The organism is Bacillus cereus group sp. Bce041, assembly GCF_052646455.1.
Genome location: NZ_JBQXON010000008.1, coordinates 57672 through 115342, shown reverse-complemented (window position 1 = coordinate 115342; position 57671 = coordinate 57672). Strand labels below are relative to the sequence as shown.

Here is a 57671-nt window from a genome sequence, read left to right as displayed (position 1 = left end):
GCTGAACAAAACCTAAGTGAGAAATCATATGGTAATGGATAGGTCGGGATGCTACAAAATATCTATGGTGAGAATGTACGGCTCTAAAGGATTAATACATTAGAAATGTGTATGTCGTTAATGACGATGTTATCTACCGAAAAGTAAGAGTAAATGATATGAAATTCGGAACATCTAACGATGAGGATGTAAAGATAACAGGCTTACAGCAAGCACCTAAGGATATATGTATAGCTAAGTCAATCGGAACGTGGTAAGCAAGAAAATGCCACCAAAGCCTACTAGCAGACAGGTGCATATACGGTTCTAACGAACCGAAATTGATTTGTTCTTGTGAAGGTGGGGACACAGTATCAACGAAGCATGTAACAAATGTGGAGGGATAGTCCCTAGTCTTATTCGTTGAAAACTAAATCAACTATATGTAACTCACAGGATCGAGTAAGATGATGGGACCTTTCGTAAGAAAAGGGAATGAATATATCGGTGAGTGCAACATTGTTCGTAATCTAGTTGCTTTAGTATAAAAGGATAAGATGTGGGACGCTGTATGCAATGAAAGTCGCACGTACAGTGTTAAGCCGGGGAAAAGATGGAGATAACTTCAAAGTTATATATCGCAACGATATCTAAATTGTATATGTAGAAAGGAGCACCTAATTAAAGTGCTCCTTAGGAGATTGATTATAAATGTCTGTTCATTAACTATTATTATGTTTATTTTATCGAATGGTGAAAAACTTGGACAAAAACTTCATTTTGCACAACAAAGCAGCTAGTTAATAAAACTAACTGCTCGTTGTACAAAAGAAACGCTACGCTTACAGAAATAATTTGTAACTTTAAGTTACAGAAATAGTATCAACAGGGTTAAAAATATTATTCAGAAATGAAAGATAGCTAAACAAAAACTTTATTTTAAAGCTGCACTTCGGTGATGGCTTTTGTGTTATTTATATAAGAGGATAATTATGGTTTTTGTAGAATAAATAAGTCTGGAGAGACGGGTGGATAGTACTATATATAGAAATAGAAATATATGAAAAGTGTGAAAAACGATTAGCAGAACTACTAGGTGCAAAGGTACTATGGGAATGTATAAGTACTGTCACAGAGGAAATTGAAAAACAAGAATTAGAGTCTACACCAGGTTTATTAGAAGATCTATTCGTACATGTGAAAGAAACTATTCAAATTAAAATCATGAATCAACGCATAACAAAAGCCTCTGTAAAAACAGAGGCTAATGGTATAGATAAAGATACATTATTTATGGAAGCTTATGTAGAATTAATTAATCTTAAGTTTCTTATTTTTTAATTAGCTGTAGAGCTTTCATTTGTTCTAAAAGAATTAAATTGTTTTGTTCAATCATCTTTGCCACAGCTTCAAAGTGAGCTTGATTCTCAAGAACCTCAATCTGCTTCTCTTTAAGAAGTGATTGAAGTATTTCTTTTATTTCTTTACACTCGTATATGTTATTCTCCGAGTCTTCAATTAATTTATTGCGACGATTGGTGTATTCAAGTGCACCTAAAGTCGCTAATGCGCGAGGATATAATCCTAGAATTTCAATGTATTCCTCTCCTTTCCTCTACAATAATTCGATAGGGGAAAGGAGATTCCTTTAATGATTTGGTAAAATTGTGAAAGGTGACACTTATGTTAACTTGAATATCTATTGCTAACTTATTCTGTATAAAAAATAGCTGCACAAAAGTACAGCTAGTCTTCGTCACAAATTTATATGGCCTTGATGACGAATTGGGATTGAGGTATATATAGTAATTGAGCTGTTAAGGAAGTTGTTGTGTTAGCAAATGGGTATGCTTCTTTTTAAAGAAAATTACTATACACTATTTCATTCATTTCATAGGTCGTACACAGTTTTTTTAGGATTTTTTGAGAAATTTTATTTGTACAAGCAGCATTGAACTACCCCCATTTTCACTTCGTTTAGAAGTGAGGGATTCCTAAGTAAAGAGTTCTATCGAACTCTAATTGATTAGGCTAACCCCGCAGTCCTTGCGGTTAGAAGCCTTATCGCTTCATTCTTTAGATTGATACTTGCGTTAATATCTCTATCATGATGTGTTTGACATGAAGGGCAAAACCATTTACGTAGGTTTAGATTTTTAACGTCTTTATTTTGATACCCACAACAAGAACATAATTGGCTGGAAGCAAATGTTTTCGATACGACAATGACTTGTTTGCCATACCATTTTGCTTTGTATTCTAACATTGATCGAAATTGTAACCAAGATACCTCACTAATTGCTTTTGCTAACTTATGATTCTTTAACATATTCGATACTTGCAAATCCTCTATACCGATAACATCGTGGTTTTTGATGATTTCAGTTGAAATTTTGTCCAAGTAATCTTTTCTAGCATTTGATATGTATTCATGAATTCTAGCTACCTTTACTCGCTGTTTATTCCAGCGAGAAGATTTTTTCATTCTTCTAGAAAGAACACGCTGTGCTTTCGCCAACTTATCTTCTAATGATCGGAAAAACTTCGGATTTTCATAATGTGTTCCATCTGACAAAATAGCGAAATTTTTTAGTCCTACATCTATTCCAATGTAAGAATGTGTTTTCGAAAGTTCTTGTACTTCTGTTTCAACTAATAGTGACACAAAATATCTACCAGAAGGGTTTCGTCTAACTGTAGCATTTACAATACGCCCCTTTACTTCGCGACTTTTGGCAAATCGAACGAGGCCTAGTTTCGGCAACTTTATTTTGTTCCCTACAACGGCAATGTTTTCATTTGTTTGTTTTGTGGTATAAGATTGTACGTTGTTCTTCTTAGATTTAAAGCGCGGTGCGCTGTTTTGTTTTTTGAAAAAGCGTGTATAAGCATCCGCAAGGTTGCGAACAGACGACTGAATCGCAATACTATCCACTTCTTTTAGCCAAATAAGCTCTTTCTTCATGGCAGGTAGTTTGGCAGAGCATGTACCATAGGTCAAGCCTTTTCCTGTCTCTTTGTATGCTTGATCCCATAAAGATAGGAAATGATTGAATACAAAGCGAGAACACCCAATCGTTTTGTTGATTAGAATTGCTTGTACCTGATTTGGATAGATACGAAACTTATAGGCTTTATTCATCATTATTTGATTCACCTCCATTTCGGTATATGACTATTATACACCAAACGTACATTCGATAGGTAGTGGAGTAACACTTTCTGTATGTCGAACAATTAAGATGCCTTCCTGCCATCCCTTGTTCGAAGCCAATTCATCTCCCACCTACTCACTGGGCTGTGACCCTTCAAGCTCCTTGAGGAAGGAGTCTTCTTGGCTAAAATGATAAATTGGTTTAGCTCTTCTATAACCTCAGACATAGTGATTCCAGCTAGTGGAATATGACTTTGGTGAATTAAGCCATTGTAGTATCCTTCTGATTTTTCCTCACATTTACCTAAAGTAGCTCGCTCATCATTTTTTAATTGGTCAAGATTTTTAATTATTTTCTGCATAGATTCTAGTAAAGAAAAATTTTTTGATTTATTTTAAAAAAAGTAATTGTGAGATAATGAAGTTTCTAAAAATATTTCTGAATTAATTGTTTATTTGGTTTGCATGTTGCCCTAGCATGTATTTAACTAATGTAGTAGATATTTTAATATAATGTAAAACGTATTATAAGGTAGTTGAATAAAAGGGTTCAACTACCTTATAAACTGTAGAAATTGTTGGGGAAAGATAAAAAATAGGGTGGAAGTGCTAAAGATATGTTCTAGTTGGGAAGAAGTAGTAGTATGGATTTGGTAGAAAAATCAGCATAATTTTTTATGGAATAATAATTATTCGATCAAAGTTTTTTAATGAATTCAATTTCATTGTCTAATAATAATGGACGAGTTAAGTGTGAAGAGTTTTCTTCAACCTGAGTAGAATTTTTTGCGCCAGGAATAGCAACTGAAACTGCTGGGTGACTTAAAACATAACGTAAAGCAACTTGCGCTAAACTTCGATTTGAGCGTACAAGTGAACGTAATTTCTCTACTGTGTGTAAGCTATCTTTAAACCATTTTTCTTTTGGCCAATCTTTTCTTAAATCATCGTCTGGAAATTGAGTTTCATGATTAAATTTCCCAGTTAAAATTCCCATCTTAAGTGGACCTCTTATCACAGCACCTAAATTATGTTTTTCAATATAAGGAAGGATGTCTTTTTCAGGTTCTTTATTCAAAATACTATAATCGAATTGTACGACATCTAAATCATTATTCTGATTAAAATGTTTTAGATAATCTAAATCATTAGTAGAAACGCCAACAGCTCTCACTTTGCCAGATTTTTTTAAGGTTTGGAAAGCTTGTAGAAAGGCTTCTGTTTCTTCCGGTTTATCCCACCAAATATGACAAAAGTACACATCTATATAATCCGTTTTAAGCCGCAGTAAACTAGCCTCAAATGCATCAATGATCTTTTGAGGCTCTCCATAAACGGCTGGTTGATTTGGGTCATAATGATGACCAATTAATCCACCTTTTGTAGAAAGAATGATATCCTGCCTGCGATTATTTATGGCTTTTGCAACTAGCGTTTCACTATGACCTAATCCATAAACATCAGCAGTGTCAATAAAATTGACCCCTAGGTCAATTGCTTTTTCAATTGCATCAAGTGATTCATTATCTTTTACCGCTCCCCATTCATCTCCACCAATTGCCCAAGAACCGAATCCTATCTCTGAAACTATTAATCCTGTGTTACCTAATAATCTATATTCCATTATGTACGGACTCCTCCTTTACAGTTTATGTTATAAGAAGTATATATAGTGACCAGTTGGAATATTCTTGAATTTATTTTCGGAGTATAAATTAGGCTATTTCCTTAAATAAAATATGTAAGATTACTGTATAAAAAGAAATTAGAATTATTAGTGAAATGGTTTTTTATGCTTAAATTGAATAAAAGTATGAACGGTTACAGTATAAATATGAGTTTTATTCATTATTTTAATAACTATGCAATAAGCGAAATAAATGTTGAATTTAGTCGGAAAATATAGATTTACAAATTGCAGAATATGTACATATAGTTGTAACTGTAAATATTATCCGTTTTTAAATATTTATAAAAGGAGAAATTCATATGAAAGAAATACAAAATAAATATGAAATTGTAGAAGAATTAGATGTAACAGTTGGCCAAGAAGCATTATGGATAGCTCATCAAATGGAAATAGAAAAAGGAATGAACAATGAACCGATTATAATAAAGTTAAAAGGAAATCTTCAAATAGAGGTTTTAAAGAAAACGCTTACTACAATAGTGCAATCACATCCGTCGCTACGTACAATATTTAAGAAGAGGGATGAAAAAATAAAGCAATTAATTCAAAAGAATGTAGAATTTGATATACCAATTAAGGATTTAACTGCTTTTAAAAACACAAAACAAAAATCTATTTTTAAAAATTTCTTAGAATCTATAGTGAATGAGAAATTTAGTTTAGAAGAGGGGCCTTTGTTTAAATTTCACATCATTAAATTCAGTGAAGATACATTTATTTTACATTTAATGTTTCATCACATTATTTACGATGGATGGAGTTTAGGAGTTTTCATCCGACAATTATCCAATACGTATGGTGAATTACTTCAAGGGAAGACGAATGTAGAATTTGAATCTCCTTATCAGAACCTCGTAGAGTATGAGGAGGGTTTTATTGATAGTGCAATATATAAAGAAGGATCATCGTATTGGAAAGATTATTTACAAGGTGAATTAACTCCTACAGAGTTTCCTATTGATTTTAATAAAATAAATGAAAAGAGATATACAGATAAAAATATAAGCAAGAATATTAATTCGGATCTGTTTTATCAAATACAATGTTTTGCTAAAAAAAATAATATAAGTATTTATCGAGTAATGTTAAGTACTTATTGTACCTTGCTTCATCAAATGACAAATGCTGAAGAGATAATTGTTGGTATTCCAATTAATACTAGACCGCATACAGAAGAACGAAATACTTTTGGCTATTTTGTTAATACAGTACCTATACGTATAACAATAGAAAAGGGAGAAACATTTAAGGGAATACTTAATAAAGTGAATAAATCTATTCATCTAGCTATTACGTATAAACATAATCCATACTCACATATAGTAAAAGATTTAAATCTAAATACAAATACAAATCATAATATGGTATATTCCACAGCATTTAATACGATGAAGATACCGGAATTAAAAATTCCTGATATTGAGTCAACAGTTTTAACAGATTGTAAAAGAGTAAATCCTTTTAATATGACTTGGAGAATAATGCGATATGAAGGGGAAACAGAGAATAAAATTGAGGTTGACTTTAACTCAGCATTATATAAACCAGAGAGTATTAGTGATTTAGTCGAAAGATATATATATTTGTTACAAAAACTAATGAAGAATGTGAACGAACCTATCCATTCATTGGATTTACTTGTAGAGAAAGATCATCGTCTATACAAAGAAATGAACTCAAATGCTCTTACATATCCTCATTCAAAAACACTAGATCAATTAATCGATCTACAATCATTAAAATCACCAAATCAAATAGCGATTTCAATGGGGGATAAATCCATTACCTATTATGAATTACAGCAAAGGTCAAATCAAATAGCGAATTATTTATGTGAAAATGATATAAAAAAGGGACAGCGTGTAAGTATTACTATGGAAAGAGAGATTGATACCATTGTATGGATTCTAGGTATCCTAAAATCAGGTGGAGTTTATGTACCAATTGATCCAAAGTTTCCTGAAAAAAGAATAGAATACATCTTAAAAGATAGCGAAAGTCAAATGATTATTACGAAGAAAGAATACAGGGGATTGGTTGAAAGGTTTGCGATTCATACAATTTATCTAGAAGATTTTCATTACGCTAATTCTATAGAAAATATTGCGTCTACACATACCATAGAAGATGCAGCTTATATTATCTACACGTCAGGTTCAACAGGTTTGCCAAAAGGAGTCGTTGTACCACATAAAGGCGTAGTTAATTTATCATATTCAGTAATCAATACATTTCATTTAGACAAAGAAGATGTGTTTTTACAATTTGCAACGATCATTTTTGACGCCTCCATTATGGAAATATTTCCGATTTTGCTATGTGGAGGAAGAATGCATTTAATTTCTGAAATCGAAAAACGTTCAGCAGAGGAATTTATAAATGTAATTCAAAAGAATGGTATTACAAATGTGGTTTTACCAACTGCGTTTTTTAAATTAATAGCTGATATGCCAAAAGAAATGTTACTTAAATTAAATTCTGTAAAACGTGTATTTGTAGGAGGGGAAACTTTACCTGCTGAATCAGTTCGTAAATGGCAAAGTAAATTAGGGTTAAAGATTCCAGTTCTTAATGCATATGGTCCTACTGAAACTACTGTATGTGCAACCATGTATGAAGTAAATGGTGAGATACAAAAAGAAATCTCTAATATCCCAATAGGTAAACCAATTGCTAATAGTGAAGTTTTCGTAGTTAGTCCGTTTAATACGTTATGTCCGTCAGGTGTAGTAGGTGAGTTATTTATTAGCGGTGATGGAGTTGCCAACGGATATTTAAATCAAAAGGAAAAAACAAATGAGGCGTTTATTTCTTTCGGTAAATCTTATAATCAAGATAAAAAGATGTATCGTACTGGAGATTTAGTACGTCTTTTACCGAATGGAAATTTAGAATTTATCGGAAGGAAAGATAATCAAGTAAAAATACGTGGGTATCGAATTGAGCTGGATGAAATTGAAGGAACATTATTTAAACATCCAGAAGTGAGAGATTCTGTAGTATTCACTTATCAAAACGACAAAATCGTTAGTTTTTATTTATCAAAAGACAATACAGAACTACAACAAGAGGCATTAAAAACATTCTTAAGTGAAAGTTTACCAGATTTTATGATGCCAAATTATGTATTTCACCTTGAAAGTTTTCCTGTATCACCAAGCGGGAAACTAGATAGAAAAAAATTAGAATTACAAATCCCATCTTTACTTGAAAACATGCAGAAGCAATATGTTCCACCGATAAGTGAAACAGAAAAAAGATTGGCAAAAACATGGGCAGAGATTTTAAATTTAGGGAAATATAGAATCGGCAGAGATAATGACTTTTTTAAACTTGGGGGACATTCATTAATTGCTGTGCAAGTGTTAAATCAAATTCAAAAAGAGTTTCATCTAAAAATTGAAATTAGAGATATTTTTGAGCATACAACGATTGCTAGTCTGTCTGCTTACATCGATAAATTAATGGCAGTAAATCATGATAGGGAAGAACAGGGAATTAAAGTATTAAAAGTTGTAGATAAGGAAAGTTATCAGTTATCAAGTGCTCAAAAAAGAATCTGGTTTTTAAATAAGTATAACGCCATTAATAGAGTATATGATACACCACTACACATATATATTGAACCGAGTTTAAATAAGGATATTTTACAAGACACCATAAGATTTTTAGTTGAACGACACGAGATGCTACGAACAGTGTTTATTGAAAGAAATGGGGAGCCTAGACAAGTCATCTTAAACTCAATAGCGATTGACTTGATTCATGATGAGATTGAACACATGTCTAAAAAAGAACAACAAGAATATATACGTACAACAATAAATCAAACGGATCATACACCATTTGATTTAGAAAATGGCCCTCTTTTTAGGATTAGAATTTTTAATCTGAATAAGAAAAATTCTTATTTATATATCAATTTACATCACATTATTACAGATGAGTGGAGTGTAAGGAATTTATTAGATGAATTAATGAAGGTATATAGTGCCTTTGCAAAACGTAGAAATCCTGAGTTGCCAATTATCTCTAATCGATATGTAGATTATGCTGAATGGGAACAGGAGCAGTTAAATTTAGGTCGGTGGGATACGGAAAAATCTTATTGGATGGCCGAACTTGCAGCACCTCTTCCTATACTAAACCTTCCTTTAGATTTTAGTAGGAATCGTCAAAGTACAAATAAAGGTACAGTATTTGAAATGAAGTTAGAAAATGAGATGAAAGAGTCTTTGAAACAAGTATGTGAACAAGAGAATGTTTCTATGTATATGCTATTTTTGGCAGCATATATTCAATTGTTACATTATCTAACGGATCAAAAGGATATTATTGTAGGTACACCGGTTGTTGGAAGGAACCATCAAGAATTTGAACAAATACAAGGATTTTTTGTAAATACCTTAGCGATCAGAACACAATTGAATGATGTGAAAAATTTAACACAGCTATTACAAGTAGTGAGAGAGAAATGTTTGAATTCATTCCAAAACCAATCGTACCCATTTGATAAAGTAATTGAGCAAATAAATCCTGATAGAAGCTTTGGGAATAACCCGATCTTTTCTACTATGTTTAGTTATCAGAAAGATATTCTGCAGCAACATGATGCGTATAAGCTTCAGTTGTTACCTAATAAACAAGATATTAGTAAATTTGACATTTCTTTAGCTGTTGAAGAAGGATTGGATTATGTAGGGATTTCATTTGAGTATGATATTAATCTTTTCAAGGAAGAGTCAATTAATAGGTTTACTCAAAATTTACTTACTATACTGGACGCCTTTATTCATCAACGAACAGTAGCATATGAAAATCTTTCATTCCTATCACAGGAAGAAGAATCTTTATATAAAAAGGTAAATCATACAGAAAGACCCTATCCTTATTTTCAAAATATACAGGAGCAATTCCATATGCAAGTAGAGAGATATTCCAATCGGATTGCTGTAGCGACTGCAACGGAATCTTTAACATATAGACAATTAAATATGAGCTCTAATCAAGTAGCTCAACATTTACTCGGAAAAGGTATAAAAAGAGGTGATAAGGTAGCCATATTTTTAGATAGAAGTATGAATAGTATCGTTTCTATGCTTGGAATATTAAAAGCCGGTGCTGCCTATATACCAATCGATGTAAAATACCCTGAGGATAGAATAAATTATATAGTTCGTGACAGTGAGGCATGTAGAATTATAACGAGTAACAAATTCAAAAGTCATTTGAATGTAAGTGATTATAAGGTTTCAATAATAGAGGATATATATCGTACGACTATAAATGATGATGTGAAAATTTTAAATAAACCAGATGACTTGGCATATGTAATTTATACTTCAGGCTCAACAGGAAAACCAAAAGGTACATTATTAACGCATAAAGGAGTATTAAATTTAGTTGAATGGAGAAATGAAGTATTTCAGATCTCTCCAAATGATAAAGTAACACAGTTTTATTCCCATAGTTTTGATTCTTCAGTATCAGAAATTTTTTCTACCTTGTTAAATGGGGCAGAACTATATGTATTAAGTGATGAACAGCGCTATTCAACTGTCGCATATGCTCAGGCCATTCAAGAAACTCAAGCAACTATATCTGACTTACCAACAGTATTTTTCAATGAATTATCAACTTCATTAACGAAACTGGATAGCGAAAAGATACGTTCTTTAAGATTTATAATAATGGGAGGGGAAGCTGCATCAACAAATGCCATTAGAAGTTGGCAAAATACTTTTAAAAACCAAGTAAAGCTGGTAAATGAGTATGGCCCTACTGAAGCAACCGTTTCAGCAATGTATTATTTCATACCAGTTTTAGAAGGCAACAATAATCTTTTAGGAAGCATACCAATTGGTATTCCTATTTCTAATACAAAGATTCATATATTGAATTCATATATGCAACATTGTCCGGTAGGGGCTATGGGTGAATTATATATTGAAAGTTTAGGATTGGCTCAAGGATATTGGAAGCAGGAAGAGAAAACAAAACAGGCATTTATTTCAAACCCATTTTCAGAAGATAATAGTAAAAGATTATATCGAACAGGTGATTTAGCAAGATGGTTACCAAATGGAAACATAGAATTTATGGGAAGAAAAGATAAGCAGGTTAAAATTAGAGGGCACAGAATTGAATTAGGAGAAATAGAAGATGCAATGTTACAACTTGAGGGGATAAGTCAGGCTGTGGTAACACAAACGAAAGATGGAATGTTACTGCAAGCTTATTATAAAACAGTGGACGGTATAGGGATAGAGAAAAATAAGTTAGCTTTACATTTATCAAATATATTGCCAGAATATATGGTCCCTAAATATTACTCTCATGTGTTAGAAATACCAATAACGGCGAACGGGAAAATTGATTTTGAAAAACTGCCAAAAATAGAGTTTGATCATGAGAAAAACGATGAGTGTAAACTTAAACCTCAAACTAAAGTGCAAAAAAACATTGCAAAGGTATGGTCTGAAGTTCTAAACGTAAAATCTATAGGGTTAAAAGATGATTTCTTTAATTTGGGTGGACATTCTTTAAAAGTTATGCCGGCATTAGTCAAATTAAAACCGTTATACCCTAACTTGAAAATTCAAGATTTCTTTAAGTATAGAACAATAGAAAAATTAGCCTCTCATATTGAAGAGATGGAAGATATGTCGTTCAAGAAAGAGAAAAATATGAATGTAGCATGTATGGAAAATGAAACGAAAACGACTCCTGTTTATGAAACAACTAAATTAGAAGAATGTGAGTTAGATATGGTGAATTATCCAAAAGTAGTTTTCCTTACAGGGGCAACGGGATATTTAGGAGCACATATTTTAGAACGATTATTACAGTTACCATCTACGACTATTTACTGTTTAGTAAGAAAAAATGAGGATCAAGTAATTGGTGCAAAGTTAAAAGAAAGAATGGAGTTTTATTTCGGTAAAGAAATTCTCCAAAAGTTGAAGGTGAGAGTAGAGTTAATTGAAGGAGATTTATCTCAGATGAATCTAGGTCTAGATTCAAAGCAATTGGACCATTTAAAGAATAAGGTAGAGTCAATCATACATTGTGGTGGAGAAGTTAGACACTATGGAGAACGTGAGCATTTTCAAAAGGTAAATGTTCAGTCTACAAAATACTTATTGGAATTAGCTAAGAACACAAATGCACGTTTTCATTATATATCGACTTTAAGTGTAGTAGGTCAGGCTGAAAGCGATCCAAAAGAATTTGAATTCTTTGAGTCTAATTTTGATAGAGGGCAAAATTTAGATAATCTGTACCTAGAAAGTAAGTTTCAAGGCGAGAAAATGGTCAGAGAAGCAATGGAAAAAGGAGTTCGTGCCACAATATACCGTGTGGGGAATTTAGTGGGTAACTCTAAAACAGGTAAATTTCAATACAATATTAATGAAAACGCATTTTATAGATTATTAAAAGGGATATGCCTATCTAGCATAGCTCCTGACGTCAATACGTATGTAGATTTAACGCCTGTAGACTATGGAAGTTTAGCTATTACTGAATTATCTTATAAGGCCAATACAGTAAATAAAACCATGCATATCTGTAATCCAAATCAGCTTAAATGGGATCAATTTATTAATAGTTTACAAGCTTTTGGATACGATATCCTGTTAATGAAACAAGAGAAGTATATAGAGAAGTTTTTTAATACGAATCTAACTACTGATGAACAGAAAGCTTTAGAGCTCATAATGCCTTTATTAGAATCTGTAGAAGAGCTATCAGTAGCTATACCATCTTGTTTATACACGCAAGGATATTTGAAGAACATACATTGTTTAGAGCCAAATCAAGAGTATATCAATTTGTTATTAAATTATGCTATGAGTATAGAGTATTTACCATTAATTAAAGAACCAATACTGTTGTAGTATACTCTATCGATTTTGAACAAAAAAAGAACCTGTTTTCCATTGAGAACAGGTTCTTTTTCTGGAAAGATAACTACTTAGTGGTATGGAACAGATTCCTTCTCGATAGGTTTGGGAACGCACTATTGAAAATATAAATATACAATCAAGTGTTTTTATAGTAATAAAATCTGATATATAGTTGAAAAGTTTTTGATAGATAGTTTTAAATTATCTTTAAAAATTGAAGGTGATACCTTGGAGTTAAACGACATTTAAAACATTGTTTAATTTATGAAGTCTAGAGGGGGGGAGATAAGTTGAGGGAAAATGAAAACATATCAACGAAAGAAAAGATTTTGAATACAACATTGGAGTTAATTAAAGACGAAGGTTTGTAAAGGTATTCAATGAAAAAAACGTTTATAAAATAAACTTAATCATCTTTATAAACTTGATATTCCAATGTTTCGTACATAATCCCTTTCTGTTTATAAAGATATACCTTTGTAAACAGGTAAATCTCAAGAAATATTTCTTTATTAAAAAATATAATAAAACACTATTTGTTATAATTAGAATAATTGGATAGGAATTTTGGGAGGAATAGCTGTGGGATTAAATATACGTCAATTAAATAAGAGTTTAGAAATAAAAATTAAAAAATGTATTGCGCTATTAGGTGAAGAATATATGTCTTTAAATTTCACTATATACTTTTATGAGACCCGAGAAAAGCTTCAAAAAGAGCGTGATAATAAGCCAGATTTAAAGAGCGAACATTATGAACAAATATTAAATGGTGAAATAGAAACGGCGGGCTTAACCATTTGGGAAGAGGGGAAAATTAAAATTTTTCTATTCCTTTTTCAAGATTTAAAAGGAAATCCTACAGAAGTCATTAATTTAATTGGTAATCTGTATCATGAGATTCGTCATGCATGGCAATTTGAAAATAATCTATTCCAAGATGAGAAAGAGATTGATACGATTGATGGGGATCTTGAATCATATCTAAGTTTACCCTATGAGAAGGATGCATATAGATTTCAAGATGAAAACATGAAAAAACATGGCGAAGAAATTTTAAGGATTTTTGGTTTTCAGTTGAAAATTAATTATCGTTTATCCGATGAAATAAAGAATATTATATATTCATAATGAAGGAATCGTTGCCGTACCACTATCTTGTATAGATATATATATCTAACATCTATTTGATATATTTTGTCTTATTCCCCTTTTTTCGGGGGATGGGCAAAAACACCCATCTTGCAAAAGGTGTTTAGCAGCCATGCATAGAATCACTTCTTTGAGGTGATGATTATGACAGTGGAAACATCAATAAGGCATAGAGAAATTACAGGAACTATATTTAGAAATGGACGGTTTCAATATGAAGCTAGCCATGTTGTATCATTTGATGATAACTATGAAGCTATCTTTATTCTAGGTGGGAAAATTAACGAGTTATTTACGATTCTTTGCCGATGTAATACGCTTTATCTTGAACCTAAGTACAAGAATGCACCTAGAATTATAATTGAACTCACTAGCTGTTATGATGAGTTTAATGAGTATTATTTTATGGATTCCTTTAGAGATGTAAATGCTTTTTTAAAGGAGATGCAACCCTTAATTAACGTTGCAAAACATATGGAACAACAAACTAAATATCCTGAGTAATAATTTAAACACATGTGAGGGTGAATATACTCTCACATTTTTTGTGTTCATTATTTAGAGGTTCTACCAACAAAACGCGAATTTCGTACGCTAAGGAATTATTAGGTGTCTTTTTTGAAATGGGCCATCCTTTAGTAATGCAATATCGATTAATAAAATAAGTTATACAAATAATTTGTTATATTTCAATATACCCTAGTTGGGGTACGGAAACGATTCTCGGTATGAGATGTCGCTCGAGGATTAAGTGTGATTTTTGGATGTAATTTCCTTTGAAGAAAGTTTGAAGAATTTCTTGTTATAATCGTTATTTTTTGGATATTCATGTTTCTCATGCATGACGAAAGCCTGTTACAATAGAATGAAGTCGAACACTTTAGGGAGTGCAGTTGATTTTGCTCCTTTCTAAGAAACAAGGAGAGTAAAAATGCATAGTATTTGGAATAAATTACGTCGTCAGAAGAATGAAAAAGATTGGCAAGATGAAAAGAGTTTTGAACGATGGCTAATGAGAGCAAAAGAAAGTGGAGTACCTGTTCCAAGGGAAGTTGCTGAGCAGTGGTTGTTCGCCTTTATTGATGAACATGATGTTTTAGAAGAATATTTAGATATTGATCTTACTACTGTTATTTTCAAACAAGAAACGTGGGATATTGAGACTATTTTGCAAATAAAACCTGGGGATTATGGTGAAGAAGGACGTTATCTTCCAGTTATCAGAGAATTAAAAAACATTAATGGGAAAATTGAAAAAAGTCCTTATGGTCACATTAATTCCGTAGTAAAAAGTTGGCTTAACGAAGGTACATGGAGTGTCCCTCCTATTGTATTAGATAGCAGACAATTTTCAGGATACAAAACACCTTATCATTTAGTAGAAGGTTATACAAGATTAGCTTGGATCCATTATTATGCTAACCATCCAGATAATTCATCAGGGGTAAAGCTCAGTAATAAACACTCTGTTTGGTTGATTACAATGAAAAATTAATTAATTTAAACATTGAATTTGCACAGTTACAGGAGAAGAATCTGAAGTGACATTATCATATAGCAAATAGAAAGTTTGCTGTCAGTTTAGAATCGATAGATTCCGTGGCAAAGGATTATTGACCATTTATAAAGCAGAAGATTAAATTTCTTGTTGCAGAATCCTTATAATAAGGATTCTTTATTTATGAAAAATCATAAATAAAAAAGGATAAGATCGGCGAACACGATCTTATCTTTAGCACAAGGAGTAAACAAAAGGATAACCATCATAATTTTATTATAATTTATTTTTTGTTAATTATGAATATAATAACCATAATTAACAAGTATATCTATATTGAGAAATTTATTACAAAATTAGTTATAAATGATTCAACACTCCAAAGTAAACTTTTACCCAAAATTTTACTTTCATTTCCCCTTATACGTTGACTTCCATTTGATTTCATTGAAATTATAAAAATAGACAAAAAAGTATACATTCAAATCATTGAAAATAAAGGGATTAAAAAAACAGATGAATAAAAAGCAATATTTAATTGATGTGCAACCAATTCGGAGCAAAGAACAGCTCAAAGACATGAAATGGTATCTTGAATATCCAGAAATAGAGTCCTGTTAACAGTTACAGGATTCTTATAAAGATTATGTAAATGTATACATGTAACAGAAATAATAATAAAACATATATAAGGCACCGATAAATTACTATAAAACTAAGGTTTTGCACTATCCATATAGTTAAAAAGACAGTATCTTTTCTGTATATTTTTACAAAAAGAATAATGTTCTTTTCATTTTAAGAGTATTTTGTTTTCGTATCTTGATAACAATTTTGTGTGAATTCTAACGTTTAATATTCTGAATTTTTTTGATAAATACACCTATTATCTTTTTATTTTTTTTTTATAATGTCATAATTTACTTGTGGGGGATTTATCCCAAAATGCGTATATACCTAAACTTAAATTAAACTCTTCAAAAAGGAAATTTAGATTTCGGTATATACATAAATTAAAAAAGGGGGATTGTGATGAAAAAGAAATATTTAGCGTTTATAACTTTCTTTATTTTTACATTTGTAATTGTATTACCTCAAACTAGTTTTGCGGCAGCAAGTGATAACTTTAAATTTTCTGTAAGGGATACAAATTATGCAAAGGGATCAGATGGATGGTCTTTCAAAGTTAAGTTTGATAAACCAGCAAAAGATGTTCATTTTGGAGCTGTTTTAGATACTGCTAATAGAGTCGATTTCCCATTAACAGTAGAATTCCGTCTCGAACATGAAACTAACGGACAGACCTTTAATTATAAAAGTCTACAATTTAACAAAGTAGGAGATAGGGCACTCACAAGTAAATATACTATAGATGTTGATCCTGGTGAATATAACGTTTATATAAAAGTAAATGGGAAATCATCTTCCTTTATTACAGGTAATGGATTTGTTTATTATAAGTACTAAAAATAGAAGATAATGAGTCTCCCTTTGTCGATTATTATCCGATGAGGGGAGCTTTTATTATAAGGGGTAGCACGCTATTACCAGCATGCTAAGAAAAACAAATACCCTAAAAGGAGAGCATTGGAATATTCAAGTGAAAATGTACTATTTTTTTCGTTTTGGGGAAAACCTGTTCTTTTAGGTTGTCGGCATGTGCTACTATTCTAAATTGAAGTTAAAAAGTATCCATTAATTAGTATCTATAAAATTAGGTACTTTTTCTTTGTTATATAAAAATTACACATTAATTCATATTTGAGTCATTTTAAAAAGAAAAAGTGATGACGGATGATGCGGGTGGATATCATTATGATTAATAGTTACTTATAACTATATATACAGTCTAAACATATATATTATTTATAAATAATATATATTATTCTATAAGAATGCACCATTCTTCTCCATTAACTTATACTATTATTTTTACTAATTTATTATGATATCAACATTTGTTTAAAGTGTTTTATCCGAAATGTATAAATGGATTTTTTCGGGAATGAAAACTCAATAAACCGTTCCGTTTTTTAAAATTGATAAAATATTCGAAATATTAATCTTTATTTGGAACAATCTTTATGATTAACCAAGGGGGTAACAGCCTTCTTTCAAGTAAAAAAGCTATCTTTTGTCAGACAGCTTTTTTACTTGAAAGAAGGATTTTGTAAAAAGTTAACATTTATCAGGAGTTGGCCACCAAACTGCAACATAATTACCGCAAGTAACATCACAATGTTCATTTGCTCGATTAAAATATGCATTCATATCAACACAGTCTTGATCATATCTTGTATTATTGCAGCTCCAATGCCCCCATTTTCGACATTCACATCTACCACTGCCAAGCCCTCTCAATGGATTAGTTTTAAAATATTTAGACATATCAAAGTTTTGTTTTAATTGATAAAAATCCATAATAAATTTTCTATTATTACGTACTTGAATTAGAACATCGGCAGGTAATGAATTTAAGTCAACATCATACTTACTATCAAGTGAATATGATATTATTCTTAATATTTCAGTATCTGAAACTCGACTAGTAATAACTTTCATGAGGTCAGGTATATATTCCATATCCCACTCTACATTGACATTCTCAATATCATTACACCCACATCCACAATCATGACTAAATTCCTGTTTAGATTCATTGTGATCCATGCTTCCTACACTCCTTTATTTTTTCTTTTATTATTACCATATTAAGTAGAATCCATTCTAAAAAATATATTTGTAATTATTAATAATTAATTTTACAAAACATACAAAATGTTAAACTCATAGAACATAGTAATGTTAAGCAAAGAGACCAATATCACTGGATTTTTATTTGGTTATTTAATGACGGGTTTTACAAATTATAAAAATGTAAAATTAGTTTTAATGTTATAGTTTAATATTACAAAAAAGTGATATTTTAAATTGGATACTTATTTCATAGTAAATCAAAAAGCACCCACCAAGGGTGCTTTTTGATTTATATATGTTTGTACTTGAACCGTTTTTTAATTCTTAACAATAAAATAGAATTTAAAAAACGAAAATTATGAAATAAATCCACTCATTATACTAATGAATTGGCCAATCTTAGCTGCAACTTGGGAGCCATGAGCAACCATTGAGTTAATATCAGTTAAAGCCGCTTTTGCTCGTCTAAGAAGAGAGGATTATACAGCTGCACCTTGATCTACAGTTTGGGCTATTTCTTCAACAAAATCCAAAGCATTCTCTTTAACATCTGAGTTCTCTATAGATATCTCTTTTAGTAATTCTATTTAGTAGAATATTCCCCTGTATAACATCATTATTGGATTTCCATACGTTTGAAGTTAAGATATATTGAAAAGATCTTATTGAGATTTATTGTCAATTTCTCATGAGTTTTCAGTTTATTCGGAAATTTAGTGGTTTTAATTTTACAGCTTAGTGAAATAGTGGGTTTGAAGATAATAAAAAGCGTCTGCAGGACAATAGTTATGGGTATAAGGTGAAAATATCGTATGTGTATAGCAAAAAATAACGGAAAATCAACAACATGAACGGAAGGATAAACAGTACTGTAGCATATGAACTTATTTGGTCTGTCCTAGGAGTCGTACAATGCAAAATTGTAAGTCAGCAATCCTAGAAATAGGTTTGCCTTCAGTAGTAATCGCTCTACAAATGGTGTTCATCTTCAATATTTTCTTAAAACGTTTGAAGGAATTTAGTTTATGTATATAACTTTATGAAGAATATTAAATCTGTAGCATATGTAATTCCTCTTGAATGAATTCACGTATAGATCCTCATCTAAACTAAAAAATTTCACATATAACTTCATTTATGTTTAAAGTTTAAAAGCTCACCATAGATGATTTATAGAGAATACAATTATAAATGCATGAAAATCTAATTTAAAATTGAAAATTCGTTCTATTTTGGTTAGATATGGAATAAATGAATTTTATTTCTCAATATTCACTGTATGTCACTTTTTTGTTTTTTTCTATATGATATTGGAAAAAGTATGCTTAATTTTATAACATAAATCCCCTACAAAATTATTACTCTACAAATTAATTTCTTAAAGAAAACTTCTTATGAATATGTTACTAACTACATAACGTGTAATATTAACAGAATTATTACCAAAGTATTAGGTTTTTAGAATAAAAATGAGTGCTCAAAATATCATTGAAATCCAGGAATAGAAATCGTAATTAAAATTTTTTGTTTTCTGTCAGGTATGTAAATCACTTTAGCTACTTTATGGGTAATTTCATGTGTTTTTTCTTTTGCTTAAGTTTATGAAATAGCAGTATTAGCTCTAAGTATTGTAGCTAAGAGTATGTAAAGCATAGAAAATAAAATACGAATTAAACAAAATAGGAGGAAAGTGAAAATGAAGCATCAAGATGATAGTAAAACTGGTTTGGAAATAGCGATTATTGGAATGGCAGGTAAATTTCCAGGTGCAAATGAAATAAACCAATTCTGGGATAACCTAAAAAATGGTGTTGATTCAATTTCTACATTTACTGAAGATGAGTTAATTAAAGAAGGTGTTAATTTAGATGTTTTACAACATCCTAATTTTGTGAAAGCAAAAGGATATTTGGAGGAAGTAGAATATTTTGATGAATCCTTTTTTGCTTATACACCTAGAGAAGCGAAAATAATGGATCCTCAAATCCGTATGTTACAGGAAACAACATGGGAAGCATTAGAGATGGCAGGTTATAATCCATTTGATTATGAAGGATTAATAGGGTTATACGTAGGGGCATCTACTAATTTTAATTGGATGAAGCACACGCCATTATTAAACAGTGATAGTGTGGTTGAGTTTTCAGAGGCGGGTACTCTTTCCTATAAAGATGCAATTTCAACGCTTACATCCTATAAGCTGGGACTTAAGGGACCGAGTTTTACATTATATACAGCTTGCTCTACATCTCTTTTGAGCATTCATCTTGCATGTAGATCATTGTTAACTGGAGAATGCTCTATTGCAGCTGCAGGTGGAGTATCTATAACGTATCCTAAAAAAAATGGTTATAAATACCATGAAGGAATGACAAGTTCACCTGATGGCAAAGTGCGTACTTTTGATGCAGAAGCCCAGGGTGCAGTTTTTAGTGATGGTGTAGGTATGGTCATTCTAAAGAGATTAGAAGATGCGATTGCTGATGGGGATACAATCTATGGTGTAATTAAGGGATCAGCAGCAAATAATGATGGAGGTCGAAAAGTAGGCTATACTGCTCCGAGTGTTGAGGGACAGGCTGAAGTAATTCAAGCAGCACATAGTTTTGCTGAAGTTGATCCTTCTACAATTAGTTATATAGAAACGCATGGGACGGCAACGCCATTAGGGGATTCTATCGAAGTAGAGGCTCTAAAGAGAGCGTTTCAAGATGTGGACAAGAAATCTTTTTGTGCAATTGGTTCTGTTAAGAGTAATGTAGGTCATTTAGATACAGCTGCAGGGGTGACGGGACTTATAAAGACAGTTTTATCGATGAGACATAAACAACTCCCGCCAACTTTAAATGTGAAGCGCCCTAACTCGAAAATTGATTTTATAGATAGCCCATTTTATATCAATACTGATTTGGTGAATTGGCAAAGTGAAGATAATGATCTTCTTCGAGCAGGTGTGAGTGCTTTCGGATATGGTGGAACTAACGTTCATATTGTATTAGAAGAAGCCCCTAAAGTTAAAAGTTCTGCTTCTACTAGGGAGAAAAAACTAATGGTTCTTTCTGCTAGATCAAAAGAAGCTTTAAATAATGCTACAGTAAATATGGTTGAATATCTGGAATCTAATAAAGATGTTGAATTAGCAGATGTAGCATACACATTGCAAACTGGCCGTCGATCATTTCCGTATAGAAGAGCGGTCTTATGTAAGGATATAGATAGCGCCATAGACAATTTAAAAACAGTTAAAGATTTTCACGTAAAAACGCAAGAAAATCCAGATTTGGTATTTGTGTTACCTAGCGAATACTCATCAATTATTGAGAATGTAAAAGAACTATACCAAAAGGAACCATTATTCTTACAAGTATTTGAGCGTAATATGACTGATGCCCAAATGTATACTGGAAAAGCATTGAAAGAAGCATTCTTTAAAGGAACAGATGATAGCTTGGTTGAAGATTTAACCTTCTTCGTCTGCTTGCAATCGATTATTGATGTATTAATTGAATGTGATGTACGTCCTTCTAACATTATTGGTACAGGCTTAGCTGGAATGGTTTCAGATATTTATAATAAATCTCTTAAGCCAGAAGATGTCCTGAATCCATTAGTTGAGAACTATATAGAGTTACAGACAGAATGGACGCATGGAGAAAAAGTAGAACTTCTAACACAAGTTAAGGATGTAGATCCTAATTTTGTGATTGTACATATTGGAGAGTCATTAAATTCTGAAATTAATAATAATCAGATTATTTTACAGAACGACTTGTTAGAGGTATTGGGACAAGCGTGGGAGTTAGGGGTAGAAATTAATTGGAGTAAACTGTATGAAGAGGAATATAGATTACGTATTGCCTTACCAACTTATCCTTTTGAGAAAAAACGATATTGGATAGATCCAGCTGAACAGCAAAATATAACTAATAGTGAAGAAACATCGATAAAGAAACGTTCTAATATAGCTGAGTGGTTCTATACTCCAGGTTGGATGGAAAAAGAAATTGTAGATGTAACTAAAGAATCTACTAAAAGTTGGTTGTTATTTTTAGACAATGAGCATATAGGCTTAGCTCTTAAAGAAAAGCTTGAAAGAGATGGACATCGTGTTATAACAGTCGGTGTGGGTCCTTCATATAAAAAGATTAGTTTAAATGAATTTACAATATGCCCTACTAAACAAGAAGATTATTATCAGTTATTTAATGAGCTACAAAAACAAGAGTGTTTACCAGAGGAGATTGTTCACCTATGGAATGTGGATAATAAGGATTTAGGTATCGGGACCTTAGATACTGGATTCTATTCATTAATATCACTTGCAAAGACAATTAGTAAATTTAATTTACTTTATCCTATCAATATAAATGTTATGACGAATAATATGCAAAAGGTAGTAGGAGACGAGTCTATTATTGCAGAAAAATCTACTCTTTTGGCTCCTATAAAAGTATTTCCGCAAGAGTATCCAAATATTAGATGCCGTAGTGTAGATTTTATGTTGTCTGATAATGAAGAAGTATTAATATCAAACTTATATTCTGAGATTCAAACGGACATTATTGACACTGTAATAGCAATTCGAAATAACACTCGTTACATTCGAATCTATGAGCCTATACCTGATGAAAAAGTAAGTGAAATGCTAGTAATAAATGAAAATGAATTAGCTTCAAAAATTCCGAATATTCGATCGGAAGGGGTTTATTTAATTACTGGTGGAATGGGAGGAGTAGGCCTTAAATTAGCAGAATATTTGGCGCGTACAGTAAAGGCTAAACTAATATTAGTTAGTAGAACAGCTCTTCCTGATCGTAAAGAATGGGATCAAATTCTTCAATCACAGATTGAAAATGAACAATTATGTCAACGTATTAACCATATTCAGAAGTTGGAGTCATTGGGAGCAAAAGTAATGACAGCTGTTGCAGATGTAGCTGATGAAGAGCAGATGAGAAACGTGATTCATCAGGCTGAGGCTAATTTTGGTCACATAAATGGTGTAATTCATGCAGCAGGTATCTTACGTGTTAAATCAGCTCAGTGTCCAATGGAAAAGATAAGTAGGATTGAATGTGAAGAGCAATTTCTTCCTAAAGTACATGGTGTGCTAGTTCTTGATAAGTTGTTTGGTAATTATGATCTTGATTTTTGTTATCTTGTTTCATCACTTTCACCTATTTTGGGTGGATTAGGATTTGTAGCCTATTCAGCAGCAAACCTTTACTTAGATAGTTTTTCAGACAAAGTGAGTAATACATCTAATAATCGATGGACCAGTATTAACTGGGGAGATTGGCAGTATACGGGAACTGAACAGGTTAATAAAATATTCAATGCTCAAAGTATAGAAGCACTTGAAATGACATCTGAGGAAGGACAAAAAACATTCCAATGTGTGCTTGGTTTAAGTGGTTTAAATCAGGTAATTATTTCTTCAGGAGATTTAAATAAACGTTTTGATCAATGGATCAATCTGAATTCTCGCAAACGAATTTCTGAATTGGAAACTCAAACGAAAACGGGAGATAAGTTCAGAAATCAAGATGAAGTAGAAGAAATAATTATAGGAATTTGGAAAGAGTTTTACAGTGTTGATACTGTAAATGTAAATGAAAATTTCTTTGATCTAGGTGCAACTTCACTTCATATAATTCAAATTCATGAGAGATTAATTAATAGATTAGAAAAACATATTTCAATTGGAGTTATGTTTGAGTATCCAAGTATTCGTTCTTTAGCGAAATACTTAAGTGGAGATAAACAAAAAAATCAAGTTAAACATACAAAACGATTTAATCGAAAAACGAAAGAAGATAACGATATTGCAATTATAGGAATAGATGGACGTTTTCCTGGAGCGCAGAATGTGAATGAATTCTGGAATAATATAAAGTCTGGAACAGAGTCTATTCAATTTTTTACAGATGAAGAGTTAATTGAATCTGGTGTGAATCCTATGGAAGTAAAAAGCCCAAATTATGTTAAAGCGAAAGGGTATTTAGAGGGAACTGATAATTTTGATGCTCCATTCTTTGATTATACACCTCAAGATGCATCGTTAATGGATCCGCAACTACGAGTATTTCATGAATGTGCGTGGTCTGCCCTTGAACATGCTGGATATAATATCGAGACATACCCGGGCCTAATTGGTGTATATAGTGGGGCATCTCCTAACTTATATTGGCAAGTGTTATCTACTCTTTCAGAGGCAAATGAACCAGCTGGGCAATTTTTAATTTCATTACTTAACGACAAAGACTCGCTTAGTACTCAAATTTCTTACAAATTTAACCTTAAAGGACCAAGTATGAATATCTTTACGGGATGTTCAACATCATTGGTGGCTATTCATAATGCATGCCAAGCATTATTACAGGGGCATTGTGATATTGCTATAGCCGGGGGAATTACATTAACTCAACCTGAAAAAGCAGGTTATACCTACCAAGAAGGAATGCTGTTTTCTTCAGATGGTCATTGTCGTCCTTTTGATGAAAATGCAAATGGAATGCTTTTTGGAGACGGAGTTGGGATTGTTGTCCTGAAGCCTTTACAGGAAGCTATAAATGATGGAGATACTATACATGCAGTAATAAAAGGAACGGCGATCAATAATGATGGGAATCGGAAAATTGGTTACACTGCACCTAGTGTAGAGGGCCAAGTAGAAGTTATTAAAATGGCGCAACATGAAGCAAATGTAGAACCTGAGTCCATTTCCTATATTGAAACACACGGAACTGCTACTAAACTAGGAGATACCATTGAGATCAAGGCGCTTAGTGAAGTGTTTAACTCTAATGAAAAACAATCTGTACCAATTGGATCTGTTAAAGCAAATGTAGGCCATCTAAATGCAGCATCCGGTGTTGCCGGTCTAATAAAAACGGTCTTTGCTATGAAAGATCAGGTTCTTCCGCCAAGTGTGAATTTTACAAAACCAAACACGCAAATTGGATTTGAAAAGACACCTTTTTATGTAAATCAAAAATTAAATGAGTGGAAAAAGGATAATAAACCATTACGTGCAGGTGTTAGTTCATTTGGTATTGGTGGTACAAATGCACATATTATTTTGGAGGAGGCACCAAAGCTTGAAGCAACATCAAATAGTAGACCATACCAGATGTTAATGATTTCGGCAAAATCGAAAGATGCTTTGGATCGTATGACTTTGAATTTAGGGAATCACCTTGAACAGAATCCTCATGTGAATTTGGCAGACGCTAGTTATACATTGCAAATTGGACGTAAGGAATTCAAGCATAGGAGAGCTTTAGTTTGTTCCAGTACTCAAGAAGGAATTGAACTGTTAAACCAGCCAGAAGGAAGAAGAGTACAATATGTAAATGTAAAAGAGGAACATCCTAAAGTTAACTTCCTGTTTTCTGGGAATGGGTCGCAATATGTAAACATGGGGTTAGAATTATACGAACAAGAGGCAATTTTCCGTGAATCTATGGATGAATGCTTTGCAATCCTTCAATCTGTTACGAATGTAAACATGAAAGAAGTGTTATACCCAACTACTTTGAGTATTGATGAGGCGACGGAAAAATTAAAAAGAATGGAATTTAGTCAACCAATTCTTTTCGCGTTTGAATACTCAGTTGCGAAACTATTAATGGGTTGGGGAATTAAACCTGAAGCAATGATTGGATATTCATTTGGTGAATATGTGGCTGCTTGTTTAGCAGAAGTATTTACTTTGGAAGATGCACTTAAATTGGTTGTAAAAAGAGGTCAGCTAATGAGTAGTCTTCCTGCAGGAGTAATGCTTAGCGTTCCACTTCCAGAAGAGGAATTAATTCATTTGATTAATTCTTTTGAAAAAGAATATCAACATACCATTTCTTTAGCAGTAGTTAATGGTCCAGCTTGTATAGTTTCTGGGACAGAAGAAGCAATTGTAGATTTTGAAAATGAATTAAAGAAAAAGCGTTTAATGTGTATGCGAGTAACAATAGAAGGAGCAGCACATTCACACGAACTGGATTCAATTCTGGACGAGTATGCTTCCTATGTTAGTACATTAACACTCAGAGAACCTAAAATACCTTATTTGTCAAACTTGACTGGTACTTGGATACGACCTGAAGAAGCAACAAACCCAGTTTATTGGGTAAAACACATGCGTGGAACTGTTCGATTCTCTGATGGAATTCAAGAGTTGAATAGGGACAATACAAGTCTATTCATCGAGATTGGTCCTGGAAATGATCTTAGTAGGCTTACTAGTCGCCTTTTAGATTATGAAAATGGTAATGAAAGAATATTTAATACGGTTCGATCCGTTCAACAAGATGTATCAGATATGTATTTCTTATTTAGTCACATCACTCGAATGTGGGTAACAGGTATTTCTATAGATTGGGAACAATTTTATAAAGATGAGAAGAGAAGACGTATCCCATTACCAATGTATTCTTTCAATAAAATATCTTATAAATTACAAGGTAATCCGTATGATTTAGGTCAAAAGCTTAATAGTAAGCAATCTAAAATTAGTAAGAATAACAACATTTCTGAATGGTTCTATACGCCACAATGGAAAAGTTCTACATTGTTTGAACCAAATCATGATGTGAATGAGACATGGATTGTTTTTGTAGATCAAGAAGGATTAGGTAATGAACTAGTTAAGGACTTATTAAATAAAGGGCAGAGAGTAGTTACAGTAGAACCTGGCTTTGATTTTAATAAGGAGAATAACGATCGCTTCATTATAAATCCTGAAGAACGTACAGATTACGTTAAGTTATTGGATGAAGTACAAGAAATATGTGGTTTACCTACAAGAATAGTTCATATGTGGGGAATTACGGATGAGGAAAGACAAGCCTCAATTGAATATGTAAATTGTAAACAAAACTTAGGATTCTATTCAATTTTTTACTTAACTCAGGCACTAGGAGACAAGAATATCTCTGATTCAATCTCAATTCGAATCATTACAAATGGTGTTCAACAAGTGTTTGGTGATGAAGAATTAATTCCAGAAAAATCAACTGTACTTGGAACGTCATTAGTTGTTCCGCAAGAGTATTCTTATCTTTTTTGTTCAAGTGTTGATGTTGTTTTACCTCTAAACAAAGAATTGAAGAGTAGGCTAATAAATCAATTAGTAGAAGAATGTCTTTCAAATACAAATGATAAAATGATTGCTTATCGAGGAAATAAAAGATTTGTTCAAACTTATGAGCCTATACAACTAGAACAGCCAGCTAAAGAGAAATTGCCTTTACGAAAAAATGGAGTTTACCTTATTACAGGAGGACTCGGAGGTATTGGTACAATTCTTGCGAAACATTTAGCTCAAACTGTACAAGCCAACTTAGTTCTTCTTACACGTACTGGTTTGCCAAATCGTGATGAGTGGGATATGCATTTGAAGGAAAATACGATGTATTCGGACAGAATTCGTAAAGTTTTAGAGATAGAAGAAACGGGATCTAAAGTTTCTGTACTTGCTGCTGATGTTACAGATCAATCACAACTATACGAAGCAATTCATAAGGCAGAACAAAAATTTGGAAAGATTAATGGTGTAATTCATGGTGCAGGTATTCTTGGTGGAAAGACTTTTAATTTGATTCAAGAACTTGAAAAAGAGGACTGTGAGGAACAATTTTCTGCAAAAATTTATGGTCTTATCAATTTAGAAGAGTGCTTACGAAATAAAGATTTAGATTTTTGTGTTCTAATGTCTTCCATTTCAGCGGTCTTAGGTGGATTAGGTTATGTATCATATGCTGCTTCAAATATATACATGGATGTTTTTGCACAATATATAAATCGTTATTCCAACCTGCCTTGGATAAGTGTGAATTGGAGTGATTGGAAATACTGGGAAGATGAAGAAAAAGATATGCAGATAGGTGCAAGTGTACATGAATTATCTATGACACCTGAAGAAGGAGTTCAGGCCTTTAATATAGCACTGTCATGGAAACAAGGGGAAGTACTGATTCATTCTCCAGGGGAACTGCAAGCGCGTATTGATCAATGGGTGTTATTAAATTCTTTCAATGATGAGAAGGAAGAAGAATTAGATTCTACGTTATACCATTCTAGACCACAACTCTTGACTGAATATGTAGCACCTCGTAATGAGGTAGAAGAAAAGCTTTCAAAAATTTGGAGAAATATATTTAAAGTTTCAGAAGTTGGTGTTCATGATGATCTTCTGGAACTAGGTGGAGATTCACTTAAGGCTATTACTATTGTTTCAAAAATTCATAAAGAGTTTAATGTTGAAGTTCCTATTAAAGAACTCTTTACTCTATCAAATATTGAGAAACTAGCAAATTATATTTCAAGGGCAGATAAGAGTGAATTTGATGTTATTGTTCCAGTTGAACCTAAATCTCATTATCAGCTTTCTTCAGCTCAGAAGAGATTTTATGTATTACACCGATTGTATCCGGAAAGTACAGCTTATAATGATACTTCCGTTATTCTTTTGAATGGAAAATTAAACATTGAACGTTTAGAAAAGGCTTTCACTCAATTAATTAAGCGTCATGAGATATTTAGAACTACTATTGAAATGAAAAATGATAAACCGGTACAAATTATTCATGATCATGCTGATTTCCATATTACTCAAATTGAGGGCATTGAATCTGAAGTGGAACAAATAATTAATGAGTTTATTCGCCCATTTAATTTTAATAAAGCTCCATATTTCCGTGTAGGGTTAATTAGATTGGAAGAACAAAAACATATTTTAATTATTGATTTACATCATATAGTAACGGATGGAGTTTCCTATGATATTTTCGTTAGAGATCTATTTGCGCTTTACTCTGGAGAGAAATTACCAAGCTTAAAAATACAGTATAAGGATTACTCAGAATGGCAGCAGAGTGAAAAAGAAAAAGAAATTGCTCTCAAACATGAACAGTATTGGCTAGAGCAGTTTAAAGATGGTGTACCTGTCTTGAATATGCCTACAGATTATACAAGACCTGAAATAATAGATCTGAAAGGTAGTAAAATATCCTTTACTATTGATTCCAATGTTACCAAGAAAATTAAGCGTCTATTAGCAAAAGAAGAAACAACATTATATACGCTAATGCTTTCTGTATATAATATTTTGCTAGGTAAATATACTGGCCAAGAGGATGTTGTTATTGGTTCACCAATTACTGGTCGCCCACATGCGGATTTACAAGATATTATAGGAGTATTTGTAAACATGTTAGGGATAAGGAATTATCCAAGAGCTGAACAAAGTTTTACTCAATTCCTATTTGAAGTAAAAGAACAGGTCTTACAAGCGTTTGAACATCAAAAATGTCAATATGAGGACCTGGTTAATCAATTAGGACTTCAAGGAACGTATAATAGGAACCCACTTTTCGATGTTTCATTTGTTATGCAAAATATGGATGCAGATCATATGTTTATCGATGGTTTAGAACTAAAGACATATGATCACGACTTTAAGCGCGCGCAAATGGATTTATTGCTAAGAGTGGTTGAATTGGAAGATACAATTGAACTAACTATGGAATATGCAACCTCTTTATATACTAGGGACACGGTTCAAAAGTTATGTGAGCGTTATGTTGAGATTTTTGAACAAATTGTAGATCATCCTGAAATTTTATTAAAAGATATTTCATTTAAACAAGAAATTCAAGAACTGCAACCAGTTAAGGTATCAGTAGATTTTGGGGATTTTAACTTTTAATTGATTATTGTCAGGAGTGAGTAACTATGGTTGAACGAATAGCGAATAAAGATAAAGTAATTGCCGCAAATGAAAGAATAAAGGAAAGAGAATTTTGGTTAGAAAACTTATCAGGGGAACTGGCTGACTGCCATTTCCCTTATGATTACCGGACATCAAACAAACAGGTGGATTTATCAAATGTTAGCATAAAACTAAAAGAGGAATTGTCCGAGAAGATTTTAAAGTTAGCAAATGGATCAGATCTTCAATTGCACATGATTCTTACTGCTGGATTTACTTTGCTGTTAAATAAATATACTAGATTGCAAGATATATGCATTGGTACACCTGTTTTAAAACAAGACAGTGATACTAACCTTATTAATACTTTGTTAGTTTTAAGACATGATCTTGAGGAACATATGACATTTAGACAAATTCTCCAGCAAGTTAGTACAGTAATGGTTAATGCTTTAGAACATCAAAATTTCCCATTGGAAAGTTTACAACCGGTTTTGAGTAACTACCTTCCAGAGGGGCGTAATTATCCATTCCGTACTGCAATTTTGCTAGAGGAAATTCAAGATTTAAATTATTTAAGTGAGAGCAATGCTGAGATTATATTCTCTTTCCGTCAAGTAAATGGGTGTATAGAAGGTGATATGTATTTTAATGAACATCTATACAAAACATCTACTGTTACGCGATTTGGTCATCATTTTATAGACTTGTTAGAGCAAGCTTTACTACAACCGAATACGCCGCATATAGATTTAGATTGGGTTAGTGATAATGATATAAGAGAGTTAATCACATTTAATCAAACTGAGTTAGATTACCCGCATCATTTAACGGTGATACAGTTATTTGAAGAACAAGTCATGCATAATCCAAATAAACTTGCTGTTTCTGATGACAAAAGAGAAATAACATATGCTCAATTAAAAGAAAAGGTAGATCTGGTTGCCAGTTCTCTACATAAAAAAGGAATTGGAAAAGGACACATTGTTGGTCTTATGATGGATCGATCCATTGATGCAGTCATTGCAATGCTAGGTATTTTAAAAAGTGGGGCTGCTTATTTACCTATTAACATATATTTGCCGTATAAACGGATAGAGGCGATGCTAAAAGAATGTAAATCTCCACTTTGTATAGTAAAACCAGAGGTTATTAGTGAAGATTTTACAAGAGAAATCCAGGATTGTAGTATGGTGAGCTTTAATGAACTACTTGAAACAGAGTTGGTTAGTTTCCCTTCAGTAAGTACACCTTACGATTTGGCATATGTTATTTTCACCTCTGGAACTACAGGTAATCCTAAAGGAATTATGGTTGAAAATCGTAGTGTTGTAAATTTAATATTTGGGTTAAAAAATGAAATATATGATAAATATAGTTCTTCTATGCGGATCGGGTTAGTTTCACCTTTTGAGTTTGACGCTTCAGTACAAAACATGTTTGGTGCGCTTCTATTAGGAAATAGTTTATTTATAGTACCTGAGGAAGCAAGAACTGATGGGCAGAAGCTAATTAATTTTTATCAAGAAAAGCAAATAAATATCGCGGATGGAACGCCGATGCATCTTCGATTATTAACTAATTTTATAGATGAAGAAATAGAATATTCATTTAAACATTTTATTATTGCTGGAGAGGAATTACCACCGAAATTAGCACGGAAATTCCTTGGTTTATTTAATGAAAACTGCCGACCAAATTTAACAAATGCTTATGGACCTACAGAGACAACTGTAGATTCTACATGTTATCATGTTCAGCACGCTGAGTTAGAATTTATGAATCAATTACCAATAGGAAGACCTCTAGCTAATCAAAAAGTTTATATTATGGGTGATAATCAACAATTACAACCCGTTGGAATTCCTGGGGAATTGTGTATTTCAGGAGAAGGATTAGCAAGAGGTTATTTAAATCAACCTAAGTTAACTATGGACAAATTTGTTCCTATACAAATCAACAAAGAGGGTTCTTCTATTATAGATGACAAGGTATATCGTACTGGAGATTTGGCTCGCTGGTTACCAGATGGAAATCTTGAATATTTAGGCCGTATGGATGATCAAGTCAAAATTCGTGGATTACGAATTGAATTGGGAGAAATAGAGAAGCACCTATTACGATATCCTGAAATAGGTGAAGCTATTGTAATTACACGTAAAAAAGAGGGAGAAGATGCTCCGGTTTTATGTGCATATGTTGTTATGAATTCTTCAGCTAAAGTAGAAGAGGTACGCCAATTCCTTAGGCAGTATTTACCTTTTTATATGATTCCTGCATACATCATCCCGATTGAGCAGTTTCCAATCTCATCAAACGGTAAAATAGATCGGAAAGCTCTTCCAGATCCAATTTGGGAGCAATCCACAGCTTTATTTATTGAACCACGTAATGAAATTGAACAAATGCTCTCTGAGATATGGAAAGTAGTACTTGGAATAGAGAAAATAGGTGTGAATGATAACTTTTTCGAATTAGGAGGTAATTCTTTACAAATTACTTCTGTTGTTTCTCACATATATAAACGTTTAGGTGTAGATGTACCTATACGTGAAATGTTTCAAAGGCCAACAATTATGCTATTAGCGGAGTATATAGAGAAATATGAAGGGAAGAAAAATTATTCTCAAATTGAGATTGTACCTGATAGAGAATTTTATCAAGCTTCTTCTTCACAAAAAAGATTATATATATTAAACCGCTTTGCTGGAATAGGAACTGCCTACAATATACCAGGTGCAATGTTAATTGAAGGTGAGTTTGATTTTATAAAGGCAGAACAATGTGTCAAAGAATTAGTGGAACGTCATGAATCATTAAGAACTTCATTCCAATTTATTAAAGGTGAACCAGTTCAATTTATTCATGATAGTTTAGATATTAGAATTGAACATTTATATAAATCTGATAGATCAACAATTGAAGAGTTAATACAGGAATTTGTTCGTCCTTTTCAGATAGATAGGGCGCCACTTATGCGTGTCGGTTTAATGAAATTAGAGTTCAATCAATATCTGCTACTATTTGATCTTCATCACATAATAGCAGATGGAGTATCTTTAGCGAAGTTAGAAAAAGAGTTTATAGATTTATATTCAGGCAAAGCCTTAGAGCCTATTAAAATACAATACAAAGATTATGCCAATTGGCAAACCAATCGTTTACACGATGAAGGGCTGAAAGAAATTGAAGAGTATTGGGTAGATAAGTTTAAAGGTGAGTTACCAATTCTTATGTTCCCAACTGATAAGCCACGTGGGCTAAATCAAACTTTTGAAGGTGATAGATTAGTATTCCATCTAACACCTGAACTTTCTAATAAATTAAAATCCTTTGCGGATGAAAGAGAAGCTACTTTATATATGGTACTTCTTTCGTCACTAAATATAGTATTGCATGTGTATACACAACAGGAAGATATTATAGTAGGTTCTCCAATTGCGGGAAGAATTCATCATGATCTTGAGCCTATCATAGGTATGTTTGTAAATACATTACCTATGAGAAATCATCCTAAAGCGGAAAAGACGATAATCCAATTCTTAAATGAAGTAAAAGAAAATGCGCTAGAAGCATTTCAATATCAAGAATACCCATTTGATGAGTTAGTAAATAAGTTAGACATGGCTTATCATACTAACCGGAACCCTGTATTTGATGTCATGTTAGTGATGCAGAATATCGGAAGAACATCAGAAAAAATAAAAGATATTACATTTAAATCTTACGAAATTAAGCATCAAGCTTCAAAGGTAGATATGAGTATAGAAGTATTTCCGGAAGAAGAGGGTCTACGATTAGAATTGGAATATGCGACAGGACTATATTATCCGCAAACTATAGAGCGATTTATGATGCATTTTATAAATACGCTAGAGTGGATGGTAGCTAATCCTGAAGCGAAAATTGAAGATGTTAATGTCTTAAGTAAGAGTGAATCCATGAGGATGTTAAATGAACTTAATAATACAAAATTAGATTTTCCTCAGAATAAATTAGTTCATCAATTTTTTGAGGAGCAGGTTGAAAATAAACCAGAAGAAATCGCAGTTATTTCAAATGATATACCGTACAGTTATTCGTATATTAATAATCGAGCAAATCAGCTTGCTCGTATTCTTAGACAAAAAGGTGTAGATCAGGAAACTAAAATTGGTATCGTTGTTGAAAGATCCGTAGAAATGATTATAGCTATATTTGCTGCGCTAAAATCTGGAGCTGCATATGTACCAATTGATCCTGAATATCCAAAGCGTCGAATGGAACATATTTTAGAGGATTGTAATCCTCAATTTGTACTTACAGAATCTAAATACGTAGGTGAAATTCCATTTGTAGGAGAGATTATTGATTTAAAACAAGAAAATTTGTACGTTGGTGATACAAGCAACCTGGAGGTTACTGGAAAACCAAATGATTTAGCTTATATTTTATATACCTCAGGTTCTACAGGTAGACCAAAAGGAGTCATGATTGAACATTGTAGTATTGTGAATTTCTTATTTTCAATGACTCATTTATATCCTATGGATGAATCAGATACGTATTTATTGAAGACGCCTTATATATTTGATGTATCTGTTTTAGAGTTGTTTGGGTGGACCATAGTAGGTAGTAAATTAGTAATAATGGAAAATGGGGAACATCGAAACCCAAGGGCAATTTTAAGAGTTATAGATAAATATGATGTAAAATTATTAAATTTTGTACCGTCTATGTTTAGAGCATTCGTAAATACACTTAATAATGAAAATAGCCAGGTTTTAAATAAAGTAAAGTATATATTACTTGCGGGTGAAGCTTTGACACATGAGGTGGTTAATAAGTTTAAAAAGCATCGACTATCGACTCAAATAGAAAATATGTATGGTCCTACTGAGGCGACAGTTATCGCAAGTACGTTTTCACTTCAAGAAAGTGAAAACTATAATACTATTCCTATTGGAAAGCCTATTCCGAATGTAAGGCTTTATATACTTAATCAAAAACAGAGACTTCAGCCTATTGGTGCGGTAGGAGAGCTGTATATTGCGGGGGAAGGGCTTGCAAGAGGATATGTAAATCAAATGAGATTAACTGAAGAAAAGTTTTTACCAGACCCATTTGTAAACGGGGAGAAAATGTACAGAACAGGAGATCTTTCACGCTGGTTACCTGATGGGAATATAGAATTCCTCGGTAGAAATGATGAACAATTAAAAATTAGAGGATATCGAATTGAGCCAGGTGAAATTTTAGATGCTTTATCTTCACACCATGCAATTAAAGAAGCTGTGATAGTAGACATTCAAGATGAAGATGGGCATAAAAAGCTTGTAGCTTATTTCGTAGCAAAATCACTTGTATCTATTTCTGATTTGAAATTGCATCTTGCGAAATTAGTTCCGAGTTATATGATACCTACTTTCTTTGTTGAAGTTGAAAACATACCATTAACACCAAGTGGAAAGGTTGATCGACATTCCTTACCTTCACCTAGATCTTTACCTAAGAATGAGGAGGAGAGTATGATGTCTCCTAGTAATGAGTTAGAATCTCGTTTGGTTGAAATATGGAAAAGTATATTGAAGATTGAAGCTGTCGGTGTAGAGGATGATTTCTTTGACTTAGGAGGAAATTCTCTACTAGCTATTGAGCTTGATCTTGCTTTAGAAAACGAGAATCTTAATACGGATGATTTAGTCGCATATACAAAGCGAAATATTAAACAACTAGCGGCTTATATAGCAGAAAAGAAAAATAATTAGTATTACTTTATATTGTAAACACGACTTTTAAGAGTTTAAATTTACACTTGCTATACTGTGGGATTAAAGGAGCTTTCCCTCTTAGCTTTCTGGAATGTTAGTGTTTATTCTGGTGACTATGAGTTAGGGAATTCTCCTCCCTATTTTAGAATGATTAAAATAAAAAAAGTGATTCGAGAAATAAGATTCTTCATATGAAATGTATTAATAATAATTGATAGCTTTTTAAAGAAGATATACATATCTCTGTCAACTTAGTATAGAGAAATAACCAAATTACAATAGTTTTTCCTGTTGGTAAAAATATAGAGGTGAGTAAATGGGAAATTATACTTCTTCAATCTTATATGATGTTGAGCCTTGTAAGAGTTCTGAACAGAATTGTATTGATGATGTAATTGCTACGTTAGCTAATTGGTTTAAGCGTAAACATTATTTAATGTACGCTAGATTATGGGATTTTGGTTTTTCTCCTGTCGATAATGGAAATCTAGGGGATGGTTTATATACAGAGTCTGGTTATTTTGTAAGTGATTTAGAAAAATATCATGGTATAAAAAGTACTATATTTGATACAGATTCATCTGATGAAGGATTTGAAATTATATTAGAACAATTATACTCGGGATTTCCTGTGGTGGTAACCATGAATGCATACTGGCTTCCTTGGGATGAGAATTATCTAAAAAATCATATTGTTCATTCATTTGTTATTGTAGGATATGAGCCCGAAGAAGACTGTTTAATTATTACCGATCCATATTTTATGGTTAAAAATGCACAACTTTCAACAGAACTTTTTCATAAGGGTTATCAAAAAGTAAGTACTTTAAAAGTTACTGAAGATGAAATCACAGACATACAATCGATTACAACCGATTTGTCAAATTGGATAAAACATATAAAAGATGAAAAACATATTTTTTCACAAATGCACCTTTTTGCTACGAAACTAATAAGTAGGTTTGATTTAAATAAAGAGACAGATGGATATTTAGACTTTAATGATGTTCCGTTATTCTCACATTTAGGTCAAGTTGTAGATGGCCGAGTGAAGTTTTCAAAAATGCTTTCGTTTCTTGGTGAGCGTTATCACTCGGACTTCCAAACTATCGCTGAATCTATGAAGACAGCAGCTGCCAATTGGGGAGTAATTCGTGGATCATTGATAAAAATGCACTTAACAAAATCAGTAACTAAAGAAGGAATAGTAAACATTTCAGATAAAATTCACCATGCTGCAGAATACGAGCAAAATTTAGCTGAACAAATAATGACATTTCTTATTTCTGTTATAGAAGGTAATACAAAGAATGTAATTATAGATTCTTCTCCATCGATGGGGACTACTAATTATGTAAAACCACTCGATGATATGGAGAGAAAGCTAGTTGATATATGGAAAGAAGTTATAGATAATCCTTGTATTGGTGTGGAAGATAATTTTTTCGCACTTGGTGGTCATTCCCTTCATGCTACTGTAATCAACGCTAAAATATGGAAAGAATTTAACGTGCAATTATCATTGGCAAATCTTTTTGAGTATCCAACAATAAGCACTTTAAGTCATTTTATTAAAAATTCAAAAGAAAATAGGTTGCAAGATATAGAAATAGTACCGGAATCTGAGGTATACCCGGTTTCATCGACTCAAAAAAGAATGATGTTATTACAAGAGATGGATGGGGCACAGATGACATACAATGTACCAAGTTGTTTTATTCTTAAAGGAACGGTGGACCGGAAAAGGATAGAATTAGTCTTTGAAAAGCTTATTAAACGCCATGAAATACTCAGAACACAGTTTGAGTGGCAGGGGGATCAGTTAGTACAGAGAGTATTAGAACAGGTAACATTTGAGCTAGAAATGATAAAGGGAGAGTATAAAGAATGGTTGCAACCATTTAATCTTTCTAAGGTTCCGTTAATGCGGGCTGGACTAAAGGGGTTAAAAGATAATAGTTATTTACTTGTAATTGACCTTCATCACATCATAACAGATGGCGTGTCTTTAAGTATATTTATGCATGATTTTAAGGCCCTATATGCTGGGGAAACATTGCCGGAAAATCGTTTGCAATATAAAGATTATGCTGTATGGGAACAAAAATTATTATCTTCAAAAGAATTTGATATCCATGAGAAATACTGGGAAGAATTATTCTCAGGGGATATACCAGTTCTTGAATTACCATATGATCGAGGTCGACCACCTGTAAAGAGTTTTGAGGGTGAACAATATAATTTCCAAGTAAACAAGGAAATTACTCGGAAAATAAAAAAAATAGCATTAGAAACTGATACGACACCTTTTATGTTACTTATGGCTACCTTCACTATTTTTCTGTACAAGCATGGGGAACAAAAGGATGTCATTATAGGATCACCAGTTGCAGGTAGGCCGCATGCTGATTTGTTACCTCTTATGGGGCTGTTTGTAAATACAATTGCATTACGTTATCAAATAAATCCAGATCAATCTTTTATTAATCACTTGAAAAAAGTGAAAAACGATACGTTAGAAGCTTTCGAACATCAGGTGTATCCATTTGATCAGTTAGTGGAAAAATTAGATCTTTCTAGAGACTTAAGCCGAAGTGCTTTATTTGATGTCATGTTTGTATTACAAAATTCGGATGAAAAACATACAGTTGTGGATGGATTAGAAATTAGCACGGAAACAAACACAGATACACTAACAAGTAAGTTTGATTTAACTCTTATTGCTGAAGAAAATAAAGATATATATGAATTCACTTTTGAATATGCTACATCTTTATTTGATAAATCAACAATAGTAGAATTTGGACGGCGATTTAACCTTCTATTAGAAGAAATAACAACTCATCCTAATGTTAGTCTAAAAGATATTCAAATGTTAACAAGTGAGGAAAAAGAACTTGTTTTATCTGCGACTCAGGAGAAAGAAAAAATAAAAATAGAGACTGATTTTAATTGGGATATAGGTTAATTGATTTCCCAGGTCTCAGAAGGAGTAATTACATGGATAATCATGAAAAAATACGTCAATACATTAAAAAAAATCTTATTATTTTTAATGCAGAGGAAACTATTGTTGCTAATGATGACAACATATTTGAAAAAGGTTATGTAAATTCGCTCTTTGCTATGCAAATGTTAAATTTCATAGAAACGGAGTTTGATATAGTAGTAGATAATGATGAACTTGATATTATTAACTTTTCTACTATTAATAATATGGTTGATCTAATTAACAAAAAGAAGAATGGGAATTTCACAGTATGAATAATGCAGAAGAGATTCTGGGAGTAGTTGATGAGTTTGCGGAAAAGAAGCTTCGGCCTCGAGCAAGTGAGTTTGAAAGTAATGAAGAGCTTCCCTATGATGTGATACAAGAAATCTCAAGTTATGGTGTATTGGGAGCAACGATACCAAAAGAATATGGTGGGCTTTCTCTTGATTCTTTAGATTATGGTCGTCTTACTGAAATCATTGGTAAAGCTTGTAATTCGGTTCGTGAATTACTTACAGTTCATGTATCTTTAGTAGGGGAGTCAATTAAAAGGTGGGGGACTGAAGAGCAAAAGAGAAAATGGTTACCTGAGATGGCAAAGGGGAACCTATTATTTTCATTTGCCCTAACTGAGCCAGAGGTTGGTTCTGATGCAAAAGCTGTTGGAACTTCCTATAAACAAGTTAATGATCATTTTATTCTTAATGGGCACAAAAAATGGATTTCTTTTGCTGACATTGCGGATTGTTTTTTAGTTTTTGCGTCTAGTGAGGGAAAAGTTAGCGCTTTTATTGTTGAACGGTCAATGACGGGTGTTTCTACAAATAAAATGAGTAAACTGTTAGCAAGTAATTCCTCGCATATAGCTGAGATTCATTTGCAAGATGTAAAGGTACCAGCTGAAAATTTGTTAGGACCAATTGGGGGTGGATGGAGTTATGTAGTTAACACAGCTCTTGATCATGGTAGATATAGTATTGCCTGGGCGGGAGTAGCCATTGCTCAAGAAGCACTAGAAGCAATGGTAGCTTATTCAAGAAGAAGAAAACAAGGAAATAAATATATATGTGAATATGAAGCAATTCAAACAATTTTAGCAGAAGCAAGTGTAAATATAAAAGCAGCTCGTTCGTTATGCCAAGAGGCTGGGAAAAAGCGTCAGGATAGACATACTGATGCTGTAATTGAAACAACCATTGCAAAATATTTTGCCTCAAAGATGGCTATGAAGGTAGCCACAGACGCTGTCCAAGTGTTTGGTGGAAACGGGTTTTCAAGAGAATATCCTGTTGAGCGTTTATTTAGGGAAGCAAAGGTTTTAGAAATTATTGAAGGTACCTCGCAGGTACTTCAGCCAATTATTGCGCAGCATGCACTTCACACTTGTTCTCAAAAGGGAGGACTTTTAAGAATATGATTTATGAATTGGTAAAAGAAAAGGATGAATTCAAACAAATATCTCCACTTCTCGTTGATTATAAGAACCATCCAATACTTAATGGTATAGCTCATGGTTACAATAAGGGACATATTTATGTGGATAATCCTAATAACCCTAGATGTGCACTTGTATGGGCAGAACAAGAAATTTTTTATTTATTAGGTGATCCTACAAGTAATTTTGTTTCAAGTCTACCAACTTTTATTAAAGAAGTAATTGCACCTGAGGCTCAGCAGATAGGGGATGACTTTTTTCAGGTTGAATTATTACCCGAATCAAAATGGAAACAGGTTGTCGAGGAACAATTGCAAATGTTTATTCCTAAACCTTACACTCGAGTAACATTTACTTTTGATCCGGAGTCTTATAATAAGTTATCTAAACCTAATATGCCTGATGAGGTAACGGTGGAACGTATTACAATCGACATGCTATCAGATAAAAAGTTCGCAATGGTACGGGATGATATTGTTGATTTTTGGGAGTCAACTCAGGATTTCATCCGAAATGGATTTGGTTATGTAGTAATGGTACATGAACAAGTTGTAACTAGTTGCTTATCGGTTTTTGCAACAGATACTGATGTGGAAATTGGAATTAATACTTATGATTTATTCCAGCGAGGTAAAGGGTATGCTTGGTTGGCTGCAAGAGCATTCTTAGATGACTGTTTAAAACAAGGAAGAACACCACATTGGAAGACAGAGGATTTTCGTATTCCATCTATTAAACTAGCGGGAAAAGTTGGATTCACAAATCTTCAAACCTATACAGCTTATGTGTTTCCTTATAACGAATTAGATAATTTCGTTTTTACCGCGTACCATCAATTAAGATACTATTCAAATTTTAATAAAGCTAGTGAGTTTGTACAAAAAGCTCGTACTATAGGAGATTTAAATGCATGGCATCACTTTTTACTTTCATGTGGTTATTCATTAATTGATAGAATCGATCTTTCGTTAAAGCATATGAATCTGGCACTAGATCTAGGATGGAATGATGTATCAGATATTCGCTATGTAGTTGATTTAGTGAATTTAAGAAAAACTGAAGAGGGACGAGCTTTATTAGATAGAGTTGAAGATAGCTTAAGATGAAAATAAGGGAGATAAAAAGATGAATATTGTATTTATGTTTCCTGGCGTAGGATCCCATTATTCTGGAATGGGTAAGTACCTTTATGAAAACTTCCCTGTAGCACGTGAGATATTTGAAGAAGCAAGTGACACTCTAAAAATAGACATGGCTTCCCTTTGTATGGAGAAGATATACAAAGCTGACCTTGAAAAGTTACAAAATTCACAGACTGCTTTAGTAACAACTAGCATGGCAGCTTTTCGAGTTTTTGAACAGGAAATAGGCAATAAACCAGAGGCAATGATTGGATATTCTTTGGGAGAATATACAGCTCTATGTGCTTCTGGAGCAATTGCATTTTCAGATACCTTAAAATTAGTACAAGAACGTAGTACGATTTTGAGTAGCTATGCATTGACTATAGATGGAACTATGGCATGGGTTAACAATCTTGCTCCAGAAATTGTTGAAGGTATTTGTTCAGAATTGTTAACCAAGGGACAGGAAGTATATATATCGGCTTATGACACTCCAAATAAAACATCAATTTCTGGTACAAACTCTGCGGTTCAGTTAGCTTGTGAAATGGTAGTAGAGCATGGGGGAATTGCAATCCCCCTTAAATTAAGTGGGCCATTTCATTCTCCTATGATGCAACCTGCTGCTGAAAAATATAAGAGTGTACTAGAAAATATAGATATGAAACAGCCATTAGTACCTGTCATAGCGAATCATGATAGTTCAATGTATAAAGGTGTGGAAAATATAAGAGAAAACCTTTACTTACAATTAATAAAGCCTGTGAAATGGTTGGACATGATTCACTATCTAATGAATCAAGGGTCTATGAAAGCTATTGAAATGGGACCAAAGGAAGTCTTGAAGTATCTTCTGCAAGCTATTAACCCTGCTATATCGACATGTAATTATGAAAGGGAGAAAGATATCCTAAATACAAAAAATTCTTTTACATTACAAGAATCTGATTATGAAGAAGTTATATCAGGGTGTTTAACTGTAGTTGTAAGTACAAAAAATTATAATACAGATTTAAGTGATTATCAGAAAAAGGTAGTACTCCCATTTCAAAAGGTCCAAAGTCAATTGGAAGAAAAAATTAATTCGGGGTATTCAGTGGAGAAAAGTGATGTAGAAGAAGCAATCCAAATGATGAAAACAGCACTTACTGAAAAACAGATTAAAGAGAGAGAACAAAAACGTTACCTGCAAAGAGTTCTTCAATGTAAAAGTTTTTAGATATAAATTATAAATATATTAAGGGAGCGATGATGGATAAATGTTCAAGAAAATTGGTATTGTAGGTGCTGGAACAATGGGGATCGGCATGGCAGTAGATTTAGTGCTGCATGGTCTAGAAACGGTATTAATTGATGTTACAGAAGAGCAGTTAGAAATAGCGGAAGAGAAAATATTAGAGACAGTTCGCTTTGCTCCTCTAATTAATAAAGCATTTCCTAGAATGCATAAGGAAGAAGTACTTTCGTTAATAAGTAGCACTACTAATCTTGATGAAGTGGCTGAATGTGATTATATAGTAGAAAATGTTCCAGAAAACTGGCAAATTAAAGAGCCGATCTATAGAAGATTAGATGAGATATGTAAAAAGGATACAATTTTTGGAGTCAATACGTCTTGTATCTCAATAACAAAAGTAGGAGGAGTAACAAAGCGTCCAGATAAAATAATAGGAATGCATTTTATGAATCCGGTATATATGAAACCATCTATAGAAGTTATTAGAGGGTATTTAACTTCAGATGAAACGGTCGAAAAAGCTCAATCTTTCCTCAAACAATTAGATAAAGATGCAATTGTTGTTAATGATCAGACTGGTTTTGTTTCTAACCGTATCTCCCACTTATTCATGAATGAATCAGCTTGGGTTGTAATGGATGGTGTAGCAACACCTAAACAGGTAGATGATATATTTAAAAAATGCTTTGGACACACAATGGGTCCATTAGAAACAGCAGATTTAATTGGGTTAGATACAGTATTACATTCATTAAATGTACTTTATGAGGAATATCAAGATCCAAAGTTTAGATGTTGTCCATTACTTAAAAAGATGGTGGATGCAGGTGAATGTGGTAGAAAGAGTGGTAAAGGTTTTTACGCTTATTAAAATTAAAAATTACAAATAGGGGTGTATAAAATGCAAGATAAAAATTTAGAACAAATTATTCATATGTATATTCAAGATCATGTAGGTATTGAATTTAATGATGATACTGAGATTTTTGAAGAAGGATTAGTTAATTCTTTATTTGCAATCCAATTGATGACTTTTCTTGAAAAAGAATTTGCCATAAAGGTAACTATGGATGACTTAGATATGGATAACTATAAGTCTGTAAATTCTATTGGTAATTTTATAAGAAATAAGCAAATGGTTCGGTAATGGACATGAAACAATACTTAGAGCCATCTCAATATAAAATGTATCAGAATTTTTTGGATTTTGTTTGTGAAAATATAGAACCTCACGCTAATAGTTGGGAGATTGAACAGGGCATTCCATCAGACATAATAAAGACTTGTGCTAAAAATGGTTATTTAGGTGGAACACTTCCAGCGGAGTATGGTGGATTAGAGTGGGATTATGTAACGTATGGGTTATTTACTGAAGCGATAGCAAGAGGTAGTGTCTCTCTTTCGGGATTATTTAATGTCCATACGATGGTAACAGAAACGATTTTAAAATGGGGAACAGAAAATCAAAAAAATCAGTGGTTACCATTACTTGCATCTGGTAATCAAATAGCTGCATTAGCTCTTACTGAACCTGGAGCAGGATCAGATTTAAATATGATTAAAACGAACTTCGATCAACACGGGGATAAATTAATACTTAATGGAGTGAAGAAGTGGATCACTTTTGGTGCAGCTGCTGATGTGTTTTTGGTATTTGGAAAACTAAATGGTGAACAACCAATTGCCTGTTTAGTACCAAAAGATAGTGTGGGTGTAAATGTTACTCATATAAGAGACATGCTTGGATTTAAAGCTGCATATTTGGCAGAAATTGAATTCAATAATGTAGAAATATCTTTAGAAAATATCATTGGTAGACCAGGATTTGCTTTTACTTACCTTGCACCGTATGCTTTAGAATTTGGACGTATTTCAATTGCCTTTGCTGCTCTTGGTGTATTACGTACTTGTTTAGAAATCTGTGGGAATCATGTATTACATAGAAGCGCATTTGGTAACTCTCTAATTGATCATGGCATGATTTCACATATGGTTACGGATATGGGAGTAGATTTAGAAGCTTCTATACTCCTTAGTTTAGAAGCTTGTAAGGCCAAAAATGAACATCGAGCTGATGCTACTGAAAAGATTATGATTGCAAAATATTTTGCATCGCGCTCAGGTACAAGGCATTCAACGAATGCTGTACAGATTATGGGAGCACTTGGTTGTAATGATAATTATTCAATATCAAGGTGCTTTAGAGATTCTAAAACAATGGAGATCGTTGAGGGGAGTAATCAGATTCATCAGTTATTACTTGGTAAGGGATTTGCTAAAAAAGCGAAACGTGCCATTGAAAAAATACCTGTAACTAAAGGAGTGATACAACCCGGATGAGTACATGTATACAAAAGCTGTTTGAAGAACAAGTAGTCCGTACGCCAGATGAGGTTGCTGTTATCTTTAAAAAAGAAACATTAACCTATAAGGAATTAAATGAAAAAAGTAACCAATTAGCTCGTCTTTTACGTGAAGGTGGAGTTGGTCCAGATACAGTTGTAGGTATTATGGTAGAGCGATCTATCGAAATGGTTGTCGGAATTTTCGGGATATTGAAAGCGGGCGGAGCATATCTTCCGCTTTCCCCGAATCATCCATCATCACGATTACAATTCATTATAGAAGATAGCGGTGCTAAATTAATACTTACGCAAAAGCAAATTCTACATCGTTTTCAAGATAGTTTGAAAGCTGATATGTTGGCTTTAGATTCGATTTCCTATGAAGGAAAGGGTGAAAATCTAGAGTGTATTAACAAACCCTCTGATCTTGTGTACGTAATATACACTTCCGGTTCAACCGGGAAACCTAAGGGTGTTATGATTGAGCATTCGGCCTTAATAAATCGAATTGAGTGGATGCAAGAGGCTTATCCAATTAGTTCAAAGGATACTATATTACAAAAGACCCCTTATACATTTGATGTATCCGTATGGGAGATGTTCTGGTGGGCCATAGTTGGAGCCAAAGTATGTATTCTTGCGCCGGGGATGGAGAAGTTTCCACAGGCTATTATTGAGACAACTGAAAGTAATGACGTGACAATTATGCATTTTGTACCATCTATGTTAAGTGCATTTTTACACTATCTTGATGTGACAGGTGAAACTAACCGAATAAAATCGTTGAAACAAGTATTTGTTAGTGGTGAGGCACTACTGTCTCAACATGTAAACCGTTTTAACAAGCTGCTAAATTTCTCTAATGGTACACTTCTTACTAATCTGTACGGGCCTACTGAAGCAACCATTGATGTGACTGCTTATGATTGTCCGACACATGAGATTACAGAAGGGAGCGTTCCAATAGGGCGACCAATTAAGAATATTGAGATGTTTGTTGTTGATAAATATGGTAATAAACTTCCGGAAGGCCATATAGGAGAATTATGTATCTCAGGTATAGGATTAGCACGTGGATATGTAAATAGGCCGCAATTAACGGCAGAAAAGTTTGTACAATATTCCCTTGATACCCGTATATATAAAACCGGTGACTTAGCTTTAATAAGATCGGATGGGAATATTGAGTTTCATGGAAGAATTGATTTTCAAGTTAAAGTTAATGGGCTTCGTATTGAGTTAGGGGAAATAGAATCGTGTTTAATGTCTTGTGAAGGAGTTTTACAATGTGCGGTAATTGTAAGACAAGAATCTGAGATGGTAGTTAAGTTAATAGCTTTCTATGAGTCAGAAAATGATATTGAGTTAGAGAGGTTAAAAAAATATCTACGCTTATTTTTACCAGATTATATGATACCTAACAGTTTTGTACGTGTAAATGAAATGCCATTAACGGATAGCGGAAAGATAGATAGAAAAGCACTTGCCTTATTAGGTTCCGATAAATATTCACACCATACCACACTTGTAGGAGGTTCTGTTAATGAGGAAAGCAGTAAAGATTCATAAAGAAGATATTGAAGATGTAATCGCCCTTACACCAGTGCAGGAAGGTATTCTTTATCATTATTTGAAAGAACCCGAAGGAAAGCTATATCATGAAGAACTTCGACTTTGTTTAACTGGAAAAATTAATATTCCAAAGTTTGAAGAGGCGTGGAATTATGTAACGCGGGAAAATGAAATGCTGCGTACAATTTTTCGATGGGAAAAAGTTAAACAACCTGTACAACTTATACTAAAAGAGCATACTCCGAACATTATATATAGTGATGGTAAAGTCTCTAATGATACAGAGAGCTTTGATTTACAAACAGTTCCCTTTTCTATCGAACTGTGCCACTTGAACGAAGGCGAATATGAAATGGTTTTACGTCATCATCATATTTTGTTTGATGGTTGGAGTAATAGTATTATTTTACAAGAGTTTATTAAGGTATATCGAGAGTTAATAAAGGGAGATGTACCATCATCTAAAAATAAAAAGAAATTTAAAGAATATATACTATGGCAACAAAAACAAGATAAATCAAAACAAAAGCTTTTTTGGGAACAATATTTAAATGAATTGACTGAACAAATAAATTTATCCAATAAAAATTCTAATCAACTAAAAAAAGCAAAAACATATGTAAAAGAGATAGATAAAGAGCGAAGTGATAGATTTCGAAGTTTTGCAAGTAATCAAGGTGTAACATTGGCTACATTATTCTATACAGCCTGGGGTCTATTACTACAAAGGTACAAAAATTCAGAGGACGTAATATTCGGTACAACAGTATCCGGGCGTTCAATTCCAATGCACGGTCTGAGTGACATGGTAGGTTTATTTATAAATACACCACCACTTCGTGTAAGTGCTGATGGGAGAATGACTGTTTCAGATCTTTTACAAAGAATTCAAAGTGATGTCCAAAGAAGAACTGAATATGAAACGACTCCAATTGTTGATTTAAACGTGTCATTTGACACTATTATGGTAGTTGAGAATTATCCTCTTGATATAGAAAAGCTGAAAGAAATTGATGAAAGTGTAAGAATTTCAGGTTATGAAGTAAATGAAATGACCAACTATGATTTAACCGTCTCAATAGAGTGTTTCGATTCTATTAAACTTGCAATGATGTGGCCTGAAGATGTATTTGATGAATCCATTATTACCAGTATAACTAACCATTTTATACAGCTATTAGATTCAATGCTTTTAGATGAAGGACAACCAATACAAACTCTTAAAATGTTAGATGAGGCAGAAGAAAAGTTTTTGCTTCAAGGTGGTCAAAATCAAAGTGCTACATTCCCACACACAACACTTCATCAATTAATTGAGATGCAAGCTGAAAAGCATCCCGAGAGAGTAGCACTTACATTTGAGAATAGTGAGATGACTTATGGAGAGTTGAATGAGCGTGCGGATAAAGTGGCATTTGCTCTTCTAAAAGAAGGTGTAACTTTAGATTCTCCAGTAGCTGTAATGTTGGATTACTCATTTAATATGATTATCTCTCTACTTGGTATTTTAAAAGCAGGTGGGGCTTATGTTCCAATCGATCCTGATTATCCGCAGGAACGAATTGATTTTATTCTTCAAGATAGTGGTTCAAATGTAATAATAACCTCAAATTTATTTGAGGATAAAGTTAAATTTGATAGCACAATACTTTTTATTGAAGAACTTAATAAGACACCGATGCAAGATTTCGAGAGAGTAGATGTTGCTCCAAATAATTTAGCATATGTCATTTATACTTCTGGAACAACAGGACGTCCTAAAGGGGTTATGATTGAACATAGTAATGTAATACAACTTGTCATGCATCAACCAAATAGTTTTAAATTCTCTAGTAATGATGTGTGGTTACTATTTCATTCTTTCTGTTTTGATATGTCAGTTTGGGAGATATTTGGATCACTTACTTATGGTGGACGTCTTGTCCTTGCAACAAAAGAAACAATCCGTGATACGTATAAACTTGCTCAGTTGATTGCAGATGAGGGAGTAACGGTATTGAATCAAACTCCATCTGCATTCTATGTTTTTCAACAAGTAGTTGAAGAGATGCCTAAACTTGCTTTTAAAATTAGGTTAATTACATTTGGAGGGGAAATGTTGAAGCCAGGTTTACTGCAAAGTTGGTTTAAGCGTTCACCTAATACGGTCATAGTAAATATGTATGGAATAACTGAGACGACAGTACATGTTACTTATAAGGAAATTGGAGAAAAAGAAATGCACAGTAATCTTAGTGCTATAGGCGTGCCTCTTCCTACGTATTCGTGCTATGTATTTGACAAACATATGAATCCTACACCTAAGGGAATGCAAGGGGAACTTTATGTTGGAGGACATGGAGTTGCGCGGGGATATCTAAAGCGTCCTGAACTAAACAGTGAACGTTTTATACAGAATCCTTATAATCCAAGTGAAAGATTATATAGATCAGGAGATTTAGTTCGTATTCTTGAAAATGGTGAGATGGAGTATATAGGTCGTAGTGATCATCAAGTGAAGATACGTGGTTATCGAATCGAAACAGGAGAAATAGAACATCATTTACAACAGCATGCGGATGTGAAGGAAGCGGTAGTTTTATCTATTGCTTTTGGAGAGGAGCAAGAACTGTGTGCTTATATACTAACTGATCAAGATATATCTCAAAATGAATTACGTTATTATCTTACTGACAAAATACCTTCGTATATGATACCTATGTATTTTGTGCTTTTAAGTGAAATGCCATTAACTACGAATGGAAAAGTTAATCGTCGTGCTTTACCTAAGCCTACTAAGTTAGTACAACCAAATGATTTGCTAGATGAGCTTGAAACAACAGTAGCTGATGTTTGGAAGGAAGTTTTGGGGTTAGAAAAAGTAGGATTGTATGATAATTTCTTTGATGTTGGAGGGAACTCCTTAAAAATGGTTCGATTGTTCTCTCGTTTACGAAGCAAGTTTGAAAAAGAACTTACAATGCCTATGTTATTCCGATACCCAACGGTTCATGATCAAGCTTCCTACTTTAGAAGTGATAATGATATGGACCGCCAACCTGAAGAAGTTAAGAAAGAAAATCTTTTATCTATGAATAAAAATGATGTAGCAGTGGTTGGTATGGCGGTTCGTATGCCAGGCGCTTCTAATCTTAAGCAATTCTGGTCAAATTTAGAACAAGGGATAGAATCCATTCGAACATTTACAGATGAAGAGCTTAGTGAGATGGGCATACCAAAAGAAGTGATTCAAAAGCCTAATTATATAAAATCTAAAGGGTATTTAGAAGATGTAGATGCATTTGATAATGAATTTTTTGATTACAGTCTAAAAGAAGCTGAAATGATGGATCCACAACTGCGTATACTTCATGAATGCGCATGGGAAGCACTAGAACAAGCAGGTGAGGTTAATTCTTCTCATATGAATACAGGAGTTTATGTTGGAGGATCACCAAATTTCCACTGGCTTCGTTCTATTGCTAGTGAATCTTCTAATACATTAGATGATTTCCAAGCAATGTTGTTAAACGAAAAAGATTTCTTTGCTACTCGATTGGCTTATAAATTAAATCTAAAAGGACCAGCGATTACAGTACAAACTGCTTGTTCTACCTCCTTAGTTGCTATTCAAAACGCATGGGCAGATCTTATCGATGGACGATGCGATATAGCCTTGGCCGGGGGAGTAAGTATAACTTATCCAACAAAAACAGGATATTTATATGAAGATGGTATGATTTTCTCACCAGATGGACATTGTCGAGCTTTTGATAAGGATGCGCAAGGAACAGTAGGTGGAAATGGTGCTGGTATTGTAGTACTGAAAAGGTTAGAGGACGCTCTTCGAGATGGGAATTTAATACATGGAGTTATTAAAGGAGCTGCAGTAAACAATGATGGGTCCAATAAGGCTGGATTTACAGCGCCAGGGGTGGATGGACAAGCTGCTGTTATAAAATCAGCTCATGAAATAGCTGGTGTTAAGCCTGAAGAAATCTCATATATAGAAACTCATGGTACTGGTACGCAACTAGGTGATCCTATAGAAGTAGAAGCATTGAAGTTAGCTTTTGGTAAGCAAGAACCAGGTAGAGTTTTAATTGGATCAGTGAAGACGAACATTGGACATTTAGATGCTGCAGCAGGAGTTGGAGGATTTATAAAGACGGTCTTAGCTTTGAAAAACAAGAAAATTCCGCCGAGCCTTCATTATAATAACCCAAACCCTAGCATTGATTTTGGGAAAAATCCGTTTCGTGTAAATACGGAACTTATCCCATGGAAAGAAGAGGTAAGAAGAGCGGGTGTTAGTTCGTTTGGGATGGGTGGAACTAATGCACATATAGTGTTAGAGTCTGTTCCTGACAATGCTAAGAATTTTGAAAAACAATCTTGGAACTTATTAACTGTTTCAGCAAAAACAGAGGAATCTTTAGATAAAGCTACTAACGATCTATTATTGCATTTGAAGGAGAATCCAGAGATATCACTATCTGATACAGCTTATACATTACAAAAAGGTCGTCGTGAATTTCCATATAGAACTGCAGTAGTTGCTAATGGAATAGAGGGTGCCATAGAAAAACTTGGTGATACGGGACTAGAGAAAACAAACGCAATGGAGAGTAGACCTTTAGCCTTTCTTTTTTCAGGGCAAGGATCACAGTATATCAATATGGGTAGAGATTTATATGAAAATGAACCTGTATTTCGTGAACACGTTGATCAAGGTTTAGCCTTACTCTCAAATTGGCTAGATATAGAAATGAAAAATATTTTGTATCCTACAAAGGAGACAGAGGATAAAGCAACTGAACAGTTAAATAGAACTTTAATGACGCAACCTCTACTATTCATTATTGAATATGCATTAGCAAAGCTTCTAATGAATTGGGGAGTTTATCCAAGGGTCATGTTTGGCCATAGTATTGGTGAGTTTGTAGCAGCTTGTTTAGCAGAAGTAATGTCTTATGAAGATGCATTACATTTAGTAATGATTAGAGGGAAGTTAATGAATAGCGTACCAGAAGGCGCTATGCTAAGTGTAAATTTATCTGTTGAAGAATTACAAACCTATATAACAGATGATGTAGATATAGCAGCTGTAAATTCCTCTCAACATTCAGTAATTTCTGGTACTGTACTTTCAATCAATAAAATTGAGGAATTACTTTTAAATCATGGAGTAAAGACAACGCGTCTATTTACTTCGCATGCTTTCCATTCTCGAATGATGGATGAAGTTCTAGATTCATTTGAGCAAGCTGTAGGAAATATAAAATTATCAAGTCCTAAAATACCTTATATATCTAATGTTACAGGTGAAATGATTACAGCAAATCAAGCCACATCACCTTCTTATTGGGCACAGCATCTACGAAGTACTGTTCAATTTTCAAAGGGATTATCTGAAATTTTTCATTTGAAAAATGTAATTTGCCTTGAGATTGGCCCAGGTAATGCATTATCAACTTTTGTATTAAAACATTTAAATAGAAGTAAAGATCAATTGGCTTTAAACATGTTACGTCATCCTCTTGATAAATCAAATGACTTCGAGCATTTATGCAAGCAAATGGGACGGTTATGGATGCAAGGTGGAACTATAAATTGGAATACTTTTAATAACAGTGAGAATAAAAGTTTATTAGATTTACCAACGTATCCTTTCATGAAAAAACGATTTAAAGCTGATCCATTTTTTAATATTCAATCTCAGAGTTTAACTCAGGAAACAAGAGGCCATAATAAACAGGCTAATATTAAAGACTGGTTTTATTTGCCTTCTTGGGAACGCAAAACATTAAAATCTATACAAATAAAGAAAGAACAAAAATATAAATGGCTTATTTTCAATGATCATCTAAATCGATTCAATCGACTGATAGAAAAATTAAAAAGAGAAGGTCATGATGTAATTGAAGTTAAAACAGGTGGTATTTTCTCTGAAAAGTCCGACTGTTTATATACGATATGTCCATCTCAAAAAATGCATTATGAAATGCTATTTTCAGAATTAGAACAAAAAGATTTATTACCAAATAAGATTATACATGCTTGGAGCTTTAATCCAGTTAATGAGGTTATTCTCGATCAAGAGAGAATTGAACGGTCAATGGATGAAGGATATTATTCGTTACTTTACATTGCACAAGCAATTGGGAAAATTAATTATGAAGGAGCATTACAGTTAAATATTTTTACTGACCGTATGTTTGAAGTTACAGGTACAGAGCTGAATTTAAAACCAGAGCAAGCTACAATTCTAGGCTTTTCAAAAATATGCAATCTTGAGTTTCAAAATATAAAATGTCGTACCATTGATATGGATACAGATTCTCAACAAATGTTTGAAGAAGCGGGTTTAATGGAGAGTTTTGTGGATTCTACTGATATAGTTGTAGCTTATCGAGGACGTCATCGATGGGCGCAAACGATTATTCAAAGTCCTTTTGAGGAAGAAGATGTAGAAATTGATAGATTACGAGAGAGTGGCGTCTATCTAATTACTGGTGGACTTGGTGGAATTGGATTTGAAATTGCAAAAGATTTAGCTAATAGAGTACCAAATGTCAAACTTATATTGATTGGCCGCTCAGAGTTCCCACCTCGTAATCAATGGGAACAGTACCTAGAAAATAAAGACGAGCGTGTAAGCCGAGTTATTTCTGATTTGTTAACAATGGAGTCTCAAGGTGCAGAATACATGATCCTAAGTGCAGATGTTTCCAATCAAGATGATATGAAACAGGCAATTGAAAAGGCTAAATCTCGCTTTGGTTCTATTAATGGCGTAATTCATGCAGCAGGTGTCGCTGATTATCTAGGTATTATGATGAATCGTGAAAAAGAATCTAATAATAAAATTTTAGCTCCGAAAATTAAAGGTACACTAGTACTCGATGCTTTATTAAAAGATGAACCAATTGATTTCTTCGTACTATGTTCATCAATTGGTAATGTGGCGTATCATATGAAATTTGGTCAGAGTGGTTATAATGCAGCGAATGAATTTTTAGATGCATTTGCATTTTATAAGTGGGCTCATGATGGAGTGTTCACTGTAGCTATTAACTGGCCAGATTGGCAAGAGGTGGGTATGTCACTTAAGTCTGCTGAAATATGGGCAAAGCAATTTAATATGGATATGGAAAGTGTATTACATGATGGTGTAACTGTAGAAGAGGGCTTAAAAGTATTCCGTAGTATTATCAATAGAAATCAACAACAAGTTGTGGTTTCTCCAATAGATTTACATTGGAAACTTTTAAATGGTGCCAACTATTATAATGAACTATTGGAAAAAGGAAGTAAGAATAGATTAAAGCAGAATCGTTCAGATGTTTCCACAACGTATAGACCACCAACTAATGAAATTGAACAACAATTATACGAATTATTAAAAGATATGTTTGGAATCGAAGAAATAGGAATTTACGATAATTTCTTCGATCTAGGAATGAGTTCTTTAGATCTTGTTCGTATTAATGTGAAATTAAAAGAGGCCTTTAAACGAGACTTACCTATAGTTGTTCTTTATGAGCATACGTCAATTAAATCTCTTGCTAAATATTTAAGTAATCAAGAAGTAAATAACAATTTAACAAATAAAAAAGAGTTATTGAAAGCGAAATCGGTTATGAAAAATACATTATCTGCTTTAAAAAGTAGAAAGTAGTAAAGGGAGGGGAACAACATGATTAATAAAGAAGTAGTTCCGTCAAAAGTTGAGTTTTGCTGGGGATTACCTGTTATTCCAACGCCACAAACAAAAGAACTTCTAGAGGAATATGTTAATCAAGCTAAAAGAGCTGAGAAGAATAACTTTGACTCGGTATTGGTTTCGATTGCACCAACTTCTGTTGATCCAATGATAGCAGCGTCTATGATTGGAATGAATACGGAGTTTGTAAAGATTTTGGTTGCGCAAAATACAAACCAGATGCTTCCTACCGTAACAGCAAAAGCATTGAATACTTTAAATAGTTTAATTGGTAATCGTGCAGATATTAACATTGTAACTGGTAGTGCCTCGCTTGTCCTTGCACGTGATGGATTACCAGAACCGCATCATGTTCGATATGCTAGGACAAAAGAATATATTGAGCTGTTACAACAATTAAGACGAGGAGTAACTAGCTATAAAGGTGAGTTTTATCAAGTAGAAAATAGTGATATTTATCCAAAGGAAGATCTCTCTCGAAGTGCCCGCTACTTTGTAGCGGGGTCCTCCGAGGAGGCAATGAGAATAGCTGCAGAGTATGGTGATGCTTATATACTTTATGCAACAGACCGCAAAAGTCTTAGAGAACACTATCAAACAGTTAATAATTACGCTAAGCAATATGGGCGCGAGAAAATTCCAGGTGCTATTTTAGTAGACATCATTGCTCGTGAGACTTCGGAAGAAGCATATGAAGAAGCATATGAATTACTTGAGAGAACACCAGCAGCCTTAAAGAGGATGACTAAGCTATTTTTAGATAATGCAGATTCTGTTGGACTTCGCCGATACAAAGATTTAATTACAAAAGATAGTATGTGGATAGATGATCATCTTTGGGGAGGTCTAAGTTTAGTTAACCCATCTAATTCAATTTCTATAGTTGGTAGCTATGAGGAAGTCATCTCGACGTTAACTGATTTTTGGGAAATAGGGGCAAATTATTTTCTTATTACTTCTCAGATTAGTGAGCATGAAATTGAACGTATTGGTCAAAATGTTGTGCAACCATTTAAAAAGAAAATTGAAAAGTTAATCCAAGTTAACTAAAAGAGGGCTAAAAATATGAAGTTAAACATATGGTTGAAGTTTATCATTTTAATGACTTTAATAGTACTCCCTTATCGACAGGTGGAAGCACAGGAAACGGTACAGTTTAATGAGAAGAAAATACAGAAGCATATAGAAGAACAAATATCTCAAGCGGGTATTCCTGGACTTTCAGTAGTAATTGTAAAAGGAAACGAAACGATTTATAAGAAGAATTATGGCTATGCCGATACAGACAAAAAACGTCAAGTTACGAATGAGACGCTTTTCGAGCTAGGTTCTACTTCAAAAGCTTTTACGGCATTAGCTGTATTGCAGCTAGAAAAAGAAGGGAAAATTAAACTTAGTGATTCTTTAACTAAATATGTTTCATGGTTTGAAATGGAGTATAAAGGCAAACCTTATGAAATTACACTTTATGACTTATTACACCATACTAGTGGAATACCGGAAAAGGCCATTGGATATATTCCTATAACCAATGGCAAAGATTCTATTGAGAAAACGATTAGAAATGTTATGCCAATAGGACTAAACAAAGAGCCGGGTAGCAGTTTTGAATATTCTACGGTTAACTACGATCTATTAGGCTTAGTAATCGAGAAGGCAACTAATCAATCATTTGAAAGATATGTTCAAGATCATGTGCTATCAAAGTTGGATTTATTGAGTACATACGCTGGACGTGAGATGGCCCCATTAGATAACATGGCCCAGGGTTACAAGCGTAATTTCTTACAATCATTACCCTATGACGCTCCTAATTATAGGGGGAATACACCGGCTGGATATTTTATTTCAAATATAAATGATATGGAAAAATGGTTAAAATTACAGCTTGGGGTTGAAAAGCCTAGGACGTTTCCGGAGGAATTGATTAACGATTCTCATAAAGCGAATAGAAAGGTTGCCCCAGATAGCAATGGAGCTTCATATGCAGCTGGATGGGAGGTCTATCAAAGTGGTGGAGGGGAAATTTCACATGGTGGAAGTAACCCAAATTATTCATCGTATATTGGTTTCCGTGATGAGGAACAGATAGGGGTCGTAGTATTAGCAAATCTGAATAGTAATTACACTTACTATATCGGTAGCAGTCTTTTAAATATGATGATAGATAAAGAAGTTAAACCGTTACTCTATGATGAATATAAGAAAACAGATCAAATAGGAACAGCCTTATTTGTGATCTCATCTTTGTGTTTACTAACGTTATTGGTCATGTTATTTCATTTAATCAGAGAGATTATTTTTAGAAAAAGAAAATTTATATTACCAACGGGAAAAACATGGTTACATATGGTATTAGTTGTTGCGATATATGGGCTAATGATTTATGCACTTTATCAACTACCAAATCTCTTGTTTGGAGGGCTTCCGTGGGCATTTATAAAAGTTTGGGCTCCTTCAACTGTTGTACTTGCAATATATGCAATTGCTGGGGTGGGTTTGGCCTATGTTATCCATACATTCTTAAATCTTAGTTTTCCAAGACAAAAGGGAAAGTCGCTTTTGACTTTAATTGTTTTGGGATTAATATCAGGATTTGGTAATGCCTTTCTCATTTTTGTGATTAATGAAACGTTTGTTAGATCAAATAATTTGGAAAATGGCTTGTTGTTTTACTTTGTACTTGGAATCGTTATGTATGTCTTTTCACAACGTATTATTAGAACTAGCATTGTATCGTATACAAACGAGCTAGTTTATGAAAAAAGGATGGAATTAACAGATAAGTTGTTACAGACTCCTTATTATAAATTGGAGTTGATTGAGAAGGGCCGAATAGAGGCGACATTAAATAACGATACGGAAGTTATCTCTCGTTCTCTCAATCTATTAGTTACTGCTGGAACAAGTTTATTAACGTTACTGTTTTGTTTTCTCTATCTTGGTGTAATGAATATGTATGCCTTTTTACTATCCTTGTGTATCATCTTTATTACTGCAGGGGTATATTCTCTGATCGGACGACAAGCAGATAAAGTTTGGAATGAAACAAGAGATATTCAGAATGTATATTTTCGTTTGATTGGTGATCTAAGGCATGGTTTCAAAGAGCTTAGGCTTCATACTGGAAAACGAAACGATTTTCGAGAAGTTATGAATGAAAGCTGTAATAACTATCGTGTTAAACGAACGATAGGAGATATTAAATTTGCAAATGTGTTTGTTCTGGGAGAACTATTATTCATTTTTGTTATTGGTATTGTAGTTTTCGTATTTCCAGAAATTTTTGTTAATATGCCAAAAGAGACGATAAGTAACTATGTAATTGTTTTTCTGTATATGACAGGTCCAGTTAATGAAATACTGGGTGGTATCCCTCAGCTCGTAAATGTACGTATTTCTTGGCAACGTATTCAACAAATGGTGAAGAGTGTAGATCATATAAAGGAAAATGAGCAAATCGCGACAACAAAAGAGTACTTAGATGTGCCAATTTGTTTGCAGCTACAAAATGTAAGTTATAAGTATAAGAATAAAGATGGAGATTTTACTGGTTTTGGTATTGGTCCAATAGACATGGAGTTTAATTCTGGAGAAATAGTCTTTATTGCTGGTGGTAATGGGAGTGGAAAATCTACTTTATCAAAACTGATTACTGGGTTATATGAACCTAATGAAGGTAACGTTTTATTAAATGGAAAAGAAATAGCTCCAGAGGAATTGA

General features: G+C 33.2%; 24 protein-coding genes and 3 pseudogenes (1 of these 27 only partly in view). 21 read left to right on the top strand and 6 right to left on the bottom strand.

What is annotated here, in order from left to right; all coding sequences use genetic code 11:
- Positions 1-1309: 1309 nt before the first annotated feature.
- The 5 genes and pseudogenes from ACUN13_RS22390 to ACUN13_RS22370 form a co-directional block, all read right to left on the bottom strand.
- Positions 1310-1576, bottom strand: a complete 267-nt coding sequence (locus tag ACUN13_RS22390; protein ID WP_409532369.1) for a hypothetical protein — start codon at positions 1574-1576, stop codon at positions 1310-1312.
- Between the two features lie 167 nt (positions 1577-1743).
- A pseudogene (locus ACUN13_RS22385) lies at positions 1744-1935 on the bottom strand (hypothetical protein); the annotation flags it as partial.
- Between the two features lie 70 nt (positions 1936-2005).
- Positions 2006-3124 (bottom strand): IS200/IS605 family element RNA-guided endonuclease TnpB, encoded by a 1119-nt coding sequence (gene tnpB, locus ACUN13_RS22380; RefSeq protein WP_409532324.1) that lies wholly within the window; start codon positions 3122-3124, stop codon positions 2006-2008.
- A gap of 200 nt (positions 3125-3324) precedes the next feature.
- Positions 3325-3513 (bottom strand): annotated as a pseudogene (locus tag ACUN13_RS22375) (aspartate aminotransferase family protein); the annotation flags it as partial.
- A 317-nt stretch (positions 3514-3830) separates the two neighbouring features.
- Positions 3831-4757, bottom strand: coding sequence for an aldo/keto reductase (locus ACUN13_RS22370; RefSeq protein ID WP_000456661.1), 927 nt, complete (start codon positions 4755-4757; stop codon positions 3831-3833).
- Between the two features lie 365 nt (positions 4758-5122).
- On the opposite strand from ACUN13_RS22370, the gene ACUN13_RS22365 reads away from it, so the two are divergent.
- The 6 genes and pseudogenes from ACUN13_RS22365 to ACUN13_RS22340 all read left to right on the top strand — a co-directional run bounded on the left by ACUN13_RS22365 (position 5123) and on the right by ACUN13_RS22340 (position 16847).
- The gene (locus tag ACUN13_RS22365) at positions 5123-12721 is read left to right on the top strand and encodes an amino acid adenylation domain-containing protein (protein WP_445423959.1); all 7599 of its coding nucleotides are present in this window, start codon (positions 5123-5125) and stop codon (positions 12719-12721) included.
- A 299-nt stretch (positions 12722-13020) separates the two neighbouring features.
- A pseudogene (locus tag ACUN13_RS22360) lies at positions 13021-13095 on the top strand (TetR/AcrR family transcriptional regulator); the annotation flags it as partial.
- A 217-nt stretch (positions 13096-13312) separates the two neighbouring features.
- Positions 13313-13861, top strand: coding sequence for a hypothetical protein (locus tag ACUN13_RS22355; protein ID WP_161508208.1), 549 nt, complete (start codon positions 13313-13315; stop codon positions 13859-13861).
- Positions 13862-14026: 165 nt separating this feature from the next.
- Positions 14027-14386 (top strand): hypothetical protein, encoded by a 360-nt coding sequence (locus ACUN13_RS22350; protein WP_409532322.1) that lies wholly within the window; start codon positions 14027-14029, stop codon positions 14384-14386.
- Positions 14387-14813: 427 nt separating this feature from the next.
- The gene (locus tag ACUN13_RS22345; protein ID WP_161508206.1) at positions 14814-15377 is read left to right on the top strand and encodes a hypothetical protein; all 564 of its coding nucleotides are present in this window, start codon (positions 14814-14816) and stop codon (positions 15375-15377) included.
- 1035 nt (positions 15378-16412) lie between these two features.
- Positions 16413-16847, top strand: a complete 435-nt coding sequence (locus tag ACUN13_RS22340) for a hypothetical protein (protein ID WP_161508205.1) — start codon at positions 16413-16415, stop codon at positions 16845-16847.
- Between the two features lie 711 nt (positions 16848-17558).
- Here the strand turns inward: ACUN13_RS22340 and ACUN13_RS22335 are convergent.
- Positions 17559-18050 (bottom strand): hypothetical protein, encoded by a 492-nt coding sequence (locus ACUN13_RS22335; protein ID WP_161508204.1) that lies wholly within the window; start codon positions 18048-18050, stop codon positions 17559-17561.
- Between the two features lie 939 nt (positions 18051-18989).
- Here ACUN13_RS22335 and ACUN13_RS22330 point away from each other — a divergent pair.
- The 15 genes from ACUN13_RS22330 to ACUN13_RS22260 form a co-directional block, all read left to right on the top strand.
- The gene (locus ACUN13_RS22330; RefSeq protein ID WP_277669021.1) at positions 18990-19112 is read left to right on the top strand and encodes a hypothetical protein; all 123 of its coding nucleotides are present in this window, start codon (positions 18990-18992) and stop codon (positions 19110-19112) included.
- A 661-nt stretch (positions 19113-19773) separates the two neighbouring features.
- Entirely contained in the window at positions 19774-29784 is a 10011-nt protein-coding gene (locus ACUN13_RS22325) for an SDR family NAD(P)-dependent oxidoreductase (RefSeq protein ID WP_440039670.1), read from the top strand.
- Positions 29785-29810: 26 nt separating this feature from the next.
- Positions 29811-35534 (top strand): amino acid adenylation domain-containing protein, encoded by a 5724-nt coding sequence (locus tag ACUN13_RS22320; protein WP_409532320.1) that lies wholly within the window; start codon positions 29811-29813, stop codon positions 35532-35534.
- A gap of 319 nt (positions 35535-35853) precedes the next feature.
- Positions 35854-38505: a condensation domain-containing protein gene (locus ACUN13_RS22315; protein ID WP_409532319.1), complete on the top strand. Its 2652-nt coding sequence runs from the start codon at positions 35854-35856 to the stop codon at positions 38503-38505.
- A gap of 32 nt (positions 38506-38537) precedes the next feature.
- Positions 38538-38801, top strand: a complete 264-nt coding sequence (locus tag ACUN13_RS22310; protein WP_000368639.1) for an acyl carrier protein — start codon at positions 38538-38540, stop codon at positions 38799-38801.
- Positions 38798-39946 (top strand): acyl-CoA dehydrogenase family protein, encoded by a 1149-nt coding sequence (locus ACUN13_RS22305; RefSeq protein ID WP_088346296.1) that lies wholly within the window; start codon positions 38798-38800, stop codon positions 39944-39946. Before ACUN13_RS22310 ends, ACUN13_RS22305 begins: the two co-directional genes overlap by 4 nt.
- A complete protein-coding gene (locus ACUN13_RS22300) occupies positions 39943-41070 on the top strand; it encodes a GNAT family N-acetyltransferase (RefSeq protein WP_088346294.1) in 1128 nt (375 codons plus the stop codon). Before ACUN13_RS22305 ends, ACUN13_RS22300 begins: the two co-directional genes overlap by 4 nt.
- Before the next feature lie 19 nt (positions 41071-41089).
- Positions 41090-42307 carry an ACP S-malonyltransferase gene (locus tag ACUN13_RS22295; RefSeq protein WP_061884892.1) on the top strand — a complete coding sequence of 406 codons (1218 nt, stop codon included), beginning with the start codon at positions 41090-41092 and terminating at the stop codon, positions 42305-42307.
- Positions 42308-42347: 40 nt separating this feature from the next.
- A complete protein-coding gene (locus ACUN13_RS22290; protein WP_088346292.1) occupies positions 42348-43196 on the top strand; it encodes a 3-hydroxyacyl-CoA dehydrogenase NAD-binding domain-containing protein in 849 nt (282 codons plus the stop codon).
- A 30-nt stretch (positions 43197-43226) separates the two neighbouring features.
- The gene (locus ACUN13_RS22285) at positions 43227-43472 is read left to right on the top strand and encodes an acyl carrier protein (protein ID WP_001152970.1); all 246 of its coding nucleotides are present in this window, start codon (positions 43227-43229) and stop codon (positions 43470-43472) included.
- On the top strand, positions 43472-44665 hold the full coding sequence (locus ACUN13_RS22280) for an acyl-CoA dehydrogenase family protein (protein ID WP_409532318.1): 1194 nt from the start codon (positions 43472-43474) through the stop codon (positions 44663-44665). Before ACUN13_RS22285 ends, ACUN13_RS22280 begins: the two co-directional genes overlap by 1 nt.
- Positions 44662-46239 carry a zwittermicin A synthase ZmaJ gene (gene zmaJ, locus ACUN13_RS22275; RefSeq protein ID WP_025686627.1) on the top strand — a complete coding sequence of 526 codons (1578 nt, stop codon included), beginning with the start codon at positions 44662-44664 and terminating at the stop codon, positions 46237-46239. The genes ACUN13_RS22280 and zmaJ overlap by 4 nt, the downstream gene beginning before the upstream one ends.
- On the top strand, positions 46214-53902 hold the full coding sequence (locus ACUN13_RS22270) for an amino acid adenylation domain-containing protein (protein ID WP_445423958.1): 7689 nt from the start codon (positions 46214-46216) through the stop codon (positions 53900-53902). The genes zmaJ and ACUN13_RS22270 overlap by 26 nt, the downstream gene beginning before the upstream one ends.
- Before the next feature lie 18 nt (positions 53903-53920).
- A complete protein-coding gene (locus ACUN13_RS22265; RefSeq protein WP_000608545.1) occupies positions 53921-54997 on the top strand; it encodes an LLM class flavin-dependent oxidoreductase in 1077 nt (358 codons plus the stop codon).
- A 15-nt stretch (positions 54998-55012) separates the two neighbouring features.
- A protein-coding gene (locus ACUN13_RS22260; RefSeq protein ID WP_089607886.1) for a cyclic peptide export ABC transporter crosses the window boundary here: on the top strand, positions 55013-57671 show its 5' portion. Its footprint extends 425 nt past the window's final position; only the first 2659 of its 3084 coding nucleotides appear in the window; its start codon is at positions 55013-55015; its stop codon lies beyond the right edge, outside the window.

Excerpts from the sequence above, each read along its gene's own strand:
- tnpB (WP_409532324.1), bottom strand. The coding sequence starts at position 3,124 with ATGATGAATAAAGCCTATAAGTTTCGTATCTATCCAAATCAGGTACAA.
- ACUN13_RS22370 (WP_000456661.1), bottom strand. The coding sequence starts at position 4,757 with ATGGAATATAGATTATTAGGTAACACAGGATTAATAGTTTCAGAGATA.
- ACUN13_RS22365 (WP_445423959.1), top strand. The coding sequence starts at position 5,123 with ATGAAAGAAATACAAAATAAATATGAAATTGTAGAAGAATTAGATGTA.
- ACUN13_RS22350 (WP_409532322.1), top strand. The coding sequence starts at position 14,027 with ATGACAGTGGAAACATCAATAAGGCATAGAGAAATTACAGGAACTATA.
- ACUN13_RS22345 (WP_161508206.1), top strand. The coding sequence starts at position 14,814 with ATGCATAGTATTTGGAATAAATTACGTCGTCAGAAGAATGAAAAAGAT.
- ACUN13_RS22340 (WP_161508205.1), top strand. The coding sequence starts at position 16,413 with ATGAAAAAGAAATATTTAGCGTTTATAACTTTCTTTATTTTTACATTT.
- ACUN13_RS22335 (WP_161508204.1), bottom strand. The coding sequence starts at position 18,050 with ATGGATCACAATGAATCTAAACAGGAATTTAGTCATGATTGTGGATGT.
- ACUN13_RS22330 (WP_277669021.1), top strand. The coding sequence starts at position 18,990 with ATGCAAAATTGTAAGTCAGCAATCCTAGAAATAGGTTTGCCTTCAGTA.
- ACUN13_RS22325 (WP_440039670.1), top strand. The coding sequence starts at position 19,774 with ATGAAGCATCAAGATGATAGTAAAACTGGTTTGGAAATAGCGATTATT.
- ACUN13_RS22320 (WP_409532320.1), top strand. The coding sequence starts at position 29,811 with ATGGTTGAACGAATAGCGAATAAAGATAAAGTAATTGCCGCAAATGAA.
- ACUN13_RS22315 (WP_409532319.1), top strand. The coding sequence starts at position 35,854 with ATGGGAAATTATACTTCTTCAATCTTATATGATGTTGAGCCTTGTAAG.
- ACUN13_RS22310 (WP_000368639.1), top strand. The coding sequence starts at position 38,538 with ATGGATAATCATGAAAAAATACGTCAATACATTAAAAAAAATCTTATT.
- ACUN13_RS22305 (WP_088346296.1), top strand. The coding sequence starts at position 38,798 with ATGAATAATGCAGAAGAGATTCTGGGAGTAGTTGATGAGTTTGCGGAA.
- ACUN13_RS22300 (WP_088346294.1), top strand. The coding sequence starts at position 39,943 with ATGATTTATGAATTGGTAAAAGAAAAGGATGAATTCAAACAAATATCT.
- ACUN13_RS22295 (WP_061884892.1), top strand. The coding sequence starts at position 41,090 with ATGAATATTGTATTTATGTTTCCTGGCGTAGGATCCCATTATTCTGGA.
- ACUN13_RS22290 (WP_088346292.1), top strand. The coding sequence starts at position 42,348 with ATGTTCAAGAAAATTGGTATTGTAGGTGCTGGAACAATGGGGATCGGC.
- ACUN13_RS22285 (WP_001152970.1), top strand. The coding sequence starts at position 43,227 with ATGCAAGATAAAAATTTAGAACAAATTATTCATATGTATATTCAAGAT.
- ACUN13_RS22280 (WP_409532318.1), top strand. The coding sequence starts at position 43,472 with ATGGACATGAAACAATACTTAGAGCCATCTCAATATAAAATGTATCAG.
- zmaJ (WP_025686627.1), top strand. The coding sequence starts at position 44,662 with ATGAGTACATGTATACAAAAGCTGTTTGAAGAACAAGTAGTCCGTACG.
- ACUN13_RS22270 (WP_445423958.1), top strand. The coding sequence starts at position 46,214 with ATGAGGAAAGCAGTAAAGATTCATAAAGAAGATATTGAAGATGTAATC.
- ACUN13_RS22265 (WP_000608545.1), top strand. The coding sequence starts at position 53,921 with ATGATTAATAAAGAAGTAGTTCCGTCAAAAGTTGAGTTTTGCTGGGGA.